Source organism: Agrobacterium sp. 6Ca8 (genome assembly GCF_055382765.1).
The window spans coordinates 57,672-114,100 of sequence record NZ_AP026435.1 but is presented as its reverse complement, the minus strand read 5'-3'; the positions used below and the strand labels follow the sequence as shown (position 1 = coordinate 114,100).

The 56,429-nt window shown below is 55.4% G+C and carries 52 protein-coding genes and 10 pseudogenes (1 of these 62 only partly in view); 33 read left to right on the top strand and 29 right to left on the bottom strand.

The window, feature by feature from the left end; genetic code table 11:
- Together ACZ5A6_RS24120 and ACZ5A6_RS24115 are read left to right on the top strand one after the other, a co-directional pair.
- A protein-coding gene (locus ACZ5A6_RS24120; RefSeq protein ID WP_112402770.1) for a carbohydrate ABC transporter permease crosses the window boundary here: on the top strand, positions 1–7 show its end. Its footprint begins 848 nt before the window's first position; the window shows 7 of its 855 coding nt (coding positions 849–855); its start codon lies beyond the left edge, outside the window; it ends in the stop codon at positions 5–7.
- A 33-nt stretch (positions 8–40) separates the two neighbouring features.
- A complete protein-coding gene (locus ACZ5A6_RS24115; RefSeq protein WP_112402769.1) occupies positions 41–1,066 on the top strand; it encodes an ABC transporter ATP-binding protein in 1,026 nt (341 codons plus the stop codon).
- 46 nt (positions 1,067–1,112) lie between these two features.
- Here the strand turns inward: ACZ5A6_RS24115 and ACZ5A6_RS24110 are convergent.
- The 5 genes and pseudogenes from ACZ5A6_RS24110 to ACZ5A6_RS24090 all read right to left on the bottom strand — a co-directional run.
- Positions 1,113–1,282: pseudogene (locus ACZ5A6_RS24110) on the bottom strand (IS30 family transposase); the annotation flags it as partial.
- A gap of 154 nt (positions 1,283–1,436) precedes the next feature.
- Positions 1,437–1,622, bottom strand: a pseudogene (locus ACZ5A6_RS24105) (site-specific integrase); the annotation flags it as partial.
- A pseudogene (locus ACZ5A6_RS24100) lies at positions 1,619–2,542 on the bottom strand (tyrosine-type recombinase/integrase). The pseudogenes ACZ5A6_RS24105 and ACZ5A6_RS24100, both read right to left, overlap by 4 nt.
- Positions 2,539–3,222, bottom strand: coding sequence for a site-specific integrase (locus ACZ5A6_RS24095; protein WP_464111550.1), 684 nt, complete (start codon positions 3,220–3,222; stop codon positions 2,539–2,541). Before ACZ5A6_RS24095 ends, ACZ5A6_RS24100 begins: the two are co-directional and overlap by 4 nt.
- Positions 3,180–3,779, bottom strand: coding sequence for a hypothetical protein (locus ACZ5A6_RS24090; RefSeq protein ID WP_464111549.1), 600 nt, complete (start codon positions 3,777–3,779; stop codon positions 3,180–3,182). The genes ACZ5A6_RS24095 and ACZ5A6_RS24090 overlap by 43 nt, the downstream gene beginning before the upstream one ends.
- A 124-nt stretch (positions 3,780–3,903) precedes the next feature.
- Here ACZ5A6_RS24090 and ACZ5A6_RS24085 point away from each other — a divergent pair.
- From ACZ5A6_RS24085 to ACZ5A6_RS24065, 5 genes and pseudogenes are all read left to right on the top strand, one after another.
- A pseudogene (locus tag ACZ5A6_RS24085) lies at positions 3,904–4,074 on the top strand (transposase domain-containing protein); the annotation flags it as partial.
- A gap of 315 nt (positions 4,075–4,389) precedes the next feature.
- Entirely contained in the window at positions 4,390–4,803 is a 414-nt protein-coding gene (locus ACZ5A6_RS24080; RefSeq protein ID WP_464111548.1) for a DUF1254 domain-containing protein, read from the top strand.
- Between the two features lie 89 nt (positions 4,804–4,892).
- Positions 4,893–6,422 carry an IS21 family transposase gene (gene istA / locus ACZ5A6_RS24075; RefSeq protein WP_111796982.1) on the top strand — a complete coding sequence of 510 codons (1,530 nt, stop codon included), beginning with the start codon at positions 4,893–4,895 and terminating at the stop codon, positions 6,420–6,422.
- Complete coding sequence (gene istB, locus ACZ5A6_RS24070; protein WP_111796911.1) at positions 6,412–7,224, top strand: IS21-like element helper ATPase IstB; 813 nt, start codon at positions 6,412–6,414, stop codon at positions 7,222–7,224. Before istA (ACZ5A6_RS24075) ends, istB (ACZ5A6_RS24070) begins: the two co-directional genes overlap by 11 nt.
- Positions 7,225–7,337: 113 nt before the next feature.
- Entirely contained in the window at positions 7,338–7,676 is a 339-nt protein-coding gene (locus ACZ5A6_RS24065; protein WP_368045870.1) for a LysR substrate-binding domain-containing protein, read from the top strand.
- A gap of 620 nt (positions 7,677–8,296) precedes the next feature.
- Here ACZ5A6_RS24065 and ACZ5A6_RS24060 read toward each other — a convergent pair.
- The 4 genes from ACZ5A6_RS24060 to ACZ5A6_RS24045 all read right to left on the bottom strand — a co-directional run bounded on the left by ACZ5A6_RS24060 (position 8,297) and on the right by ACZ5A6_RS24045 (position 12,670).
- Entirely contained in the window at positions 8,297–8,869 is a 573-nt protein-coding gene (locus ACZ5A6_RS24060) for a TetR/AcrR family transcriptional regulator (RefSeq protein WP_112402588.1), read from the bottom strand.
- 131 nt (positions 8,870–9,000) lie between these two features.
- Positions 9,001–10,020 (bottom strand): D-cysteine desulfhydrase family protein, encoded by a 1,020-nt coding sequence (locus ACZ5A6_RS24055; protein WP_112402589.1) that lies wholly within the window; start codon positions 10,018–10,020, stop codon positions 9,001–9,003.
- A 95-nt stretch (positions 10,021–10,115) separates the two neighbouring features.
- Positions 10,116–11,429, bottom strand: coding sequence for an MFS transporter (locus ACZ5A6_RS24050; protein WP_112402590.1), 1,314 nt, complete (start codon positions 11,427–11,429; stop codon positions 10,116–10,118).
- Positions 11,430–11,479: 50 nt separating this feature from the next.
- Complete coding sequence (locus ACZ5A6_RS24045) at positions 11,480–12,670, bottom strand: mandelate racemase/muconate lactonizing enzyme family protein (RefSeq protein ID WP_112402591.1); 1,191 nt, start codon at positions 12,668–12,670, stop codon at positions 11,480–11,482.
- A 191-nt stretch (positions 12,671–12,861) separates the two neighbouring features.
- On the opposite strand from ACZ5A6_RS24045, the gene ACZ5A6_RS24040 reads away from it, so the two are divergent.
- From ACZ5A6_RS24040 to ACZ5A6_RS24030, 3 genes are all read left to right on the top strand, one after another.
- Positions 12,862–13,419: an OsmC family protein gene (locus tag ACZ5A6_RS24040; RefSeq protein ID WP_112402592.1), complete on the top strand. Its 558-nt coding sequence runs from the start codon at positions 12,862–12,864 to the stop codon at positions 13,417–13,419.
- 84 nt (positions 13,420–13,503) lie between these two features.
- Complete coding sequence (locus ACZ5A6_RS24035) at positions 13,504–14,208, top strand: thioredoxin domain-containing protein (RefSeq protein WP_112402593.1); 705 nt, start codon at positions 13,504–13,506, stop codon at positions 14,206–14,208.
- A 20-nt stretch (positions 14,209–14,228) separates the two neighbouring features.
- Entirely contained in the window at positions 14,229–15,173 is a 945-nt protein-coding gene (locus tag ACZ5A6_RS24030; protein WP_464111547.1) for a C-terminal binding protein, read from the top strand.
- A 51-nt stretch (positions 15,174–15,224) separates the two neighbouring features.
- On the opposite strand, the gene ACZ5A6_RS24025 is transcribed toward ACZ5A6_RS24030, so the two are convergent.
- Positions 15,225–16,427 (bottom strand): MalY/PatB family protein, encoded by a 1,203-nt coding sequence (locus ACZ5A6_RS24025; protein ID WP_112402595.1) that lies wholly within the window; start codon positions 16,425–16,427, stop codon positions 15,225–15,227.
- A 142-nt stretch (positions 16,428–16,569) separates the two neighbouring features.
- Here ACZ5A6_RS24025 and ACZ5A6_RS24020 point away from each other — a divergent pair, with 142 nt between their 5' ends.
- On the top strand, positions 16,570–17,064 hold the full coding sequence (locus ACZ5A6_RS24020) for an Lrp/AsnC family transcriptional regulator (RefSeq protein WP_112402596.1): 495 nt from the start codon (positions 16,570–16,572) through the stop codon (positions 17,062–17,064).
- A gap of 539 nt (positions 17,065–17,603) precedes the next feature.
- Here ACZ5A6_RS24020 and ACZ5A6_RS24015 read toward each other — a convergent pair.
- From ACZ5A6_RS24015 to istA (ACZ5A6_RS24005), 3 genes are all read right to left on the bottom strand, one after another.
- A complete protein-coding gene (locus tag ACZ5A6_RS24015) occupies positions 17,604–17,993 on the bottom strand; it encodes a winged helix-turn-helix transcriptional regulator (RefSeq protein ID WP_237691135.1) in 390 nt (129 codons plus the stop codon).
- Between the two features lie 164 nt (positions 17,994–18,157).
- A complete protein-coding gene (gene istB, locus ACZ5A6_RS24010; RefSeq protein ID WP_111785441.1) occupies positions 18,158–18,940 on the bottom strand; it encodes an IS21-like element helper ATPase IstB in 783 nt (260 codons plus the stop codon).
- A complete protein-coding gene (gene istA, locus ACZ5A6_RS24005) occupies positions 18,930–20,462 on the bottom strand; it encodes an IS21 family transposase (protein WP_111785440.1) in 1,533 nt (510 codons plus the stop codon). Before istA (ACZ5A6_RS24005) ends, istB (ACZ5A6_RS24010) begins: the two co-directional genes overlap by 11 nt.
- A 337-nt stretch (positions 20,463–20,799) precedes the next feature.
- Here istA (ACZ5A6_RS24005) and ACZ5A6_RS24000 point away from each other — a divergent pair.
- The 3 genes and pseudogenes from ACZ5A6_RS24000 to ACZ5A6_RS23990 form a co-directional block, all read left to right on the top strand.
- Positions 20,800–21,063 (top strand): annotated as a pseudogene (locus ACZ5A6_RS24000) (ABC transporter permease subunit); the annotation flags it as partial.
- Between the two features lie 71 nt (positions 21,064–21,134).
- Positions 21,135–21,416, top strand: a pseudogene (locus ACZ5A6_RS23995) (FecR family protein); the annotation flags it as partial.
- A 194-nt stretch (positions 21,417–21,610) separates the two neighbouring features.
- Positions 21,611–21,823, top strand: coding sequence for a FecR family protein (locus ACZ5A6_RS23990; RefSeq protein ID WP_338808391.1), 213 nt, complete (start codon positions 21,611–21,613; stop codon positions 21,821–21,823).
- A gap of 272 nt (positions 21,824–22,095) precedes the next feature.
- On the opposite strand, the pseudogene ACZ5A6_RS23985 reads toward ACZ5A6_RS23990, so the two are convergent.
- The 3 genes and pseudogenes from ACZ5A6_RS23985 to ACZ5A6_RS23975 all read right to left on the bottom strand — a co-directional run.
- Positions 22,096–22,414, bottom strand: a pseudogene (locus ACZ5A6_RS23985) (transposase); the annotation flags it as partial.
- A gap of 70 nt (positions 22,415–22,484) precedes the next feature.
- Positions 22,485–23,372 (bottom strand): hypothetical protein, encoded by an 888-nt coding sequence (locus ACZ5A6_RS23980; RefSeq protein WP_078053774.1) that lies wholly within the window; start codon positions 23,370–23,372, stop codon positions 22,485–22,487.
- 1 nt (position 23,373) lies between these two features.
- Entirely contained in the window at positions 23,374–24,468 is a 1,095-nt protein-coding gene (locus tag ACZ5A6_RS23975) for a type IV toxin-antitoxin system AbiEi family antitoxin (RefSeq protein ID WP_078053775.1), read from the bottom strand.
- Positions 24,469–24,717: 249 nt separating this feature from the next.
- Between ACZ5A6_RS23975 and tnpA the strand changes: the two genes are divergently transcribed.
- The 3 genes and pseudogenes from tnpA to tnpC all read left to right on the top strand — a co-directional run.
- Positions 24,718–25,107 (top strand): IS66-like element accessory protein TnpA, encoded by a 390-nt coding sequence (tnpA, locus tag ACZ5A6_RS23970; protein ID WP_162714313.1) that lies wholly within the window; start codon positions 24,718–24,720, stop codon positions 25,105–25,107.
- Positions 25,104–25,457 (top strand): IS66 family insertion sequence element accessory protein TnpB, encoded by a 354-nt coding sequence (gene tnpB, locus ACZ5A6_RS23965; protein WP_162714315.1) that lies wholly within the window; start codon positions 25,104–25,106, stop codon positions 25,455–25,457. The genes tnpA and tnpB overlap by 4 nt, the downstream gene beginning before the upstream one ends.
- A gap of 69 nt (positions 25,458–25,526) precedes the next feature.
- Positions 25,527–26,891: pseudogene (tnpC, locus tag ACZ5A6_RS23960) on the top strand (IS66 family transposase); the annotation flags it as partial.
- 2 nt (positions 26,892–26,893) lie between these two features.
- Here tnpC and ACZ5A6_RS23955 read toward each other — a convergent pair.
- Complete coding sequence (locus ACZ5A6_RS23955) at positions 26,894–28,081, bottom strand: IS110 family RNA-guided transposase (protein WP_112403342.1); 1,188 nt, start codon at positions 28,079–28,081, stop codon at positions 26,894–26,896.
- A 256-nt stretch (positions 28,082–28,337) separates the two neighbouring features.
- On the opposite strand from ACZ5A6_RS23955, the pseudogene ACZ5A6_RS23950 reads away from it, so the two are divergent.
- Both ACZ5A6_RS23950 and ACZ5A6_RS23945 read left to right on the top strand, forming a co-directional pair.
- Positions 28,338–28,604 (top strand): annotated as a pseudogene (locus ACZ5A6_RS23950) (transposase domain-containing protein); the annotation flags it as partial.
- 46 nt (positions 28,605–28,650) lie between these two features.
- A complete protein-coding gene (locus ACZ5A6_RS23945) occupies positions 28,651–29,103 on the top strand; it encodes an NUDIX hydrolase (RefSeq protein WP_112403189.1) in 453 nt (150 codons plus the stop codon).
- A gap of 173 nt (positions 29,104–29,276) precedes the next feature.
- Here ACZ5A6_RS23945 and ACZ5A6_RS23940 read toward each other — a convergent pair whose 3' ends face one another.
- From ACZ5A6_RS23940 to ribA, 4 genes are all read right to left on the bottom strand, one after another.
- Complete coding sequence (locus ACZ5A6_RS23940) at positions 29,277–30,755, bottom strand: MFS transporter (protein WP_078053776.1); 1,479 nt, start codon at positions 30,753–30,755, stop codon at positions 29,277–29,279.
- Positions 30,756–30,778: 23 nt separating this feature from the next.
- A complete protein-coding gene (locus tag ACZ5A6_RS23935) occupies positions 30,779–31,189 on the bottom strand; it encodes a VOC family protein (RefSeq protein ID WP_143240753.1) in 411 nt (136 codons plus the stop codon).
- Positions 31,190–31,288: 99 nt separating this feature from the next.
- A complete protein-coding gene (locus ACZ5A6_RS23930) occupies positions 31,289–33,025 on the bottom strand; it encodes a WD40 repeat domain-containing protein (RefSeq protein ID WP_078053778.1) in 1,737 nt (578 codons plus the stop codon).
- Positions 33,022–33,651, bottom strand: a complete 630-nt coding sequence (ribA, locus tag ACZ5A6_RS23925; RefSeq protein WP_078053779.1) for a GTP cyclohydrolase II RibA — start codon at positions 33,649–33,651, stop codon at positions 33,022–33,024. Before ribA ends, ACZ5A6_RS23930 begins: the two co-directional genes overlap by 4 nt.
- A gap of 608 nt (positions 33,652–34,259) precedes the next feature.
- On the opposite strand from ribA, the gene ACZ5A6_RS23920 reads away from it, so the two are divergent.
- The 11 genes from ACZ5A6_RS23920 (at position 34,260) to ACZ5A6_RS23870 (ending at position 45,084) form a co-directional block, all read left to right on the top strand.
- Complete coding sequence (locus ACZ5A6_RS23920; protein ID WP_198939199.1) at positions 34,260–35,279, top strand: formylglycine-generating enzyme family protein; 1,020 nt, start codon at positions 34,260–34,262, stop codon at positions 35,277–35,279.
- A 107-nt stretch (positions 35,280–35,386) separates the two neighbouring features.
- Positions 35,387–36,085, top strand: coding sequence for a LuxR family transcriptional regulator (locus tag ACZ5A6_RS23915; protein WP_078053780.1), 699 nt, complete (start codon positions 35,387–35,389; stop codon positions 36,083–36,085).
- A 78-nt stretch (positions 36,086–36,163) separates the two neighbouring features.
- The gene (locus ACZ5A6_RS23910) at positions 36,164–36,811 is read left to right on the top strand and encodes an acyl-homoserine-lactone synthase (protein WP_078053781.1); all 648 of its coding nucleotides are present in this window, start codon (positions 36,164–36,166) and stop codon (positions 36,809–36,811) included.
- 4 nt (positions 36,812–36,815) lie between these two features.
- Positions 36,816–37,064: a LuxR C-terminal-related transcriptional regulator gene (locus ACZ5A6_RS23905; RefSeq protein WP_158080274.1), complete on the top strand. Its 249-nt coding sequence runs from the start codon at positions 36,816–36,818 to the stop codon at positions 37,062–37,064.
- Between the two features lie 213 nt (positions 37,065–37,277).
- The gene (locus ACZ5A6_RS23900; RefSeq protein WP_078053783.1) at positions 37,278–38,294 is read left to right on the top strand and encodes a methyltransferase; all 1,017 of its coding nucleotides are present in this window, start codon (positions 37,278–37,280) and stop codon (positions 38,292–38,294) included.
- A gap of 16 nt (positions 38,295–38,310) precedes the next feature.
- The gene (locus ACZ5A6_RS23895) at positions 38,311–39,603 is read left to right on the top strand and encodes a glycosyltransferase (protein ID WP_112403191.1); all 1,293 of its coding nucleotides are present in this window, start codon (positions 38,311–38,313) and stop codon (positions 39,601–39,603) included.
- An 18-nt stretch (positions 39,604–39,621) separates the two neighbouring features.
- On the top strand, positions 39,622–40,542 hold the full coding sequence (locus tag ACZ5A6_RS23890; protein WP_078053785.1) for a glycosyltransferase: 921 nt from the start codon (positions 39,622–39,624) through the stop codon (positions 40,540–40,542).
- A gap of 95 nt (positions 40,543–40,637) precedes the next feature.
- Positions 40,638–41,261: a class I SAM-dependent methyltransferase gene (locus tag ACZ5A6_RS23885; protein ID WP_112403193.1), complete on the top strand. Its 624-nt coding sequence runs from the start codon at positions 40,638–40,640 to the stop codon at positions 41,259–41,261.
- A gap of 1,064 nt (positions 41,262–42,325) precedes the next feature.
- Positions 42,326–42,733: a galactosyltransferase-related protein gene (locus ACZ5A6_RS23880; protein WP_464111596.1), complete on the top strand. Its 408-nt coding sequence runs from the start codon at positions 42,326–42,328 to the stop codon at positions 42,731–42,733.
- 11 nt (positions 42,734–42,744) lie between these two features.
- Entirely contained in the window at positions 42,745–43,965 is a 1,221-nt protein-coding gene (locus ACZ5A6_RS23875; RefSeq protein ID WP_078053788.1) for an NAD-dependent epimerase/dehydratase family protein, read from the top strand.
- Between the two features lie 72 nt (positions 43,966–44,037).
- Complete coding sequence (locus ACZ5A6_RS23870) at positions 44,038–45,084, top strand: glycosyltransferase family 2 protein (RefSeq protein ID WP_078053789.1); 1,047 nt, start codon at positions 44,038–44,040, stop codon at positions 45,082–45,084.
- Positions 45,085–45,141: 57 nt separating this feature from the next.
- Here the strand turns inward: ACZ5A6_RS23870 and ACZ5A6_RS23865 are convergent, their stop codons facing one another.
- From ACZ5A6_RS23865 to ACZ5A6_RS23845, 5 genes are all read right to left on the bottom strand, one after another.
- A complete protein-coding gene (locus ACZ5A6_RS23865) occupies positions 45,142–45,555 on the bottom strand; it encodes a hypothetical protein (protein WP_078053790.1) in 414 nt (137 codons plus the stop codon).
- A 225-nt stretch (positions 45,556–45,780) separates the two neighbouring features.
- Entirely contained in the window at positions 45,781–46,527 is a 747-nt protein-coding gene (locus ACZ5A6_RS23860; RefSeq protein ID WP_078053791.1) for a methyltransferase domain-containing protein, read from the bottom strand.
- 262 nt (positions 46,528–46,789) lie between these two features.
- Entirely contained in the window at positions 46,790–48,046 is a 1,257-nt protein-coding gene (locus ACZ5A6_RS23855; protein WP_078053792.1) for an MFS transporter, read from the bottom strand.
- A 292-nt stretch (positions 48,047–48,338) separates the two neighbouring features.
- On the bottom strand, positions 48,339–49,592 hold the full coding sequence (locus ACZ5A6_RS23850) for a type II toxin-antitoxin system HipA family toxin (RefSeq protein WP_464111546.1): 1,254 nt from the start codon (positions 49,590–49,592) through the stop codon (positions 48,339–48,341).
- Entirely contained in the window at positions 49,585–49,896 is a 312-nt protein-coding gene (locus tag ACZ5A6_RS23845; protein WP_464111545.1) for a helix-turn-helix domain-containing protein, read from the bottom strand. The genes ACZ5A6_RS23850 and ACZ5A6_RS23845 overlap by 8 nt, the downstream gene beginning before the upstream one ends.
- A gap of 236 nt (positions 49,897–50,132) precedes the next feature.
- Here ACZ5A6_RS23845 and ACZ5A6_RS23840 point away from each other — a divergent pair.
- Positions 50,133–50,798: pseudogene (locus tag ACZ5A6_RS23840) on the top strand (NADPH-dependent F420 reductase); the annotation flags it as partial.
- 387 nt (positions 50,799–51,185) lie between these two features.
- Here the strand turns inward: ACZ5A6_RS23840 and ACZ5A6_RS23835 are convergent.
- The 3 genes from ACZ5A6_RS23835 to ACZ5A6_RS23825 form a co-directional block, all read right to left on the bottom strand.
- On the bottom strand, positions 51,186–52,001 hold the full coding sequence (locus ACZ5A6_RS23835) for an oxidoreductase (RefSeq protein ID WP_112683017.1): 816 nt from the start codon (positions 51,999–52,001) through the stop codon (positions 51,186–51,188).
- Positions 52,002–52,080: 79 nt separating this feature from the next.
- Positions 52,081–52,860, bottom strand: coding sequence for an SDR family NAD(P)-dependent oxidoreductase (locus ACZ5A6_RS23830; protein ID WP_464111544.1), 780 nt, complete (start codon positions 52,858–52,860; stop codon positions 52,081–52,083).
- A gap of 69 nt (positions 52,861–52,929) precedes the next feature.
- The gene (locus ACZ5A6_RS23825) at positions 52,930–53,226 is read right to left on the bottom strand and encodes a YciI family protein (RefSeq protein WP_065662666.1); all 297 of its coding nucleotides are present in this window, start codon (positions 53,224–53,226) and stop codon (positions 52,930–52,932) included.
- A gap of 127 nt (positions 53,227–53,353) precedes the next feature.
- On the opposite strand from ACZ5A6_RS23825, the gene ACZ5A6_RS23820 reads away from it, so the two are divergent.
- A complete protein-coding gene (locus ACZ5A6_RS23820; protein WP_464111543.1) occupies positions 53,354–53,785 on the top strand; it encodes a winged helix-turn-helix transcriptional regulator in 432 nt (143 codons plus the stop codon).
- A gap of 525 nt (positions 53,786–54,310) precedes the next feature.
- Positions 54,311–56,251 (top strand): methyl-accepting chemotaxis protein, encoded by a 1,941-nt coding sequence (locus ACZ5A6_RS23815; protein WP_112402614.1) that lies wholly within the window; start codon positions 54,311–54,313, stop codon positions 56,249–56,251.
- Positions 56,252–56,429: the final 178 nt, after the last annotated feature.

Below are 56,429 nucleotides of genomic sequence, written 5' to 3'. Positions count from 1 at the left end.
AAGCTGATGCCCCTTAGCCAAAACACTTTAGGAAAACGCCATGTCTGGCATTCACATACGCAATCTCAACAAGCGCTTCGGCGCAGTGGAAGTCCTCAAGGACATCAATCTTGAAATCGGCAACGGCGAGTTCGTCGTGTTCGTCGGTCCATCCGGATGCGGAAAGTCAACGCTGCTTCGCTGCATCTCGGGACTGGAACAGATCTCGGACGGTGTGCTGGAAATTGACGGCAAGCATGCCAACGACAGGACGCCGTCGGAGCGAGGCGTTGCGATGGTTTTTCAATCCTACGCGCTTTATCCTCATATGACGGTCTTCGATAACATGGCGTATTCGCTCCGGCTCGCGCGAACATCAAAATCGGAACTGGAAAGCAAGGTGCGCGCCGTATCTGAAAAACTTCATCTCACGGATTATCTGGATCGCTACCCCCGCCAACTGTCCGGAGGTCAGCGCCAGCGCGTAGCCATTGGTCGCTCGATCGTTCGGGACCCAAAGGTCTTCCTTTTTGACGAACCTCTGTCAAACCTCGACGCCAGCCTTCGCGTGCAGTTGCGCATCGAGATCGTCAAACTCAAGAGATCCCTTCCCGATACCGCGATGATCTATGTAACGCACGACCAGGTCGAAGCGATGACTATGGCGGATCGGATAGTTGTGTTGCGGGACGGTAAGGTCGAGCAGGTCGGAACGCCGCTTGAACTTTACGAAAAGCCAGGCTCACTGTTCGTCGCGCAATTTATCGGGTCGCCGAAGATGAATTTGATGAGGGGTGAAGCGGCGGCCCCATTCGGAGCTGATGTTGTCGGCGTCCGTCCGGAGCACCTCGAGATCGTCCAGGACGGCCCGTGGCGCGGAAGCGTGATCTACACGGAAAACCTGGGATCGGACTCTTTCGTTTATGTCGACATTGGGGAACCCGACCCGGTCATCATCCGTCACGAAGGAACGATCTCCTATCAGCCCGGGGAAGCGATCGTGTTCGCTCCGAGAAATAATCGCTACCATCTCTTCAGTAAAGATGGACGGCCTGTGATGCCGCTGACCGTGCTGACTCCAGATTGAATGCAACGCGGGTTGGCATCTCTATGACCTGGTCCTCCATAGCCACCATTAGATGCTGGCTAAAAATCTCCGCCGGTGTCTGAAATCCCAGGCACTTGCGAGGCGTGGCGTTGAGCCGGTCACATAAGGAACGGGTCTCCTGATTGGCCACATCCAGCACGATTGTTTCCAGGGCAGGTAGCGACGAACCCGTTTGTTGGTGTTCTCGACCGCGCCATTTGGCGTACCAAAAACCTCCAAGGCTCTAATCGCAGCCGGATGAAGTACAATGGCAGGCAGGGTCATTAAACTCGCACGCGATCTTCCGGGCGGCCTGATGATCGTATCCGAAGCTGCAAGGCCCCTCAAATATCACCTTTGGCCGGTTCAGAGCGTCCAAATCCCGCAGCGTCAACTGGGATGGGGATCTCCCAATGCGCGTCTGTGCGAAAGCAAACAGGAGCCTGAAGGTGTCGCGATAGGAGGCGATGGTGTTGGGACTGACACCTCGATGCTTCATAAGCCGATCCGTAAACCACCGCTCGATTAGCACGGGCAGGTCGTTCGTGTGTCTCATGACCGGACCTCCCAACGCTTATCCAATCGCCGTACGGCATGGTTCATCAGTTCCGGCGTGGCCGACAGATACCAATAGGTGTCGCGAACATTGGCATGGCCGAGGAAGGTTGAGAGAACCGGCAGCTCGCGTTCCACATCTTCGCCGGGGCAATGCCAGTTGATCAGGGTCTGGACGGCGAAACGGTGACGAAGATCATGAATCCGTGGGCCATCTCAATTCCCCTCCTGTCGTAATCCGATTTGCCGGGATAGTCGCCAGAACACGCGATGCACGTATTGATGCAGCAATCTGCCGCCTTGTTCGGCGACGAAGAAATAGGGACTGCTCGGCGTACCAAGGTGTGCATCGCGTCGGGCGGGGTAGCCCGAAAGGACAGCAATTGTCGTGGCATGCAGCGGGACCAGCCGTGACTTGCCAAACTTTGTCTCTCGGATGGTGAGGACGCGCTGGTCGAGATCGACATCGGCCCGGAGCAGGCTGAGCGCTTCGGAATGGCGCAGTCCGGCCACTGCTATCAGCCCGAACAGGCAGTGATATGTCCAGCGCCGCAGAGCGTTGGCCGGCGGCAACGACAGTGCCGCCGCCAAAAGTGTCTGAATCTCGATCTCGCTATAGATGTAGGGCTTTGTCCGCCGTGCCGGTGCTACAGCGTCGCTTGGTAGCACTTCTGTCAAAGGATCGAAATAACTGAGGTGCTGGGCAAAGCAGCGCACATCAGACAGGCGGATGGACCAGCTTGGCTGCCGGCCCATCGAGGTGACCCACTCCATTGCCAGATCATTCGTGATGGTCTCGGCGCCGCGGGATTCCATGAAAGCGACGAACTCCGACAATCGTTTTGCCGGACCGTCATATTTGTATCCCAGCCCTTGGCGCATGCCGATGTAGCGCTCAAACGCGGTGCCAAGCCGGCTCATTGGACACCTCCCGGCCAGGGTAGGCTCAGTTCACGCAGCTTATCAATATCGAGCTTGGCATAGATTCTTGTACTGTCGATGCTTCGATGGCGGAGCAGTTGGCCGATCTCAGCAAAGCTGGCGCCCGATCGCAAAAGGTCAGTCGCAAGGCTGTGGCGGAAAAGATGGGCGCCGTGATGCGCATAGCCTTCAATGTCGGCCTGTTCGAGTGCTTGCTTAGCGATCCATGTGATCGCGCTGCCAGATGTAAAACCCACGTGCGGGGCGAGTGTTCGTAGGAAAAGTCGTCGACATGCCGAGGCTGGACGCCCATGTCGGATATAAGCGACGAGTGCTGTTCCGACGTCGTGACGCAGCGGCATAGTCGCTTGGCGTTGTCCCTTTCCGTGTACGAGGATCGTGCCCGACTGCCAGTCGATATCGTCAAGATTGAGGTTGGAAACTTCGCTGGCGCGCAAACCGAGCTTGGCGAGGATCATCAGAACCGCGTAGTCCCGACGACCCATTGCCGTCGTCCGATCACAGGCATCGAGAACCTTCTGGACTTTCTCGGGCGGGAGAAATGTTGGAAGGCCGGCAAGTCGCCAGCGGCGGATGGACGGCACACAGCCAGCGAGCGGCATCGAGATGAAGCCCTTCAGATGCAAATAGCGCAGGAAGGCACGCACAACCCCGCACATGGCTTTGCCACTGTCGGCGGAACCATCGAGCGCATGTCGCTCGACATAACGATCACGGTCTGCGGGGTGAGCGCTGCAAACCCGTCTACGCCTAAAGGGCACACCTCCCGGAGAAATCGAAGCGACAGAAGCTTGTGGCTCCCCACAGTCGCGGCGGCGAGCCCTCTCTCAGTCGAGAGATATTGCCCGAATACATCGACGATCTTCTCGTGCTCACTGCGCAGAATCGGAAGTGCGGCTGGTATTAAGCCTTTCTCCCGTAACGCCAAAAGCAAGCGGCGGAGTGCCGATCGATCGCCCGAGTCGGGCTTCCAGTGCTTGAAACGATGCTCAAGAAAGCGGTCGACGTAAACCTCGCTTAAATCCTGCGGAGCATGTCCATTGCCAACATGCCAGTCCATCAGATCCCGAAACAGGCTCAGCGAGCGCCACGTGCAATGCCGACCCAAACCTTCGTTCGACATTTTGGCGGCGTAAACGCCCGCAAACTCCCGATACGGACCATAGACCAGCTTCCGGTATAGGGCGCTGCGATTCAAATAGTCAGTTGCGTTCATGTGTCCTCTCCTTCGCGTCAACTGCGACGGAGAGACCCTAAACTATGCCGACTAGCTGCCCGCTATGATGCCGGAAACGTTGGCAAAAAGTTGATTAATCGGCATAGTTCGACGGTCGGCATAAACGTGCAAACTCAACGCCGTCGATCCTCAAGCCTATCTGACCAGCACACTCACAGCCATCGTCAACGGGCATAAACAGAGCCAGATCGATGAACTCTTGCCGTGGAACTATCCGGTCGCGAAGGCCCGTGCCCGAGACCGCAGTTGCGTCAAGGCGATCATGCTGTTCTAAAACATTGGGGCAAGTGGTTGTAACGCACTTCTCTTCTTTCGATTCCTCTATACTTTGGCGATGACGGTCTCAGCCTTCTGTCGAAGTAGACTAGTCGAATGTCAAATGAGTTACGGCGAGAAGGCTACGACATCGCCCGCTGCGCTGACGTTCAGGGCGTGTTCTCTTCGGAGCGGCTCCAAGATCGGCCGCGGTCGATCTCATAGCGGGCGTTCGCTCCGATCCACCTTTCACCAACCGACTAACCATTGGAATTTTCTAGGCGCGCCCTACAACGTAGGCATGCAGTAGCGTTCGACTTTGAAGGAGAATGGCATGCCGTGCAGGTTTATCGTGGTCGCAGCATCGCTGCTGCTCTGGAGTGCTTCGCTAACCGCCGCTCATTCGGAAGAGGCGTTCGAAGACAAACTGTTAACGACACCCGCGACCCCTGAAGTCATCGACAAGGGGCTGGAAGCCGATGGGTATCAACTCGGGATTTCCGCATATTACTGGGGCTATCCATTGGTCAGGATGGAACGAGTTGTCCGCTCCTATTCTGATGTTTCGAGCGACGTACCAGCCACCAGTTATCGCGCTCCTGTCAATCAGATCGGCTGGGCGCGTGAGTTGGCGACACCGTCTGCCAAGGATATGCCGACGGCCAACAACGACACGTACTACATGAGCGCCGTTGTCGTTCTCGATGAACCCTATGTGCTCTCGGTGTTGATTTCCACTGAGAACTGACCCGGTAGCCCAGGATATTTCCATCGAGAATTGACCCATGTTTGAACCTTGCCCTGCGTGTTTTCAGCGGGGGCTACGGAGTGATCGACATGGCGTTACTGAGCGTGATCCGACGCTGGCATTTTCGAGACCACATATCGATCCGGGACATTTGCCGCAGGACCGGCCTATCCCGGAATACCATCCGCAAATATCTCCGGCTTGATGGCGTGGAACCATCGTTCAAGGTGCCGGAGCGGCCGAGCAAGCTTGATCCTTTTGCCGACCGGCTGTCAGCGTGGCTGCGGACGGAAGCCAAAAAGAACCGGAAGCAGCGGCGCAACCTGAAGCAATTACATGCCGATCTGGTGAGCCTTGGCTACGAGGGATCGTATGGTCGGGTTGCTGCTTTTGCTCGGGAATGGAAAGCTGATCTGCAAAGGGAGCTGCAGACATCGGGACGTGGGACGTTCGTTCCGCTGGCCTTTGATCCGGGTGAGGCCTTCCAGTTCGACTGGTCGGAAGACTGGGCAATCATCGGCAATGAGCGCACCAAACTGCAGGTGGCCCATACAAAGCTTAGCTATTCCAGGGCGTTCATCGTCCGGGCGTATCTTCTGCAGACGCACGAGATGCTGTTCGATGCCCATAACCACGCGTTCCGTGTCTTCGGCGGGGTGCCGCGGCGCGGCATCTACGACAACATGCGCACGGCAATCGATAAGATTGGACGCGGCAAGGAGCGCGACGTCAACATCCGCTTTATGGCAATGGCCAGCCACTACCTCTATGAGCCGGAGTTCTGCAATCCGGCGTCTGGTTGGGAGAAAGGCCAGGTCGAGAAGAATGTTCAGGATTCGCGCCATCGGTTCTTTCAACCGACACCACGCTTTCCATCGTTGGAAGCCCTGAACGACTGGCTGGAGCTTCGATGCAAGGAGGTTTGGCAGCAGACCCCGCATGGAAAGATGCGTGGCACTATCGCTGACCTCCTGGCCGAGGAAACAAAAACTCTGATGCCAACGGCGCGTGTCTTCGATGGTTTTGTCGAGCATAGCAAACGGGTGTCCCCAACCTGCCTGGTTCACTTCGATCGCAATCGCTACAGCGTTCCGGCATCCTTTGCCAACCGACCCGTCAGCATTCGAGTTTATCCAGACCGTATCGTTGTTGCAGCGGAGGGTCTGATCATATGCGAGCATCTTCGCGTCATCAGCCGGTCGCATGACGGACCTGGGCAGACGATTTACGATTGGCGGCACTATCTCGCGGTCGTGCAACGCAAACCTGGCGCTCTTCGCAATGGTGCGCCGTTCGTCGATCTTCCCGAAGCCTTCAGAACGCTGCAGCAGCACCTGCTCAAAAAGCCGGGTGGCGATCGAGAGATGGTCGATATTCTGGCGCTTGTTCTCCAGCACGACGAACAGGCAGTGCTATCGGCAGTCGATATGGCTTTGACGTCCGGAGTTCCGACCAAAACCCATGTGCTAAACCTGTTGCATCGCCTCGTCGATGGCAAATCCTCGACACCACCTACGATCGACGCGCCGCAAGCTCTTACACTTGCCAACGAGCCCAAGGCCAATGTCGAACGCTACGATACCCTGAGGAAGACTGCGGAGGTCCGCCATGCGTCATAACCCAGCCAGCGGAGCGATCGTTATCATGCTGCGCCAACTGAAGATGCACGGCATGGCTCAGGCAATCGGTGAGCTCACCGAACAAGGATCGCCAGCTTTTGAGGCTGCCATTCCTATTCTGTCGCAACTGCTCAAAGCGGAAACGGCAGAGCGGGAGGTTAGATCAACCGCCTATCAGCTCAAAATTGCCCGCTTCCCGGCCTATCGCGATCTCAACGGCTTCGACTTCTCCAGCAGCGAGATCAACGAGGCGCTCGTGCGCCAACTCCATCGCTGCGACTTCCTCGATGATGCCAACAACATCGTGCTGGTCGGCGGACCTGGGACAGGCAAAACCCATATTGCCACCGCTCTCGGTATCCAGGCAATCGAGCATCATCACAAACGCGTCCGGTTCTTCTCAACAGTCGAACTGGTCAACGCGCTTGAACAGGAGAAGACGCAAGGTCGCTCAGGGCAGATCGCCAATCGGCTTGTCCATTCCGATCTCGTCATCCTCGACGAATTGGGCTACCTGCCGTTCAGCGCGTCGGGAGGAGCTTTGCTGTTCCATCTCCTGAGCAGGCTCTACGAACGTACCAGTGTCGTCATCACCACCAACCTGAGCTTCAGCGAATGGGCCAGCGTCTTTGGCGATGCCAAGATGACCACGGCGCTGCTCGACCGCCTGACCCACCACTGCCACATCCTCGAAACCGGAAACGACAGCTTCCGCTTCAAGAATAGCTCAGCTCATGAACCGAAAAACACGAAGGAGAAAAACAGGAACTTGACCTCTACACCAGACCCGAAACATATCTAAAAGGCGGGTCAAATCTCGGTGGAAATACCGGGTCAGTTCTCAGTGGAAATCAACAAAGTGAGCTTCGGCAACAAATCTATACGAGTACAGAGGCGCCCCTGGATCTTTGTCTCATGCAGGCACCTTGCATCTATCGTCAGGCGGCGCTTGAAGCGCTGTTGCGAACGAATACAAACCACCGTGAAGTCATGACCGGAAACAGTGTTCAGTCCGTCCGCAGCGCAGTGATTTCTGGCTTAGGGATCAGCGTGCTGGGAGCTTCGTGCTTGGGGGCGGGATTACGGCCATCTCGACGAATGCACGATCTGGAGGCGCTCCCGCTGGCGACGATCAGTCTACACGGGCGAGATCATCGAAAAGATGACGTGGTGACCGTCATGCGGGAAGTTCTAGCTGATCACTTGCGGAGTGACCTGCCATTGAACTTTCCTCCAGAGGCGATTAACGCCTAGCACGACTTCAGCAGGCGACGTGATAGACGACGTTTCCCGACAAGCAGCCACTGGGGCCGATCAGGGCGCCATTGCCGCAGTTGATGCAGAACGCTTTCTTGCTCTCGCAATTTGCAGAAGCAGCTAAGCTCTCAATAGGGCGGATTAAACAGGTGAACAACATTCCCGCTACCGATGACGACAATTTTCAGACCTACGTATTAGGTAAAGAGGGCGTCACCGTTGTCCGATTTTGGGCAACATTGTGCCCACCTGAACTGCACCCCATTTCGACCGGACAGTCGGCATAAGCAGAAGGCTCAAGCACAGGCTTGGGTATAGGCTTATGTCTAACGAGTATCGACACGTTGAATTGCTGACAGGAGATGTCCGCCGCAGGCGATGGACAACCGAGCAGGGGTCGTTTGGCTATCGTTACTAGAAGTCCAGGGGATACCAGCGGGATCTCGCTCGATCGGTACTGCGCTCCGGCAGACTTGGCGAAGACACCGGGGCACCCTCGTCGACTGTTGCTGCTTGAGCATATAGCTCAAGGGGAAGCGATTGGGTGAATAAATATAGTCAACGACCAGTCTGATTCTCATCACGATCGATCGGCCTTTTGCGAGAACTCACGCCGATCAGCTCGTAGGGTTTGCCCCGGTCCCCAAGCTTGACCGCAGACTGGAAAGTGTCAATTCGAATCCGGATGCACCATCCAGCATTCGCTCCATCATGAGTGCCCCCTCAAGTGAGGTGACAACAAGGCGCGCTGCAGCGCGGCCTTCAAGATTGCTGTTCACCTGACGATTTCGCAAACCCTCTTCGTATACTTTTTGTACCCACTCAAGATGTTCACGGAAAAATGCTTCAGTCCCTGCCCGCAACTCTTCTGGCAAGATCTCGAGTTCGGCTGTAAGGGCCGCACAGAGGCAACCCAAACCTTTGTCCACTCCGGTAAGATAAAGCCGACCATAGGCATCTATTCGATCCAGTGCGTTGTCCGAATGTGCCTCTATTCTTGTCAGGGCATTTTTGTAACGCTGCCTGTAACTATCAAGAACCGTAGAGACCATTATTTCTTTTGTCGGGAAATGATAATGAATACTCGCCTTCCGAATTCCCACCCGTTCTGATACGTCTGCATAGCTGAAGCCGGAATACCCCCTGCGGCGTACAAGGTTTTCTGCATGTCTCAGCAGTTCATCGCGCATTTCAGACACGCCGTATCTCCTTTCCAAGCAAGCTATCGATAAGTAGATAGGCAACCGGACGACGAATTGCAACGAAAACGTCGGTTATATGGAGCCGCTCAACCGCGGGCGCCTGTAGCCGCAGGGATTAGTTACTCAAACGACTCTCGATAAGCGAACAATCCCGGCGCCCCGCCCGTCATAAGGAAAAGTACATTCTCGTTGTCCTTCACTACTCCGGAGCGAATCGCGTGAAGCATGCCTGCGAAAGCCTTGCCGGTATAAACGGGATCGACGAGCAAGCCCTCGGTCTGCGCGAGAGTGCTGATCGCGTCCCTCCCATGCTTCGACATGACACCGTAGCTATCTCCGAGTTGGCTGTCATCAACGTGGATTTCCGCCTGCGGGATACCCTCCTCGAAACCGAGCATCGATAGTAGTCTGTCTGTCAAATCTAACGTTCGAGCTTCAGTCGCCGCCGCAGAATCAAAGACGCAGTATCCAACGACATTTCGGTTGTTGCCGCTGAGTGCCCGGAAACCTGCAAGCAGGCCGGCATGCGTGCCGCTGCTGCCCGTTGCGGTAAAGATCCGATCAAATCTAATGTCGTTCGATCGTTCCTGCTCTAGTATTTCGCCGGCGCAATCGACATATCCAAGGCTGCCGCAAGGAGACGAGCCTCCAAGGCCGACAGAGTACGCTTTACGCCCCTGGCGTTGCAACACCCGGGCACGTTCGTGCGCCATGGCCAACGTGTCCGTATCCTTTGAGAAGGTGTGAACCGTTGCGCCAAACAGTTTGTTGAGCAACTGGTTGCCATTCGACTGGTAGGCTTGTGTTTCGTTCGGTACCAGGGTCGAGAGCATCAGTTCACATGCCAAGCCTGCTTTTGCAGCTGCGGCAGCGGTAATACGTGCGTGATTTGATTGCAGTCCGCCGGTCGTAATGATCGTGTCGCATCCATTTTTCAGAGCATCACCGATCAAAAACTCAAGCTTCCTCAGCTTGTTTCCCCCCATGCCGATCCCTATGAGGTCGTCGCGTTTGACATAGATCCGAACGCTTGTGCCGAGTGCCTTCTCAAGCCTGCGTAGCCGTTGAATCGGGGTTGGACCATCGAGGAGAGGAAAATGCGGGAAATCGTCTCGCAGCCTTTGGCGGGTCATGCTCATCAACGTTCATCCTTGATTCTGATATCTTATAGAAAGGATCGGCCGCGTTAGCAGCCGATCCGCGAAGCCTTTTTGGCGGCTCTAGGAATCTTGCTTCAGCACTTCGCTTGAATAAGACGTGCTGGCATCGCCAACAGCAGAAGTGCCGCTCCGGCAATTAGAACCCCGGCAAAAACATACAAGCCGATGTCAGTGCTTCCCGTCTGCGCCTTGATCGCACCGATCACCGTCGGGCTAACGAAACCGCCGATCAGAGCGAGCGAGTTAATCAGAGCGATGCCACCCGCCGCCGCGGTCCCAGACAAATAACGCGTGGGAATGGTCCAGAATACCGGCATCGCCGCGAAAACACCAACCGCGGCGACCGTAAGGCACGCAAGCCCAATGATCAGATTTGTCGTAAAGAACGTGCTGGCGACAAGCGCGGTCGCGCTGATCACCATGCATGTCGCGAGATGCCAACGCCGCTCGCCAGTCGCATCAGAACGCCGGCTAATGACGACCATGCCTATAGTGCTCGCAAGATAGGGGATTGCTGTTAGGAGGCCGATATGGAACGGGTCGGCAATGCCATAGCCCTTCACCATACCTGGCAACCAGAAACCGAGGACATAGATACCGGACGCCACGGCGAAGTAGACGGCCGCAAGCGCGTAGATCCGCGGATCACGAATGGCATCTTTCATCGAGTGCCGGCCGGATTGATCGGTCGGGCTCTTGATGTCTTCGGTGATTTGCGTGCGTTCCCGGTCGGACAACCAGCTTGCCTTCGACGGCCCGTCAATAAGCATCAGACCCGCAACGATACCCAACACCACGGCCGGAAGGCCTTCGATGAGAAACATCCATTGCCAACCATGCCACCCGTTCACGCCCTCCATGTGGCTCATGATCCAGCCAGACAATGGACCGCCGACGACACCGGCAATGGCGATTGCGGACATGAAGATGGCGATGATACCACCACGCATGCGTGCTGGAAACCAATAGGTGAGGTACAGGATGATGCCGGGGAAGAAGCCCGCTTCAAAAGCGCCGAGCAGGAAGCGCGCGATGTAAAACTGCATCGGCGTCTGCACGAACATCATGGCGGAGGAGACCAGACCCCAGCAGATCATAATCCGCATGATCGTCTTACGCGCTCCGATCTTAGTCAGGAGCAGGTTGCTCGGGACTTCGAACAGGACATAGCCTGCGAAGAAAATTCCAGCGCCCAAGCCGTAGACAGCATCGCTGAAACTGAGATCCTGCTGCATGCGCAACGCAGCAAAGCCGATATTAACGCGATCCAGATAGGCCACGATGTAGCTTACGAACAGCAGTGGCAAAATTTTCCATGCTACCCGTTTGTAGAGATTGTCAGTGTCTGTCGATGGCAAGGCCGTCGCCGCGGAATCGTACGATGTCATTCTACTTCCTCCCAGAGTCGAATTGTTGATGAACTGATGGCGGCCCAGGGTTACAGGCCGAGATAGCCCCCCCGCTCCTTGGCCGGATGCGCGGCAAGTGCCGTCTCGATCGGCTCGCAGCCCCAACCTGGCCGGTCCGGTACGACGATCGCGCCGTTCTCGATGATCGGTGCGTTGGTGAAGAGCGCGTCGTCCCAGGCGAGACGATCGACGTCATGTTCCATAATCCGCAGATTCGGCACCGCCGCCGCGAAGTGGACGTTCATCATCGTTGCGAGATGGCTATAGAAATTGTGCGGTGCCACGTTCACATCGAAGGCTTCGGCCGTATTGGCAATCTTCATCGACTGCCAAACACCGTTCCAGACGACATCAATGATCGCAACGTCGACAGCCTGTGACTGGAAGTAAGGCAAGTACTGCCGCACCCCGAACAGGGTTTCGAGGGAACTGATGGGGGCATGGCTTTGCTGGCGAATGTAGGCGAGAGCCTCAGGATTGTAGATGTCCAACTCGCACCAGAGGAAATCGAAATCCGACAGTGCGCGGATCAAGCGGACATACCCCTCCGTTCTGGCGTTGAAATTGAAATCGACAAGCAGCTCAACATCGGGACCGAGACCATCCTTGAGCGCTTCGAGGTGAGCGCGCACGTTGCGGATCAGCGTCTTGTCGATATTGAGTTCGGGTTTATAGGGCGCGCCGAAACCCGCATGCCATTGTTTGGGTCGCCCCTCTCCGTGAAGAAACAGGTTCGTCTTGGCCGCACCGATACCGCTGTTGCGCGCATCAAGCCCCGCTTGCTTCACATCGTCCAGCGTATCGATCTTCGGCGAATAAAACGATGGATGTGAAATGCGCCAGGTCGCGCAATGCGACCAGTAAATTGGGATGGCGTCACGGTGCTTGCCGCCAAGAAGCTCATAGCACGGAACCCCGAAATCCTTGGCCTTAATATCCAAGAGAGCATTCTCGATGGCTCCGAGTGCTTCTGCCGCCAGACCGTATGGTGCGGGCCTGATCGACGCAGCGAGAACCCCATAGATCCGCTCGTGATCGGTGACCGAACTGCCGATGACACGCTGTCCAAACCGGCGGATCACATCGGTTAATCCCGGCGGACCGTAAGCTTCATCGTACTCGCTCCAGCCGACGAGCCCTGTATCCGTCGTTATTTTCAGGAAGTTGTAATTTCGCCAGCCCGCGTCACAGGCAAGCGTCTCCACCCGTTCGATCTTCATCCCGCATTCCTCCCAGAACTAAATTGGATGCCGATATTACTTGCCTATCTACTAGTAGAGTGTTAGGTTGTCAATCACGTATTGATCGCAATCGTCCGCACCTTTCATCAGAAGGCGGAACGCAGGCCTTACGTCCCAGGCTGGAAAGATCCGTCTGCGGAACATCGACCAATGACTCCAAGGAGGCTCAATTGACTGCTACGAAGAAGCCCTTCGCCGACATCAAGGCGATCCGTGAAACGCAGGACGTCGTCCGCAACCAGCCGGAACTCGGAAAAGTCACGTTCAAAGTCAAAGGCAGGTCCAACGGCGGTCTTGCAATCGCTTCGCAGACCGGTCCCCTCATTCAAAACGGGCTGGCAGACAATACGCGTGACGGAAAGTTTTCTCTTATTGGCGATGAGCCTGTGGCACTGCTGGGCACCGACACCGGTGTCAGCCCCGCTGAATACGTCCTTCAGGCACTTGCCGGCTGCTATATCGTAACCCTGGCCTCCATGGCTGCCAGCAAAGGGATCGATCTCAGCGGACTCGAACTCGACCTGGGCTTCGATATCGATCTCAACGGCTTCCTGGGTCTTGACGAGACGGTCCGCAAGGGTGCGCAGGCGATCAATGTCGACGTCAAGCTAACCAGCGACGCGGCAAACCGCGAGCAGCTCGAGGAGTTGGTACGCGAACTGCCGAACAATTCCCCGATCCACGACACGCTGGCCAATCCGGTCAAGATTGCAGCGCGTCTGGTTTGACCGATCGTGGCCGGCGGGGAGCCCCTCCTCGCCGGCACACCAATTCATGTTCGTCACCAAAACTCAACCGAGCGGTATAAATCCATGAAATCCGAACTGTATTACGTTACCGATATCTACTGCCTCTGGTGCTATGGCTTCAGAAGAACAATCGATCGTATAGCTACGGAATATGCCGACCGCGTCGACTTGCGGCTGGTCAACGGCTGCATGATTCCGCAGGAGATGCAGCTCGGAGAATTCTTCGGACGCTTTCCGGATCCTATCGGCCTGCATCAGCGTGTGAGCGAGGTGTCCGGTCAGGATTTCGGTGAACCTTATCTCGAACATATCCGCAATCATGCAACCTCGAAGCGCAAGTTGAATTCGCTCGTTCCCGCAAGGGCGATGGCAGTAATGCAAATGCTCGGCGTAACAGATTCACTGGCGGTTTCCTCGCAGATGCAGCGCGCCCACTACGACGACGGACTCGACCTTCTTCTACCCGAAAGCTACCGTGCGCTCGACTGCATGAAGACGATCGACTTTGAACAGTTCAAGTCTCTGCTAGTGGATAAGGCAACTCTGTCCACCGTCTTAAATGGTGTTCGATGGGTGAGCGATGTTGGCGTACAGGGCTTTCCCGCACTGCTCCTGAAGCAGAGTGAAACGCGGTATAAGATGATAGCGCGTGGATTCATGCCATATGAGGGGGTAAAGGCTGGACTCGACGCCGCCCTTGGTAGCTTGCTGGACGTGGCGGCGACCACGGGCCTCGCATGCCAACTTGACGGAACCGGATGCCAATGACGCTAAGCTCAGATACATGTGTGCTGCTGACCGATGCTCCTTGGGTTGATACGGAACTGGAGGAAAATATCTTTCGCAGCGCCGGGTTGGAGTTTATTCGCGCGCCGGCCGAGGAAGAGACCCTTGCCCGACTTCTAGCCTCCGTCGAGCCGGCGGCCATCATTACCTGTTGGGCATTAATCTCGCCTGGTATGATCCATGAAGCAGAAAAGCTCAGGGTTATCGCCCGGCTTGGCGCTGGCGTGGACAACGTGGCCGTCGAAGCTGCCACCGATCGCGGAATTTGGGTAACCAACGTCCCGGACTATTGCGTCGGGGAAGTGTCCGACCACGCGGTCGCGCTTATGCTGGCCCATTGTCGCGGCATCGTCCGACTCGATGCCGAGGTGAAGCGAACCGGCTGGCGCTCTGATGGGGCCGGCTTGCAACGTGTCTCGGATCTAACCGTCGGCATCGTCGGTCTTGGAAGGATCGGATCGGAGACCGCACGCAAGCTGAAGGCGTTTGGGTGCCGGGTCATCGCCATGGCACGCACTGGAAGCCACGACAGCAGCTTGGCGGAGCCGGTCGACCCAGATAATTTCGCTAGATTGGCAGATGTGATTATCCTGCACGCGCCCTTGAACGCCGAGACGTCCGGGATGATCGACACACGTTTCCTGTCGAAATGCGCAAAGCGCCCGCTGCTTATAAATGTGAGCCGAGGCGGGCTGGTGGACAACGCAGCTCTTGCCGTGGCGCTCGACGCCGGGATGATCGGAGGTGCCGCCCTCGACGTCGTTGATGGCGAGCCCTCTCCCCCGCAATCGCTCCTCAACCGAACGGATGTGATCATCACACCGCATGTCGCTTACGCATCGACTGCTGCAATGGTGGAACTGCGCACACGAGCTTGCGAGGAGGTCATTCGCGTACTACGCGGTGAACAACCGCGCAATGCATGCAACACTCCTCGCGTGACCTAAGACTTCAACTGCGGATTTTCCCGGTTAGCGCGCTACCAAACCGACCCCGAACTATCGATTAGCTGAAATTGCGTTTCGAATCCGGTCGAGTCCTTCCTGCAAGACGGAACGGGGGCAAGCAAGGTTCAGCCGGATATGGCCCTCGCCGCTGTCTACGAACATTTCGCCACCCTCGATGACAACACCGGCCCGTTCGAGGAAGAAGCGCGTCAGGTCGATCGAACCTGAGAAATAGGCGCGCATGTCGATCCAGGCAAGATAGGTCGCCTCGGGAATACGCAACCTTGCATCCGGGAGATGCGTCCGCACAAACTCATCTGCGAGCGCAAAGTTCCCATCCAGGTAGACCCGTAGGTCGTCCAACCAAGCTTCGCCCCCGCGATAGGAACCGATGGCAGCCGCAAGGCTGATCGGATTGATGAACGGATAGTGCAGTTCGTTCCAAACCGCTCTTAGCGCCTCATCGGGGATGACGATTGTGGCAATCATCATGCCGGCGAGATTGAAGGTCTTACTCACCGCCATGCATGTGACGACATCGCGGCTTTCCGGGAAAAGCTTGGCGAGTGGCGTGTGTTTGAGCCCGCTGCGAAGCAGGTCGCAATGGATTTCGTCGGAAATGATCTTCACGCCGTGTTTGAAGCAGACTTCCGCGAGGCGCCGCAACTCGGCTTCGCTCCACAGCCGCCCGGTGGGATTGTGTGGGTGACATAGGAAGAAGACCTTGACCGAGCCGTCCGCCGCCTTTTCTTCGAAATCTTTGAAATCGACTTCGTAGTAGCCGTCATTGTTGATGAGTGGCGATGTGACCAATGTTCGGCCGCTCTTCACCGTAGCGTGCTTGAAATAACCGTAGGACGGGCTGAGAGTCAGCACCTTGTCATGCGGTCCGCAGAGATAGTTGACGAGGCCGAACAGTGCAGGAATGACACCGAGCGACAGGACCAGCTGCTCGCGCGGGAAGCTCCAACCGTGCCGGCGCTGACACCAGGCGTGGAAGACATCATAAAGGTGGTCATCGTAGTTCATCGTATAGCCGAAGATCGGATGCTTCAACCGATCCGACATGGCATCCAGTGCGGCTTGCGGGGCAGCGAACTGCATATCGGCCACCCACATCTGGATGATCTCCTCTTTCGGCCGATCGAGCACGACCGGCACGGTACCCTGCGGGAAGAGATATTTCTCATATCCTTCCACTGCGGACGCATTGCTATCGAGACGGGAAATCAGGCGGTCGAAATCGTGGTGCATTGGAGACTAACCAGGAAACGTGAGTGGATTGCGCTGGACATCGTTGCGTTGAAAGCAGTTTAATCTACAAGCTGCTACAATTCTTACTAATGTTCTAGCTGATGCTGCGAATCAGTGGCAGATTCCACTAAGGAACGACGAAATGGACGAGATTGATTTCAAGATACTCATCGAGCTGCAAAAAGACGGCCGGCTTACCAATCAAGAGTTAAGCGAACGCGTGAATCTGTCACCCTCCCCGTGCCACAGGCGCGTCCGGCTTTTGGAAGAAGCCGGTGTGATCGAAGGTTATGGTGCGCGGCTCAGCCATAGGGCTCTCGGAATGCCGATCATCGCCTTCATTCTTGTCCGGCTCGCGGCGCAGAGCAAAAACGCCATGGCAGAATTCGAGCTGGGTATTCGCCGAACATCCGAAATCACCGCCTGTTATCTCATGTCGGGACGGCAGGATTATCTACTTCAGGTGTTCACCGCCTCATTGGATAGTTATGAGGAATTCGTGCGCAACAAACTCTCAGAGCTGCCGGGTATCGGATCCTGGGAGACGAATTTCGTGTTTGGGGAAATCAAGAAGAGCGTCCTGACGCCGAAAATAGGTTCACGTTTACCTTCTCCTGGCGAAGGCAGGGAGGCCTAGATGCGCTGGTGGATTGAGCCGAATCGGCGCGGTCGCTAACCAGCGACAACTATGGATCGCTATGGCGCCCGTCTTCGATAGCCTGATGGAAGAATAGGACCTAGCTTACCGCTCCGCGCCATCGCGATCATTGCTGCACTGGCGCTCCTGTTCCGCCTGCCGGAGAATCTGCTGGCGCTGCTCGTTCTGCGCACCCATTGGCAGCCCCGGCCAGCTCCCGCGAAGTCCTTGCGACGCGACCGGCGGCGAGCACCTGCTGCGGGGCGGCGATGGCCGAACGACCGTCGGCGGCGTTGCCCGATCCTCTTGATCGCGTCTATACTGCCAGAACGTATCCCTTCCACTATCGCGATGCGCTCGTCACCAATTGTCGACTTGACGTCGGGAGCATATCGCCAGCGATTCCGGGCATAGCTGTGACTTTCGCGGAGGCACGAAGCCTTCGGTGGCTGCAGGAATGCCAAGGGATTAGCCTTTCATATGAAGATTGTGCTCCTTTGCCGGTTGACCCGCCCCAGGGGAAGCTTCGTTTCGTCAAGTCAACGACCAAGCTCTCCGCGCTGTTGGTCGACGGATGAGATAGTGCTGTGCTTGAGGATCTCATCTGGAAGCGCATCACCCCAGTCTTTCATGGCATATAAAATGTCGTGCAAAGACAGTCCAAGTTCGGTCAGTTCGTAGACTACACGCGGAGGCGTTTCGGCGTATGCCATGCGCGTCACCAAACCGTGCTCTTCAAAACGCCTGAGGCGATAGGTCAGTGTGTGTGCGCTGATCCCAGGCAGCCTGCCGCGCAATTCGGTAAAGCGACGCGGCCCGCCCAGCAGCTCACGGACGATCAATGTAGCCCAGGGGCCGTCGAGAAGAAGCAGAAATCGCTCGACCCCGCAGCACGGCAGTTTTTTTACGGTCACTGAATTTTCTTCCATTAGTGCATTTGACGTAACTGATGCACATCATGCACCAATGGGTTCCGACCTTCAACGGAAATGGAGCAGTTTATGTCTTTCTGTTGATTTCCGCGCAGAAGTGAGCCGGTTTTTCCACCGAGAAGTGAGCCACCTCTGAGTATGGTTTTCTGATCAGGTTTTGGTCAAGGGCTTGGCTTTTCTCCTCTCTTGTGTGCTGCGGCGGCGGAACTGGCTTTGAAGCGGAAGCTGTCGTTTCCTGTTTCCAGGATATGGCAACGATGGGTCAGGCGATCGAGGAGCGCGGTGGTCATTTTGGCATCGCCGAAGACAGATGCCCATTCGCTGAAACTCAGGTTGGTGGTGATGACGACGCTGGTCCGTTCATAAAGCTTGCTCAGCAGGTGGAAGAGCAATGCTCCACCTGAGGCGCTGAATGGCAGATATCCAAGCTCGTCGAGGATGACCAGGTCAAGACGGACCAGGGTCTCGGCGATTTGTCCCGCCTTGCCCTTGGCCTTTTCCTGCTCAAGCGCATTGACCAGTTCGATCGTCGAGAAGAAGCGAACTTTTCTGCGATGATGCTCGATGGCCTGGATGCCGAGGGCTGTCGCGACATGGGTTTTGCCTGTTCCTGGGCCGCCGACAAGCACGACATTGTGCGCTCCATCCATGAACTCACATCGATGCAATTGCCGCACTGTCGCTTCGTTGATCTCGCTGGCGGCGAAGTCAAAGCCGGAAAGATCCTTGTAAGCCGGGAAGCGAGCCGCCTTCATATGATAGGCGATGGAGCGAACCTCGCGCTCGGCCATTTCGGCTTTCAGCAACTGCGACAGAATGGGCACCGCCGCATCGAAAGCCGGGGCCCCTTGTTCGATCAGGTCTGTGACGGCCTGGGCCATACCGTACATCTTCAGGCTTCGCAGCATGATGACAACGGCGGCACTTGCAGGATCATGACGCATGGCGACCTCCTGCGATCCGGACGCGCAGGCCATCATAGCGTTCAACATTTGCCTCAGGTTCACGCCGTAAGGTCAGCGCCGGCGGCGTATCGATACCGGGACCGTCGGTCGTCTTGCCGTCGATCAGCATGTGCAGCAGATTCAGCACATGCGTTTTGGTCGCCACGCCCGCCTCCAGGGCGAGTTCCACGGCTTGCAGGACGGCCTCTTCGTCGTGATGAAGGACAAGGGCGAGGATATCGGCCATCTCACGATCACCGCCGGGACGGCGAAGCATCTGATCCTGTAGTTGCCGAAAGGCCGAAGGCAATTCCAGGAAGGGCGCACCATTACGCAACGCACCGGGTTTGCGCTGGATGACGGCAAGGTAATGCCGCCAGTCGTAAATCGTTCGCGGCGGCTTGTCGTGACTGCGTTCAATGATCCGCGTATGTTCGCAGAGGATATTGCCCTCGGCTGCAACGACCAGTCGCTCGGGATAAATCCGCAGGCTGACGGGCCGGTTCGCAAAAGACGCAGGCACGCTGTAGCGGTTCCGTTCGAAGGTGATCAGGCATGTCGGTGAGACGCGCTTGCTTTGCTCGACGAAGCCGTCAAAGGCGGCAGGCAACGTCATTAATGCCGCCTTCTCTTCGGCCCAAATGTCGGCGATCGTACCGGGCAAAGTGCCGTGCGGTGTCTCACGCCATAGATCCTGGCAGTGCTGTTCCAGCCAGACGTTCAGTGCCGCCAGATCTGCGAAGGCGGGCATCTGTTGCCACAACCGCGGACGGGCATCCTGGACGTTCTTCTCGACCTGTCCCTTCTCCCAGCCTGCCGATGGATTGCAGAACTCAGGCGCAAAGACGTAATGGTTCGTCATCGCGAGGAAACGGATGTTGACCTGCCGCTCTTTGCCGCGACCGACACGATCGACCGCCGTCTTCATGTTATCGTAGATGCCGCGACCAGGCACGCCGCCGAACACACGGAAGCCGTGCCAGTGGGCGTCGAAGAGCATCTCGTGTGTCTGCAAAAGATAGGCACGCAAGAGGAACGCCCGGCTGTGCGCCAGCTTGATGTGTGCGACCTGAAGCTTCGTACGCTCACCGGCTATGACAGCGTAGTCCTCACTCCAATCGAATTGGAATGCTTCGCCAGGACGGAAAGACAGCGGAACGAATATGCCACGCCCCGTCGTTTGCTGCTCACGTTGCCGATCAAGTCGCCATTCACGGGCAAAGGCAGCCACCCGGCCATAGGAGCCGGTAAAACCAAGGGCAACCAGATCAGCATGAATCTGCTTCAACGTACGCCGCTGCTTGCGCGACTTTCCAGCCTCGCTCTTCAGCCAACCCGCCAGTTTGTCGGCAAATGGATCGAGCTTGCTCGGTCGTTCGGGGACCGTGAATGTCGGCTCGATCGTGCCGGCATTCAAATATTTGGAGATGGTGTTGCGTGACAATCCGGTTCGTCGGCTGATCTCGCGCACCGACAACTTCTCGCGCAGTGCCATCCGACGGATGATATTCAAAAGTCCCATGTGGATCACTCCGTTGCCCCCGTCACTCAAAGCGATGGGGAAAGGTTCACATGGCTCAATTCTCAATGGAAATTATGCGCCTAACCGGCTCACTTCTGCGCGGAAATCAACACTGCTTGCCAAACTTGCCGGCAAAGCTGCGATATCAGTGGAGGTTCCGCTCGTGGGCGACGTCACTCCGCTGGCACATCTGAGAGATCTGAACTTGAAGACGCGGAGAGTTCTGCAGTCGGCAGACTAGAACATTCGTGATCTGGCGTGGTGGAGGCTGCGCCAGGAGGAAGTTTCGCATGAATTATAGGTAGACTTCGGCGCGGTCTTTGATCGCGCCGCTGAGTTGCTATGGGCAACGTTAGGAACGTTCGGCCTCGCGTTTGCCGGCATGGCGCTCGCCCTGGCGATCGGCATCCTGGGTGTCATCGCCCGGACCTCGAACAGGCGGATCGTGCGCGCGCCGGTCATCGCCTTCGTAGAAGTCGTCCGCAACACGCCTTTTCTGGTACAGATCTTTTATATCTACTTCGCCTTACCCCTGATGGGCATTCGCTTCAGCCCAACAACAACGGCGATCATCGCGCTTTTGATGCGAGCCGGGCTATACAATCCGATTCCGTGCTCTCCAACATCAAGGTCAGGCCAAGGAGCCTAGTCAAACCAGTCATCGCAACTTTAATGGTCCTAGCGCTCGCAACGGGCAGCTTCTTTGCGCTAGACGGCCCGATGCGTCTGCAGGCTGATGTCATAGCCAGAACTGGCGAGATGCGAACGATTTCGCTTGAGGACGGATCCGGGGTGCAACTGAATTCGTCTTCAGCAATCGCTGTAAACTTTACCGACAGCCACCGCACTATCCGCCTTCTTCAAGGCCAAGCTTTTTTTCAGGTCGCTCACGACGTCGGACGACCCTTTACGGTTGTTGCGGGGGCGGCCAAGGTTACTGCACTCGGCACGGCATTCCCTATTCGCTACGGCAATGACAACACTGAAGTGGCCGTCAACAAAAATGCGGTCCAGATCGACATCGACGGAAGCCGCACAGGCCCTGTCCGCGTCAGTGAAGGAGAGCAAGCAATCTATGACTACGCGAAAGGGCAAATGGCCATCGCGCCGGTCGATAGTCCGTCGCATTTGCTTGGAGGCGCGGCCAGATGGTCCTCGACGATACACCGCTTTCCTACGTTATCGAGGAGATGTACAGGCATTTTTACGGCCGCATCGTGGTTACGGATTCTCGTATCGCCAATCGACGGGTCAGCGGCACGATGAAGATCACCGATACCGACGTTGCGCTTGCTTTCGTAACGCAGGCCCTACATGTGAAAGCAATGCACTTCGGCCCCCTGATCGTCATTCGCGAGTGACGATACCAGCCTCTCGCTTGCTTGCTTGCTTGCTTTCGAAGAAATCTCTCGCTCTGACCTCAAAAGTGCAGAGCGCCAAGGTCTTAAGCTCTGCGTTTTGTTTGTTCTGCTCTAGTTGCTCTGAGCCCCAAAATGAAGAGAAATTGGGTCTCGGGCCATTCCCAACCAATAATGCTCTTGAACGGATTCGAACCAATGGCACGCTCACCAAATGAACTAAGCCCCTGAAAAGATGGCGTAACTCCTATTTATGGAACTTGAGGGAGTGCGCCCAGGCTGGAAGCCGTGCGGTGGGACTTGAGATAGGTTACATCATCATGACGGTCTGGTGTTCTGCAGCTTCAGGCACCGCCAGGCCGTCTATCATCTGGATAAACATGCCCTTGTCGCTCCAGCGTTTCCAGCGGTTATACAGCGTTTTCGCCGGGCCATATTCCTTAGGCGCATTGCACCACCGGAGCCCCTTGCGATTGACGAAAATGATGCCGATCAGCACACGCCGATCATCTACGCGCTGGCGGCCATGGCTCTTGGGGAAATAGGGCTAAAGACGAGCCATTTCTCGTTATTCAAACAGAACAAATTACTCATCAGTCAGGCTCCTGGGCGCCCGTCTGAATCATAGCCGTCAATTCAAATCAATAGGTCCTGACTCAGGGCGTCAGGCGCCAACTTTCTTCAGGAGCGTCGATATGAGATCGGAGACCTCACGCTGCCGCAGAATACGGGTGTCGCGATCGGTGTCTTCTCCCAATTCGAATTTCGCCACCGCGACAGCACCATCCTTGGCGAAGCCTTCGGTCCGCTCGTCATCAACGAAGTGCTGAGCCAACAAAGTCAGGCTCTCGGCGATAACCTCCTTGTGTTTACCACCAAGCGCTTTCACGAATTCGTCTGCAGCCGCATCGACGCTACCATCATAATGCTCGATGCAGTAGACGAGGTCGTGGGCGTCTTTTCGCTCGGCCCGTTGGTTGAAGGCATAAGCTTTCAGGCAAACGAACGCCACTAGGTCAGCATAGTGGAGGTCGACCGTTGCAACGCCGTCGTCCCCGAGAAGCTCTGCCGAGATCTTTCGCGTTTTATGATGATCGAAGACAATTGCCGAATGCGGGATGTTCATGGCCGATACGCTGCCTTCCGTGGGCAACTCAACGACCTTGCCGCCTGACTTGTCGGGATCATCGGCGAGGAGTTCGATTGCGACCTTCGTACCACCCGTGCTGATCTCCCAGCGCCAAGAGACAGACTGCCCCTTCGTGTTTGTGCCACGCGTTAATCCGAGTTTTTTGAAATTGTCTTCAAGGCTATGGTAAGCCTCCGTTTCGTTGAGCATCTGAAGCTGGATGACGACGTCGACATCGCCCGTTCCTGCGTGTGCAGGAATTTCGGGAGGCTTCCTCTCGATAAGATAGCGAGGCGTCAAACCACCCACCAGGAAGATGGAGTCACGCCATGGCCCCAACCCTCGAAGAAGCGTAACCAGGACCCGTTCGCAGTTCTCAGTGACCTGATTGCTGTATCCCTCGGCGGTCGACGGTTTCGTCATCTCAGACTCCTAAAACTTCTTTTCTAAGGTGTTCGGCCATATCCCTTGATCGCCCCTCGCCTCGCAAGAGGTCCAGATAGACCTGCAGGGGGCTCGCAAGCCAAAGTCCTGCCCGCTTCTCTTTGAAAAGAAACTCAGTTGGGGAGCGCGTCTCGATCACGTCGAGATTTGCACCTTCCGTCACAGCTCGGACATCAAGATGCTCTAGAACCATGTCTGTCTTTTCACCGGGGGCCATACGGCAAGCTATGCGATTGATAGATGAAAGGTAGGGCGAATATTCTTGTGCAGCCCTGTCTTGGGTAAGCACATACTCGGCGCCAAGAGCCTCGCATTCAGCTTCCAGCTTGTTTGCAATAGTGTCGGCACCTTTACCAGGAACGTAGAAGCGCCGGCGTTTGTGCCGCGGCCCCTCTTCCACATGGCGAGCCCAGCTGTCGAGTAATGAGGTGGTGTCCGACAGGCGCCGTTCTTTATTCGGGCCGTGGCCGCGAGCAGACACCCATTCCAGGCGCTCCAGCGCGCTAAGTGTTTCTGAAGCGGTTCCGAACGATACTTTCGCCCGCTCTGCTAGGTCGCTGACGCCGAACCAGTCTCCGTGATCCAGAACCAGGGCATGCAAGATCTGGGAGCGCTTCCCTGTAAACAGAGATCCAATCGTTCGTTCCCCAGACTTCGGGACCGGGCGCTCGATGTCGAGGTAAGCGCCTGGTGCTGGCACGAAGAGGCTTCCGCCATCATCGAAGTATCCAACCCCCTCCTCTCGAAGCAGCTGGCGAGCGCCAACCGATATGGAGCTTGCTGCGAGAACGGGCACGACAGTCTCAACGCGCTTTGCTTCAGCGTCTTTCTTGGCAGCGAGGAGGCGCCATATCGCCTCGCGGACATCACGAGGATATACGACGGATTTGCACTCGACGATCAAGAGGATGCCTTTGCCGGCTACATTGGCCTCCACTGCAGCGTCTAGGTATAGGTGACGGCCGAAACCGGGCTCGGCTTCAACATGGGAAACCGTGACCTGCGGCAGCCCTTCAAGCGTTTCAACGAGCGCATCGATCGCCTTTGTCGCACGGTCACGCTCGCTTATCTCCATTATTCAACCTTTTTCACTGCAGAGTGAAAATTCAATAAATCATCTAATATTCGATGTCACGCTAATTTTCACTGTGCAGTGAAAATACGCTTTACACAAGCGGATTTCGCCATTCCCGCTCTTCGCCTTGACAGGATTAGAACCCTAGATCCGTCTAATCACACCGTAACCGCTGTCCCACCCCCACGTTGCCCGCTGTCGCCTGATCTGTGATCGAGTTTTCATGGACGAGCGATAAGGAGTTTCTCCATGGAGACTACGTTGGAGGTTCTCACGACGCGGCGGAGCCGACGTGATGCTCACCGCCAATGGCCGGATGAGGTCAAGGCACGGATCGTGTCGGAAAGTTTGCGGCCGGGTGTGACGGTGAATGAGGTCGCGGCCCGCCATGGGCTGAAGGCCAATCACCTGTCGACCTGGCGAACGCTGGCACGAGATGGCAAGCTGGTTTTGCCTGAGCCGGAAGACGCCGTCGAATTCGCGGCCATGGTCGTTGAGACACCCCCGCCGGAGCCGCTGAGTGTCAAGACCGCCACGCGCGCCGAGATTATCGTCGGTCCAGTGACGATCCGTCTTGAGGAAGGTGCGTCTGCTGCCAGGATCGCTGCCATCGCTCGGGCCCTGGCGGCAGCGACATGATCTTTCCATCGCACCGCGTCAGGATCATGGTGGCGACCAAACCCGTAGACTTCCGCAAGGGGCATGACGGATTGGCGGCACTGGTGAAGAACGAACTGCGCAAGGACCCGTTTACCGGAACAGTCTTCGTGTTCCGGTCCCGCAAGGCGGATCGGCTGAAGCTGATCTACTGGGATGGCTCCGGTATCGTCATGGCCTACAAACGGCTGGAAGAGCACAGCTTTACCTGGCCGGGCATCAAGGATGGACTGATGACGCTGACCCACGCCCAGTTCGAAGCCCTGTTTGCGGGCCTTGATTGGCGGCGGGTTCATGACGTCAGGACGAGAACGCCGGAGACCATCGAATAGCTGCGACACGATGACTCAGCACAATAGATTCCGAGGGCAAATCGGCACAGAACTTGGTAAGTTCCAGTCATGCTGGACACCGCTGATCTTCCCGATGATGTTGCTGCGCTGAAGGCGATGCTGATCGCAGCCCAGGCACGCGAGACGGCCAAGGACGTCGCGATAGCAAGTAAGGACGAGCATATCGCCCGCAAGGATGAGCGGATCGAACGGCTTGAGAAGCTCGTCGCGGCCTTCAAGCAGGCAGCCTTCGGACGCAAATCCGAGAAGACCGATCCCGAGCAATTCGACCTGGCGCTGGAGGACCTGGAGACGGCGATGGCCGCGATCCATGCCGAGGACGAGGCGGACGCTACTGCTGGCAACAGGGCCACCAAGTCACGGGCGATCAATCGCGGCTCCCTTCCAAAACATCTTCCCCGTGTTGAAGAGGTGATCGAGCCAAAAAGCCTGATCTGCGCCTGCGGCGGTTGCCTGCATCGCATCGGCGAGGATGTCTCCGAGCGTCTGGATGTGGTCCCTGCGCAGTTCCGCGTCATCGTCACACGTCGTCCCAAATATGCATGCCGTGCCTGCACTGATGGTGTCGTTCAGGCCCCGGCTCCGGCACGGTTGATCCAGGCAGGGCTGCCGACGGAGGCGACCGTCGCCCATGTTATGGTCTCTAAATATGCCGATCATCTTCCGCTGTATCGGCAGGCTCAGATCATGAGCCGACAGGGCGTCGATCTCGACCGGTCCACACTTGCCGACTGGGTCGGGCGAGCAGCGTTCGAATTACGTCCGGTCTTCGATGCGCTTATTGCCGATCTGAAGCGCTCGCCCAAATTGTTCATGGACGAGACACGTGCTCCGGTTCTTGATCCAGGCTCTCGTAAAACCAAGACCGGATACTTCTGGGCGTTGGCACGGGATGATCGCCCATGGGGCGGCGGTGATCCGCCAGGTGTTGCCTTCACCTACGCGCCCGGTCGCGGAGGCATTCATGCTGAACGGATATTGCAGGGCTTCTCCGGCGTCCTGCAGGTCGATGGCTATGCCGGATACAACAGGCTGATCGCACCAGAGCGCGTTGGCCCGGACATTCGGCTTGCCTATTGTTGGGCACATGCTCGTCGCAAGCTGGTGGAGATCACCCGTAACGGAACAGCACCCATTGCCGAGGACGGCGTCAAACGGATCGGCGAGCTGTATCGGATAGAGGCTGAGTTGCGCGGTTTTGATCCGGAGGCTCGCGTGACCGAACGGAAGGAACGGTCTGCACCGCTCGTCGCCGACATGCAGGTTTGGCTCACGCATAACAGAGCCCGTGTCGCTGCAAAATCCCCGCTCGGCGAAGCCTTGGCCTACATCGCCAAATACTGGGATGGTCTCCAACTCTTCCTGAGAGACGGTCGCATCGAGATCGACACGGATGTTGTTGAACAGCCCCTTTCTCAGCCTTTTTGTGGTTTAGGTGGCCTATCTCTCCAGGCTTCGACCATGGCTGCGTAGGCTGCCTCCGCCTGTGCAACGAGCTCCATCTCTCGATGTCGGATTTCCTTGATCCAGTAATCGCGGGCGGGACCAGCGGGCCCATGTGCTTTGGGAGCGCCGGCACGAAGTTCAAGCTTGCGCATCTTCATGGCGACAAAGGCGGGCCGAGCCCATCTGTAGGGAGCCTCCTTGGTCAGCAACTGCCAGATCAGATTTGCGATCTTGCGCGCCGTGGCGACCGCCGCGACGTTGAGACCTTTGCGGTCCTTTATCCGGAGAAAGAAGGCACGCAGCGGCCCCGGGACCGACGCGGCCGACCAGGCAGCTTCAATCAGCATCGTTCTGGCAATCGCGTTTCCCTGTTTCGAGATGCGGCCATGGATTGCGCCGCGATCGCCGGACTGGCGCACCCGTGGGGTCAAGCCGAAGTAGCTCGCAAGCCGGTCGGGCGTCGGGAACCGGGAGATGTCGCCAATGGCGGCTATCACCGCCGTGGCAACCACGGAATTTACTCCGGCGATCGTCATCAGCTTGCGCGTGCGAGTGTCGTCAAGCGCAATTCGGGCCATAGCACCATCCAGCTTTTCGAGCTTGGCCTTCAGCCAGTCCAGTTCATCGAGATGGCGGGCGAGGAGGTCGCGCTCTGCCTTGGGCAACGGGGCCTTCGAAAGCCAGTCTCTGCCATCTTTTCCGAACAGATGTCCCGAGTATTTCGGCACGAGATTGGCGTGGAGAACGGCCTGAACCCGGCTCTTCACTCGTCGCACTGATCGTACGAGCGCCGCGCGCTCCGACACGAGACGACGCAGGTTCAGGGTATCATCATCCGCGGCCCAGACCTCCGGCAAGAAGCCGGCGGCATGAAGCTGCGCCAGAATCCGCGCGTCGACTTTGTCGGTCTTCACGCGCGCGTGGGCGATGGCCTTCACCTGAAGCGGGTTCGCGATCACGACCTTGGCCACGAACGGCGTCAGCAACCTTACGATGGCCGAGGTGTTCCCGGTTGCTTCCAGTATGACTTCGTCATCCTTTCGAAGCTTCTGCCCAAAGGCCACCACAGCGTCGTAATCCAGGTCCACCCGGAATTCTTCAGTGACCTTGCCCCTGTCAAGAACCGCGACCTGCGCAAAACTTCGATGCACATCCATTCCGATCGACCGCATTCCAAATCCTCCATGTTGTTGATGGGGGAGTGCGCGGGCTGTGCGACATCTACGGATACGCGCTCGCAGCGCAGACGGGATAGTCGCAGGGGCGGCCAGATAACAACGCGAGCTCGCAGCTCAAAGTCAATTCGGCCTGCCCGCTTCTTCGCACTCCGACGCCCCTGTCCCGACACGACAATTCTAACATGACAGGATAGAATCTGCCGAACGTTCGTGGGACGCCGATGGCAACATGCCCGATAATAATACCGTCGAGCGGACCATCCGACCGATTGCACTGAACCGGAAGAACGCGCTATTTGCGGGCCACGATGCTGGAGCAGAGAACTGGGCGGCAATCGCATCGCTCATCGAGACCTGTAAGCTCAATTCGGTCGATCCGTTGGCCTACTTGACCAGCACACTCGCCGCCATCGTGAATGGTCACAGGCAGAGCCGGATCGATGAGTTGCTGCCTTGGTGCTACCGTGATCAGTCATGTACTCCGAAGACTGTAGTCGGGTAAGCTCTAATCTCTTGCGGGACATATACGATTGCGATAGCCGGGAAGAATGACAATCAATTCAAAATCCAGTGTGATCCGCATCAAAGCTCTCGGCCTACATTGGCGAGGACCCAAGCTCCTGGCATTCGAGGTTTATGATCACGAAGGGCGACTAAAAGGCGTTCGTCCGCTAGGCGGTGGCGTCGAGTTTGGCGAGTCGGCAAAAGATGCAGTTATCAGGGAGTTCAAAGAAGAAATCGACACTGATGTTTCCGTTCTCGCAGGTCCAATGGTGCTTGAGAATGTCTTCGTCCACGAGGGCGAACAACGCCACGAAATCCTATTCATTTTTGATCTCGCTTTTCCCGAAGGAGCGTTTGAAGGCCAAGAACGAATTAGATTTCAGGAGGACGATGGTACCTTAATGGTCGCAGCTTGGTATGATCCGCAAGAGCTCGATGTCGAAGGAAAGCCAGAGCTTTATCCAAAAGGCCTTAAATCTCATCTCATCAGTCGATGATGCTGCGGGCGTGGCACTAACACTTCCGTCGTGGCCGCAGGCTTCGAAAACGGCACACGCTACGTTCTCAAGGTGCGATGGTAACGCCGCTTACATCACACCCTATGCAACTGAAACTATTAGAGGATCTGTGGCAATCTAGGATACGGGTTCGCTCGATCCGTACCTTCGGGTTACACATTAGTAGTCCTGTCGAGGGAGGTCTTATTCAATGATTTTATCCCATTTGGGTCAGAGGTCTTAATCGGCGAGACGATGCGCGTTGCGAAGAGGGCGAGCGGCACAACAAGCGCAGCGACGGTAGAGGTAGTGAAGTACAGCCACCATGCAGCATTCGATAAACTATTCAAATTCACTACGTCCGACACGCCGTTGAAATTCACGACCAATCCGGCAACCGCAGCGCCCAAAGCGCTAGCGAACTGTTGAATAATGGGGATAGACGCCGAGGTTAAATCCTCTTCACGAGGCAGTGCGCGAGATAACACCGCACTTTGCAGATGTGGCCAACAAACACCTATCCCTAAACCCAATCCGGACAAGCAAACTACTATCGCGACCGTTTCGTTTCGGTCGACGGCGACCCTGGGCACAGGAAGAAAAATTGAAAGCCCTACAAACGACAGAAAAACAACGATGGGCCCAACGAGGACGGCAATTCGGGCTTTTCGTCCGGTAAGTCCCGCGGAGCAGATCGCTCCCAACATCCATCCAAAAGCGATGGTCGACACCATATAGCCAGCCCAAAGCGGTTGCTGTTTTTTTAAGAGCTGCAAGAAGTACGGTACATAAATTTCACTCGCTTGGCAGGCGCTGATTAAGATCATCATGAGGTACAAAATGAATAACGGTGAGTGCATTGAGAATGCACCCGTGGGAAGGAGTTTTGCCAAGGAATAATTCTCGCGCCACACAATCACTGCCGCGGATATAAATCCGAGAAGAAGAAAGGCCCCTGCAATGAGAATATTCAATTCTGCGGCGGTGCCAGCCAACGAAAGCAACATGATCGACGCCGAAAGAAGAACAATCTGAAGCAATGGTGGCGGCGAGTCTTTCGAACCAGCAAACTCCTCAGGCAGTACTGACCATGCAATGAAAAAGAGAGAACACGCGGCAGGCAGAAGTATCCAGAAAGAGAGCCGCCATAATTCTGCGGCAGCCATGACTCCGCCGATTGCGGGTCCCAATAAAGTCGCCCCCCCCCACACCACCGACATCAAAGCCAATGCTCTCGGCCATAAACTTTCTATAAATAACGCCCTGACCATAGAATAGGATATGGCGACAAGAATGCCTGCGCCGAACCCTTGAACAAAACGCCCTAAGAGCATGCTCTCCATGTGCAGCGCAGTACCACAGAGAAGGCTGCCGATGGCGAATGATGCCGCTCCGATTGCATAAACCTGACGAGGCCCCAAGCCCGCCGGATGGTGGGCAACAAACACCGATGCGAGTATCGAGGCCACTATGTAGAGAGTAGTGTTCCAAGCGAGAAGATCAACACCACCAATATCTTTTACGATTGAGGGCATCAAAGTCGATCCAACAAAAATGTTGATCGCGTGCAAAGCTATTCCGCCACCCAAGACCACTATCTTAGAAAAATTACCGCCTAAAAACAGCGACTTCCATTCCGCAAGAACACTCATTTAGATCCCTATCGAAACAGCGGTTATTCTGGGCTATATACCTCAATTGTCCATCCATCGGGATCTTGGAAATAAAGAGCAACACGAGACGTTCCTGGCATCTCATAGATAGTTGCCTCGGGATTGTTTCCCCTTACAAGGGTGACTCCATTGTTGCTCAAATGCTCCCCCCAAAGCAGTACTCCCTGACGGTCAGTCCGAATTCCAAAGTGGATCCTCTCATCAGGTTTTCCTTGGTAATCGACCGCTTCCTCCAAGAAAAAATCGAAACCGCGGAAAGACGCGGCGATCTTCCTAGGGCCCAGATGGTTCACATACGAGAAGCCCAAAACTTCGCTGTAAAACGCCCATGAAATGTCCAAGTTATTCACCAGGATGTTGAGATGTTTTATCTCGCTGACTTTTATTATTTCCAGCGTTGGACTAGACGCCATGATGATCTCCTTCAAACAGTAGTTTCTCGACTGCTCTGTTGACGGTCAGAATGGGTGATAAGCGATACGTTTTATCTGTGATCGAGAACCTGTCACTGATCATTCGGCCGCCATTAACTGATTATAGGGCACATCTAGTCTCACATTCACCGAAACGGTTTCGTCGCAAATGGTCACACCATAGACTCTTCCGTCGTAGCAACTCGCCACGAAGCTGCTTGTTACATCCGTCGAAATCGATGAGATACCGCTGGTGCTTGGGCGCACGACATTGAGCCACGTATTAGTCTCGAGGTTATACACTGCGATGCGTCCGCCGTAGTCTCCCGTGGCGATGTACGTTTCATTGGAAGCGACACATTTCGAAGAGTTTCGATGGGGTGTTTTTATTTCCTCTATCTCGCTCCGCCGCCAAAGCCGTAAGGTTAGGTCCCTGCTCACGCTGCAAAATACGCCTGGCGCAACGACGGCACATCCGTTTGCGATCTGGCGGTGTTTTCCGATCCAAGTCTCAATGACTGAAAACGAGCCAACGGAGGCGACGGCCGCGTTGCGATTAGCGCTAACTGCAAAGATCACTTCGCCATCTGTCGCCACGCCCTTGATCGCATTTTCATGCATCTTGATCGACGTCACGACTTCAACCTTGCCGTCGATCTCACGAATGATAACCACTTCGCCGGTGTAAGTTCCGATTGCGGCATGCGGAATATCATCGCGCAGAAACGCACATGCACAGTTTAGCGGAGAGTGGTGTTGATAAACGACTTCTCCCGTCATCGCATTGTGAATACTCCCCATCTGGCCGCCGGTCACGAGAGTGCTGCCGAAGCGCGTAAAAAAATTGCAAAGACCGTTCATATCGGCAACAAACGCGTTGTCTTTCCTTACAATGCCAGCGTCGCCGACCGTATACAACGCATCTCCAACTGGCAAAACCGCGTTCACGCTCTTGCTCGCTTCATAGTCAATATCGTCCCAGGTACCGTTTCGAATATTGTAGACTGCATAGGTCGAGCCGAACGTGGCAAAAGCGATCTTCTCTTTACCCACGAAGGAGCAAGACCGAGGCCAGATTATATTTGGCAATGCAGCCTCGGCGAGTTTGACGATCGCTTCCGCATTGACTTGCCAGATCTTCATCTTCCGATCATAACTGAGACTGACTAGTTGCCGCGACACCGGAGAATAAACAAGTCGTTTGATGCCGGCTTCATGTGCAGTCACACTCGAAATTGCTGTCTCTCCGCGCAGGATCGATATACGGCCTTCATCATCTCCCGCAAAAATAAGTCCCTCGGGGGTTATCGCTACCGTATCGGTTTCGATCCCGTCAAAGTTGCTGACGGAGAGTTGCGAACCATCGCCGGCTGTCCACTGGCGAACGGATCCGTCGTCGCTGCTCGAAACAATCTCGGTACCTGAAGGCATCCACGCGACCGAGATCACATCAGCAGTATGTCCGAGGCAAGTTGCCAGATGATTGCCGTCAATGTCGAAAATGCGGATCGAATGATCTCGTGAGCAGGTTGCGACACGTTTTCCGTCAGGGGAAAACGCCACCATCTCGACGTCATCTGTATGACCCGAAAGGACAGCTCGCAACCGCATTGATGGGACGTCCCAAATGCGTGCTGTATAATCGCTACTAGCACTGGCGAGCAGATCGCCAACGGGAGAGAATACGCACATGTTAGCTAGATGGTCGTGATTGACCCTGGCCAAGGCTTGATGCGACCTCGCATCCCAGAGGATCAACTGATTGTCGTACCCCGCGCTGGCGACGTACATATCCTGGAAGCTGGCAACGCCGCTGATTGGCGCGATGTGTTTCATGATACTGTTCTCCTCGTTTGTGGAACAAACTCAATGTTATGGCCTGCGAAAGCGACTTTGCTTTCGAGGTATCGACGATTGAACTCATTGAGGTGAACGCCTGTTGGCAAAGCCTTCACAACGGCGATCCCGGCCTCTCGGATTTCTCTTACTTTGAGAGGGTTATTGGTGATGAGGTGGATCGCGCCAAGTCCGAGAGCCAGAAGCATCGCACCGGCGGCTTCAAAGGAGCGGGGATCGGCGGCATGCCCGAGACGCACATTCGCCTCGAAGGTATCCAATCCTTCGTCCTGGAGTTTGTAGGCATCAAGTTTGGCGTTCAAACCGATCCCGCGTCCCTCCTGGCGCAGATAGATTATATATCCACCACATTCGGTCATGCGCTCAATCGCCTCGTTCAATTGAGGGCCGCAGTCGCATCGCAAAGACTGAAAAACGTCTCCCGTGACACACTCGGAGTGCACCCGAACGAGAGGCAGGCCCTCAATCAGATGCGGGTTCACGCAAAGGGCAAAATGTTCCTTGCCATCGAGGAATCCATCGAAGGTGATGAATTCCGCGATTGCTTCTTTGATTCCCAGCGGGATTGTCACGCGCTGGCGAACAGCAATCTTATGTGATGCCATTTTCTCAGAACCTCCCGGATTTTGATTCAATGACGCAAAAAATCGACCGAGGTGTACTCAGCTGAAATCTAGTAGTTTTTACTTAAGCATTTGTTTTTATACGATTTTATTTCGTAAACGCTTAACTCAAACTTGTCTTTGGCGCAATTGTTAAAGTACGATGCGCCTGACAATTCCAGCGAGCAGACAGATGGGTGACACGCAATACATGACAGCGCTAACTCTCGTCAGCACCGGTTTGGGGGCGTTCTCCCAACCCGTGTGTCGGATACGTATCGTCTTGGACGGCAAAATCGTCGGCCGCGACATTACAAGTCCGATCGAAGGACCGCATGCCTAAAAGATGCATTTCGAGAGGCTGGAGCGACTGCGAAGGGCGCGACCGCCTACAATAGGACCCTGTATTGGTGGTGACGAACGTCTGATGCTCGCACCTTTGGGAGCCGATGATGTTTGCCCGACGTCGGTTCTCGAACTCATCAATTCGGCAGCGTCAGGTCCGGATTGCTCTGAGCGATACCTTACAGAGAGCGGAAAGGACGTTTTCAAAGTGCCTGGACTGCAGGCGAGATCGAACGCGAGACGTTGGCCATCAGGGAGGAGATCAGATGGATAAAAGTATGCCCGGCGTCAGCCGCTACATCGGAGATGCCGCCGATATCAATGCTATGTCGGATCGGGAAGCGCTTGGTACTGCGGAAGGCTTTCGTTCATGTCGTTTTGACTCGATCAAGGGTAATATCTTCGCTTTGAAGGGCAGCGGCAACGAAGAACTCGCGGCCGTGGTGGAATCGACGTGGGCATCACTGGCCGATCGTCTGGCTGCAGGGATTTTGCTGGGGTTGATGGGAGACCATCGTCTGGCTGCAACGGCTCCTTGCATGGTTGAAGTGCCGCGGGCGCAGGTCAAGATTGGAACCTCACCCATTGAGGTAGGTGCGATTTGTGCGCGACATCCCGATCTGGGATTGAAAGAAGAGTGGTTGATCAAAGAGACACCGTCGTTTGAGATCAATCTCGAGGCTTTCAGAATCGGCAAATATCCGGTCACCAACATCGAATATCGCCGCTTCCTGGTCGAAAACCCCAGGGAAACGCCACCTACATCCTGGCCGTTTGGTTATTTTCCCTTAGAAAGGAGCAACCATCCCGTCTATTCAGTTAGGCCGGAAGCAGCCGACCGATATTGCAGATGGCTGTCCGAAAAAACCGGTCGCCTCTTCAGGCTCCCGACCGAATTCGAATGGGAGTACGCCGCCGCCGGCTCAACTGGTCTTGAATACCCATGGGGCGACGAATTCGACCCCGAAGCTGCCAACACCCTTGAACTCGGTCTCTTTCGATCCGTGGCCGTTGGTTCTTTTGCAAAAGGCGCGTCTCCTTTCGGTGTTTTTGATATGGCGGGGACGGTCGAAGAATATGTCAGTGATTGTTATATGCCTTATCCCGGTGGCGAGTTCGTCCGTGACGATCTCGTCTCGTTTCTGGGCGATAAGTATCGGGTCGCGAGGGGCGGATCATTTACGCGGTTTCGAGACATGGCCCGTTGTCGACGCCGACATGGCGGCCCGCTTGACCGTGCGTTTTACGTAATGGGTTTTCGGCTGGCAGAAACGATCACATCATGACGTCGTGGAGGCCAACCCAAAATTGTTAACACAACTAACATTGACCTCTTTATGCAATCGTGATCCATTTATCTCGCAAAGGTTGAATATCAGGCGGGAGGCCTGCTATGTTCGATAGAAATCCACCGGCTTTCGAGACGCTAGAAGATGCCAGACGTTACCTCAGGTCCTTTGTGGGCACTGCCGGCATAACCAACCTGGCGTACCTCGCAATCTCGCTTCCTTTTGCGGACGACGCCGCTCCACTCGCCATAGCTACCTACTCGGCCGAATGGGCGAGTCATTATCTCGGCAGGGAATATTTCCGAATTGATCCTGCAATCGTACAAGGCCTGACCGGCATTCTCCCATTCGATTGGAGTTCACGACCATACACAGGGGCCGCAATAAAGCGATTTTTTGGAGAGGCAAAGGAATTTGGGGTTAGCCACCAAGGCCTCTCCTTTCCCATTCGCGGCGCCTACGGCGAAAAGGCAATGTTTTCGATCAATAGCGATCTCTCTTCCCGCGACTGGGAACGATTCAAATCCCTGAGATTTGGCGAAATCGCCATGTTTGCTTACTTTTTTCACCTTGAGGTTCTGGCCTTGTGCGGTGCAATTGAGATTCAAGTGCCTCAGTTATCAAAGCGCGAAACGGATGTTTTGAAGTGGGCCTCAGAAGGCAAGTCCGCTTGGGAAAGCGCAAAGATCATGGGCTTGACCGAGAACACGGCAAACTTCTATCTCCGAAATGCGATCTCAAAACTATCCTCGTCCAACAAAACTCAGGCGGTTGCTGTTGCGGTGCGCCGAGGCATCCTATGACGTCAATACTCAACTAATCGAGTATTTATCAACACAACCTGCACGAATATGTTGCGGCCGTCTTGGAGGAGCGGTTTGATGATAATTTTCGATTATGCCGACCAGCTCGCGCAAACAAACAAGGAATTGCTTGATCAGCTCTATCGACTTCGAGCGCGGTCGTTTCTCGACAGGAGAGGTTGGTCTGTCGTCGTCAAAGCCGGAAAAGAAATTGACCACTTTGACAAGCTCAATCCGCTTTACGTTCTGTCGGTGAGCAGGCAGGGCCAACTTCTCGCATCGCTCCGGCTCCTCCCCACAACAGGTCCTCACATGCTCTCGGACGTTTTTCCCGAGACAATGAGCGGAACACCGCTCATTCGCCATCCGTTGATCTGGGAAAGCTCCCGATTTTGTGTCGACACCAAAGCCGTCACTGACCACACTGACCACGGACTAAACTATGCCACCGGCGAGCTGTTGACAGGCTTGTTTGAAATTGCGCTTGGTGCGGGTGTTCTGAACATCGTGTCGGTCTATGATTTGCTCCTTGAGCGGATTCTCCGCAGGGCGGGATGTCGGTTCGATCGCTTGGGATCGCCTTACGAGTACGACGGCTTGCCTACCGTTGCTGGCGTCTTTGACGTGTCTGCCGACTCGATCCGTTCCATTCGGGAGAGATCAGGGATTCGAGGCGATGTCTTCGAAGATTGTTCAAATCCGCCCAAAATCCAGCGGAGAGCTTGAAGAGATGGAACCAGCACCCACTGATATGTCTTCAATGAGTGTTGCAAACGAGCTTGCGACCCTCACCAAAAGAGAAAAAGACGTGCTTCGGCTGATCGTACAGGGGCGGTCTGCCAAGGAAGCAGCTGTGGATCTCGCGGTCAGTAAGAGAACCATTGAGGTCCATCGATACAATGCGATGAAGAAGCTTCGCGCCAAAAATGCAGCGCAGATTGCGTTTCGGTATGCCTCTCAGCTTTTGGCAAGCAACTGAGGCATGTCTCGCTGTTGAGCCGACGCATGCGTCACTCCAACGAACTATGAAAGCAGCGGATCTGGCGCGAGCGTGCCCTGACCGCTGATCCTACTTGGCACCTGGCATGCCTGCTGATCGCCAAGCCCGGATTCCTCGACTGCTTGCAGGACTTGGTCCGAGTGTGTGCAGTGATCGGCATAACCCAAACAAACAGGAACGACGAGGAAGAAAATGAGCGACGCAATTCCAGAAATGACGGTAGGCTCCATTTTCAGGATGGGCGACCAGTTTCATGATTCAGCGCTTCTACATTTTGCCGTCGCCGAACGGCTTTTCGATGACCTTGTTGATCAGACCAGCGCTGCCGAACTTGCAGCACGCCGCGGTTGGTTGCCGGAGAAAAGCGAAATCGTCCTCAACGCGTTGACCGCTTTGGGGTTGCTTCGCAAGGCTGGTGAGAGGTTCCAGAATACGCTCTCGTCTGACTCATTCCTGCGCTCCACATCCACAGAGTTCGTTGGTCCCATTATCGATCATCAACGGCTACAATGGTCCCTTTGGTCAATGATAGGGCAGTCTCTTGTCACTCAGCATTCCACCGTGCATCAGCAGGAGAATCGGCTGGCCAGTGACAGCAAGGCCAACGCTGCATTCAATCAGGCGATGATACGGCTCGCAAAGGATAACATTTCCCAGTTGTTGGAGAGCGGCCTGTTTGCAGGTGCCGGACGAGTACTCGATATATGCGGTGGACATGGTGCCTATCTAGCGGAAATAGCCAAACAATACCCGAACGTTACCGGCGAGGTCTGGGATCTGGCGACGACAAGAGAAGTTGCAGAGCAACAGTTCCGCTCGGGTGCCCTGGAGTCTCGCCTCAGTTTCCGCGAAATTGACATACGCAAAACTGATTGGCGGACGGATGAGCAGTGTGATCTGTGCATGCTAAACGACTGCTTGCACTATTTCACCTACGCCGAAATCCAGGTGATCATTAAGGGCGTGGTCTCGCTACTCCGCCCAGGCGGCAAACTTATCATTCTGACGATGACGCTTGATCCCACCGGGACGGCGCCTCCCAGTGCAGCAGGCTTTTCACTTCACATGATGCTGAATACGCGTCACGGCAAACTTCATCCCACTGATTCAATTGTTGAGCTGCTGCGTGGGGCAGGCCTGCAAACGACCGCAACGACGATCGGGGCGCTGGCTCGCTACACGATGATCGTCGGCGAAAAAAATAGCTAACCATCAGGAGGCGCCGATGGAGAAAGTTGCGATCGTTGTGTGCGCAATCGACGGAATGGAAAGCATGGAGACCGGTGTCGGTGTCGTCGTCAACTCATTCATTGAACACTTCTCGGAGGCGGCCGAAGCAGAAGTGTCGGGCACTCAAGTTTCGGTCTCTCTGCATTGTTTTTTTCCTAAAATGCTCGAAGGGGCAACTGGGCTGCGTGAGGACCTATTGGCAATAACAAAGCGGAAATGCGCCGCGACAGGCGGAGACATCGTCTGCCTCCCAACGTTGTCGGACGCTCGCGAGTGGACCAGCATGTGGTTCGGCACTTCGATGAACTCCGTTCTTCAGCAATGGTCTTTCTTGAGCCGCGAAGCAGCAAAGAAGTTGGATGAGCTTTGCGAGCGATACGATCGAGTGGTCGCGGTCCTTCACGACACGCCGTTTGCGGCGACGATGAGATATTTGAAATCTCCTGAACGCCTCTCCTGTGTTTGGGTCCCACACAGCCTGGGCTCGATATTTGACATAGATACGGACAGGTACGAATTCGAAAGGCACGCCATACAAATACACACTTCGCTGCACGGTCGGGTGGGGTACGTCAGCGAGTTTTTCCAAACAGTACTTCGCGAGCAATATGGCGTGTCTCCGGTCGACATGTTGGCCTTCGAACACGTGCTCGACGTGAATTCCTCGCGCTATCAGAAAAAATTCGGCAGCCGATCAGATTTTATCGACCTACTGCCGACAGCTAGTCCGCTCATATTCTCTTGGGGGCGCTGCAAGCCACAAAAGGGATTCGATCTCATTCTCGAGGCAGCTGCAACATTCCTCACCGATCCGGACTTTGATGAGTACCACCTAGCACTCCTGATGCCGGACGCTACGACCGAGCCAGACTATCTCAATCGTGTCAAGGCGTTGGCGGACGTGCTACCGAAAGAGCGGGTCACGATCGGGTGGGAATTTGATCCGGACGCGCCCTATGCTGTCCTGTCAAGCCGTAACCTTAGGTATGTCATTCTGGCTTCGAGATTTGAGGCATTTGGAATCGTTGCGTGTGAGGCAAAAGTCTTCTGCGCCAACAAAGTGAGAATCCTCTTCAGTCCTATCGAACCGTTCATAAGAACGTTCGACGGAACGAAGAATTCCGTTGTGCTCCGCAATCTGTCTGCCGGCGCAATTCTCGACGCCCTCCGGGCGGGAAGCGAAAGTGCCACAGCACTAGCACACGACACAGAGGACTACTTAACCAGACAGCGAGAAATAATCGGCGCGCTTCTTCGTCCTGGCACAGTCACCACAAGATCCATCTGAACTGAATGGGAGAGCAGAATGCGCATGGATGATCGTTTTGAAGCGTCCGTTATCGTTCCGACCTATAACAGGGCGCAGTTATTGGACTGGACATTGCAGAGCCTTGAGAGGCAAGTGACTCGTCACGCATTTGAAGTCATCGTCGTCGATGACGGGTCATCCGACGACACACGAGCGATCGTGGCGCGACACACCGGTGCGCTTTGTTTACAATATCATTTTCAGGAGGATATCGGCTTTCGCCTTGCGGAGGCGCGCAATACCGGGATCATCGCTGCCAACGGAGACATCTGCATATTCACTGACGCCGGCGTCCTGCCATCCTCACGTTTCGTTGATGAGCACGTCAATTGTCACAACGAGGACCTTCGGTCCGATGTTGCAGTCGTCGGCTACACCTATGGCTTCCGCGGACAGATGGAGGACTATGCCGATTTCGAGCATCTCGTTGATCCCGATGATGTTACCGCGACCATCCTGCGGTTGGAAACAGTGAGATCAGGTCACGATATCCGGGACGAGAAATTCTACGCAATTTATGGAGAGGATCTTGCAATACAGCCTGCACCCTGGGTCGCTTTTTGGGGCTGCAATATTTCCGCAAAACGTTCCGCCCTCATGAAAGTTGGAATGTTTGATCCCAACTACAGAGCCTGGGGTTTTGAAGATCTTGACTTGGGCTATCGTCTTTTTGTTGCCGGAAACCGGTTTTGCTTCCGCCGAGCGGCAACAGCGGTCCATTACCCGCAAGAAAAGGACAATGAACAGTCCGACCGATCGGATGTTGAAAATAAGAAATATTTTCATCGCAAGTTTAGGAACAGGGAATCGAGTCTGATCTCGATGACACCCTATAACCTTCGGCTCAACGGCATGATGCTTGCAGGAATGTATCCGCAGGTCTTCAATGAAACCTTTCTTGAGGCCGCTGGATGGTGAGCACCAAAGTGGCTGTTAAGCCGGGTGCCATCAATGCCTGAGTTTTGACTGCGTTACCGTTGCCTGGTTGGCACGCCCAAGGCCTGGAGGGGCAGATGAATATGGAACAGACAACCGCATCGAACCGAAAGAATAACTATCGCGGTCTCGTACCGACGCTATCAGCGGATCACAAGCACCTTGGCGGAAATATCAAGTACGGCGATCCCTTTACATACTGCCCGTCTGTATTGCGGTACGTCGTATCCCGCTTCGCTGTCCGAACCGCCTTGGACGTAGGGAGCGGCACCGGCTATGCGGCAGACTTTCTCTACAGGCAAGGCGTGAGCGTTATCGCAGTGGACGGCCTTGGCGAGAACGTCAGGAACGCAGTTTACCCTACCCTCATGCACGATCTCACGAAATCCGCCGTTCATTGCAACGTTGATCTCGTTTTGTGCCAGGAGGTCGTTGAGCACATTGATGAAGAGCATCTCGACAATGTCCTCTCCAGCCTGTGCTGTGGGAAAATCATAGTCATGACTCACGCACTGCCTGGCCAGCGCGGCCACCACCATGTCAATCTACAGCCGCCGAATTATTGGATAAAGCATCTCGAAGACCGTGGTTGCGGGTTATTGGCCGAAGATACGGATCGTATCCGTCGATGTGCGGAAGTGGATGGTGCATCCTTCATGCGAGATACCGCACTCGTTTTCGCGAACTATGCCCATTACTGACTGGACGGTTAGCCGAACCGGAATGTTTCTTACGCCATCGCACTTTAGTGAAGCGCACTTGGCGTCGTGAGGGCAGACGGACTGTAACCAGGCCTTTCGCGTACAAAGAAGATCTTCGCGGCGCAGTACTCGCTCGGATGTACTGCCAGTACAACCGAATTAGCCGATGGAAGGGCCACTTTATTTGACCATCAGCACTGAAGGGAAGTGATGCAGTTAATCCCGACGAGGTGCAAGGCGCTAAAGCACTGAGGCACCCATACCGCAATCGGTTTTTGATGACGAACGCAACGAGGATCATTGATATGTTTGCGCAAAATGTTGAGTGCGAATTTGATACTGAGCGGGCGCTGATCAGTTCCACGATCACCCACGCAGATCCCTATCCAAAGTTCATAAATCCGAAACGCTGGCTGGAAAATCGGGAAATCCACGCCAAAGCATTCTCCGCTCTGCATCACAGCTACGAGGTTCCCGAGCATATTAGGTTCCAATTTAACCGAGGTGGACCGGTCGACTATGAGATGTTGTACTCACTGGTAAGAGGTCCGATCGTCGCCTTTCTGTCCGCTCCAGGATCTCAGCGGAGCGCTTCTATCACGGAGGTCGCCGCGGAGGTCGCCGAAAAATCGACGCAACTTTTTTGCCGACAGTCGTTCGACCGCGCTGACCAGGAACTGAACGAATTCTCGGATACGTCGGTGTCTATCGCGATAATAATTCCCTTTCGTGCAATAGCAGCGTCAGATGGGCGCCTAGAAAATCTCCGGCTTGCCCTCCAACGACTGGCAGAAGCCAGGGAGCGATTTACCAACCTAACCGTCGTGGTCGTTGAGTCAGACACCATCAGTCGATATGAGGGCGAGGTTACGGCGAGCGGCGCCATCTATCGGTTCCAGAAAGACTCTGGGCCTTTCAATAAGTCGGCCGCCATCAACCTTGGATATCGTTCACTCCCTACCAAGCCGCAATTGCTTTGCGTCCTAGACAGCGACGCCTATCTAGATCGGTTTTTCATAGACATTTGCATTACCGGTTCGCTTCTACGCGGCGACTGTGCGTCCATGCCTTTCCGCGACATGTTCTTTATCGACATTCTCGGTTCTTCCCGCCTTCGTTCACAATGCGTGAAAGGCACGGGCCCACTTACAGGTTATCTTACGAAAAACTCGCCAGGCGGCTGCATTTGGGTAACAAGCGAAATCTTCGAGCGTGTCGGCGGGTTCAACGAAGGCTTCGCAGGATGGGGCGGCGAAGATCGTGATTTCTACAACAAGGTCGCCGGCCTCGTTCCTGTCATTCGCCATCGGGGTGTCTTCCTGCACCTGTTTCACGAGCGGGCGCCGGAGATTCATGCTTGGGCCCGGAACGGTGGTCCCTGGCAAAATAATTATAGCAAGCGAGAAAATCCGGATCAGGAGCTCATACACTCAATATCTCTCCCCGAGCGGCCATCCGCAATTGACGTTTGAAGGAGATCAAAATGAAGGTTGTAGTTACAGGCGGCGATGGGTTCTGCGGCTGGCCGACGTCGCTGCATCTAGCCAACAGAGGACATGAGGTCCTCATCATCGATGATGGATCGCGTCGGCGAATTGCCGACGATCTCGCAGCGCAGTCGCTTACGCCTATCGCTAGCCTTGAGCACCGCGTTATAACCTGGAACACGGAATTCGCGGGAAACCTACAATTCCAGTCACTGAATATCGCGGAGAACTTCGATGGGCTGAGGTCTGCACTCCGGCAATTCAAACCGGATGCGATCGTTCATCTCGCCGCACAGCGGTCAGCCCCGTATTCAATGGGGGACCAAGTAAATGGTTACTACACAATCTTCAACAACATACTCGCCATTCAGAATGTTTTGCATTTGCTCGCATCCGAGTTTTGGGGCGTACGGCTCGTTCACCTAGGGTCGATCGGCGTTTACGGTTACAGCGATCATCCGGGCGTTATCCCAGAAGGCCTCGTCGACTTTCGCTATGTCGCAGGCAACGAGCGCCCCGCTCGCGTCCGAGCACGATTCCCGGTCAACCCCGGCTCTCTCTATCATGCGTCAAAGGCTCAGATTGGCGTCTTGCTCGATTACTATCAATCTATGTTCGGCCTCGACGTGGTTGATCTTTACCAAGGCATCGTATGGGGAACGCAAACGGCCGAAACGCAGATGCACGAAAATTTCGTCAACCGCTTCGACTATGACGAATATTACGGAACCGTCGTTAACCGCTTTATGGTGCAGGGAAGTCTCGGCCTCCCGCTTAGCGTCTACGGAAAGGGAAAACAAACCAGGGCCTTCATCCACATTTCTGACACCGTCAAATGCATCGAAACCGCGCTCACTGCCACACGCCGCAACTCACCAGGGGTACAAGTCTATCATCAAATGGCAGAGACGCTTTCCGTCAGCGCCGTTGCAGAAACTGTCGCGCGGTTTACCGGAGCCGAAATCGCCACCATACCCAACCCCCGCGGGGAAGTGGAAGATCACCGATTTGCGGTCGCATCCAACCGGTTTAGAGACCTCGGACTTCGCCCACACACGCTAGCGGACGATTTGCTTCAGGAGATGCAACAGACCGTATTCCGCTACCGCACACGCCTGAATGGTGATGTAATTTCTCCGAGCGTGATTTGGCGACATGCAGACCATCGCTCCAGTGGAAACAGTGGACCCGGCCCCTTTTCCACCGAGAACGCATAACATGCGGCGAGGCGAGTATTCTCATCAAACAACTAAAGAAAACTGGCACTCCTCCAATGACAGAGGAACATTATGGACTGTAGCGTCATCATTCCACATCGTGACCGCCAATCGGCTCTGGGCGCAACGCTCGCCTCGCTTGAAAAACAAGTCACATCCCGTCGCTTTGAAGTCATTGTCATAGATGACGGCAGTATCGAACAACCGGACGCGATGTTGATGACGCAATTCTCGGAGCCTCATTTTGTCTTCGTCAGCCAAGAAAGACGGGGCATCAGCGCGGCAAGAAATACCGGTTGGAGACGGTCCTCCGGGCGGATCATCATATTTCTCGATTGTGACCAGGTGACGAAGCCGGATTTCGTGGAAAACAGTTGCTTGCCATTTGATGAGTACCCGGACGACATCATTCAATTTGGAGAACGTAATTTCCTGACGGACTCTGCCGATGTCTCTGGAGACGCACCTTGGCACCAACCTTCTCGGCCCGACGAACGCTTCCGGGTGTTTGACCTACTTTCCTGCAATATGAGTTCGATAAGGATGGGTTGGCACCTATGTTACGGGCATAACGTTGCTGTGCGACGCGAAACGCTGATGCGTGCCGGTGGCTTTGATGAGGATTTCACCGGCTGGGGATTGGAAGATTGCGAATTTGCCTTTAGGCTCGTCTCCACTGGTTCCAAGCTCGTTTTCAATCCTGCCATTGCGGCATATCATCAACACCACGAGACACTGGACAAGCAGAGCCGCTTTGAACGCTGGTCGTCCAATCTGCTCGTATTTGAGAATAAGCATCCGTGCTTCGCCGTAAGGCTCCAGCACATTGTAAAAGATTATTTCGATCCTCGCAGTTCCTCGAAAGACTGGACGCGCTGCGTCTTGGCCATGGAATTCGCCGCTCGTACCCAAGCTTTCGGCATTCCAACCAGCAAAGAAAGCCACGTGCTCTTCAATCCATCCCTGTCTAAGGTCATCGAGGCGGGGGAGAGGTTTCCTGACTACAATATTGCCGTGATGATGCCACGCCGGGAATTCATGAAGGCCGTCACGATTCAGATCAATCCCAGCTTTCGAAACGTCCGTTTGCATGTCTATGATGACCGACAAGGTAATTGAATGCCGCAGAATATGAGGGGCAACTGCCTCTTATTTTGGACGCGCAGTCCGCAACATTCACTTCACCCGCGGAATGACGGGCGGGTTCAGGAGTAGCAAAGCGTATAGCACTGCCGCCCCACCGCCGATACCGAAGCTCGCGATAAAATTCGAAAGCCAAAGATCAGGTTTCGATGTTGATGCAATCCAGTAGACAATAGCAAAGACCACGGCAGGGACCGAACTAACGGCGATCCGGCGACGTACAAAAGGGTGAGAGCTCAGCGCTACGGAGGAAAAGCCTGCAGCCACACCGACCACACATACCGTCGCAAGCTCTGAAAGAACAAATGCTTTTCCGAGAAACGTACCAATGATCGCGAAAATACATATGGCGACTGCGACCGCCACCACGTATATTCCGATCGCCATCGCTACCGAAAATCTAAGCGGGAACTTCTTGGTCGAGTACCTGAACATCATCACCATCATCGGAGCTCGTCATACCTGTAACACCACGATCTTACGGTTGTAGGACCTCAACAGTACTTGAGGTCAAGCAAAAATCCTGAATTCGATTGTGCTCGAAAGTGGGGCAGATCAATCGCCGAACCAATTCGCGAGAAATCGACGGAACAAGTGAATACGAAACGTTTGTTGCCATGCTCTTTTAAGTCCTTGGGGCAAGGATCGACCCTAAAATCCCGCCGCTAAGCATCAGTCGAAGTTGCGCAATTTGAATTCTAGTTGAGCAATCTGCGCCCGCAGTTCCGCCTCAGTGCTATTAATATATTGGATGTTTTTTACAAAATTAGCAGGATGAACAAGATCATAAACTGCGCCCGCGCGATCTTCGGCATGAAATCGGAAACTCACCGGAGTTCCTTCCCTGGCAAACAACAAAATGTTTTGCCGGTACCACCACTCCACAGCATTGTTTGTCCAGATTTTCGGCCTTATGACGTCGTAGCACTCGTAGCCCGTCGTGCGAAACAGCTCCGCCCAATAGCTTTGCCACCGCTCGTTCAGATGGTTTGTTCCACCTTGGAACGGGATCGCCGCGCTAAAAAGCACGACATCCGACGCTCGACACAAAAGCTCCACGAAGGTTTCTGCAGATGACGGACGTAGGTGCTCAGCAACCTCTAGGGACAAACACAAATCGTATCGCATCGAAACGGCTATACTTGGGTTTTCAAGGTCCTCCGTCTGCAAAACAATCTCAGGCGAGAGAAGGTCTTCTTTTCCGATCCAGGCACCTTCAACCCCTTGCAGAATCTTTGAACCAAGAGAGCCAGCCTCGCGGAGCCACGCACCTCGACCACATCCGATATCAATCACCGACTCAGGTTTGAAGATCTCGTACAAAACCGAAAGCACCACCTTCGCCGAACGAGTCATTCCGTCACGGTGAGCTTCATAGAAACTATCAGGATAAGACACGTCCGTCTCCGAAGCTTTCATCACGAACTCCAGTTCTTGCCCTAAGGCGAAATTGACTGCTCCGGTGGCTCAAGGCCACACTCACTCCCATCTAGTACCGCGCGCCTAAGATAATAAATTTCGATGCAGCCAGCCATCTACTAGCAAAACAAAACAGCAAATTCGGATAAATATCAAGAATTTACTCACCAAATTTAAGAACAAAATCAGCTGAAAATAGTAAAATAAGTAAATATACGTAGACACGCCGTCGGGGAATCGATCTCCCGCATGAAGAGCGCGATCAAATACCCTCGCGCGTCTCGATGTTATCTGCCTCAAGTTGTGGTGGACTTTTGCTTGACTCCGACGCGGCCACAGATTTGAAAAAATCTGTCCAATTAACGGAGACCATCGCTGCCCCAACAAGACATAAGACGCCGGCGACAAGTGGTATCTGGTGCAGGTCCACAACTGACATAGTGTAAGCGAAAAGTGTCGCCGCAATCATGGATCCCAGAAACCCTGTTACTGTAATAAGAGAACTTCCGAGGCCGGGTCCACGCACAATCTCCTGAACGTAGCCTATGCTTACACTCATGATTGCCGAAGCCGCGATCACATGGGTGAATAGCCATAAATAGTAGAGAATTGGAGAGTTGATCAATGGAACCAGAAGCAGGTGGATCGCCTCGATGAGCGCTGCGATCGTTAACACTCTTCGGTTGGTCAGGCGCTTCAAAAGGACGGCCCATCCGAAAATCATCGGAATTTCCAAAAGTGCGATACCACCGCTAGCTAATCCAAGCATGCCCACGCTTTGTGCGTAGGTTTCCGTTATAAGAAGTGGAAAAATCAACCCATAAAGTTTGAGGCAGCCGTCCAGAAGACCTGCTGCCAATAGGGGCGCGATTGTGGTCCGAGATAGTAACCCTTTGATTGTTGTTCCGTCACCATACCGATCGCTGCGGATTGGGTTTGCGGAGCCCGATATGAGAAAGAGCAAAATTCCATAACACGCTGCGGAGACGAGAGTGAGCGACACCAGTGTCGTGCCCTGCCATAAGAGAAAAGCCGTTAAAGCAGGCGCCATCGTCCATGCTAACGAAGACGACGCCCGGCCAGCCGCAAGGAGGAACGGGCGTCGTTCTGCTGCGAGGCTCAATATCTGCACGCGTAGAACTGCAAAGTTCTGTCCAGGTAGGGTCGCCGGAATTGGAAGGATCAGGATGAACGCGACAGCGAAGAAGTAGTCCGATCGAGAAAGGAAGATGAGGAGAAAGGCCGCCGCGCCCAAAGCCGCACTCAATCTGAGGAATGTCACACGATGTTGCGAATACCTATCAGTCAAAGATCCGATAGAGATTGCGACTAATACGGCGACGCCTGAATTGATAGCGAGCAGGAGCGAGTAAGTTTCAACGTTAAGCCCGAAAGTTTGAAGTGCTAAGAGCGTCTGATATGGGGCAATTGCTGCCGACGCGAATCCAGAAAGAAATATCCCGAGAATCGCCGATCTCGTGGGGGTTTTTTGACGCATGCTGGTGATCGCGGTTACCATCTGACCTCGAGCGAGGATCGCCGATCTCTGCTGAGGGCAGACTTTGCGACCTTTGGGAGCGGATACCAAATTAATCTACCCTTCGTCGAAGAGCCTGTCCATGAGCCGTGATGCGCGTTTGATCAACGGGCTCTATCTAGCGAACAACGTCAGTGCTTTCTGAGAGAACGCTCTTCATTTCGGGCCATCAACCTAGCCAAACCGTTTTGCTCTTGAAGGGATTCGAACCAGCAACCCGATCGGGACTGGTGGGCCACGAAACTGCTAACGTGTTACGGAAAAACACCAATTGCTAATCAGCGCACGTGCCGAGGATCGGCGACATCAGCTTGATATGGGCATCGACCCGTTCCAACACTCTATCGGGTAGAACAGCTCGTTCAGGCAGAGACCACCAAAACCGGTTGACGCGCTCCACCGTCTCCGTAACAGCCTTCAGCACAGCAGCTTCCGGCAGTCGCGCACGATGAGCGAAGACTTTCCATCGCTGAGCGTTCATTGCCTTGAACGGCCTTTGACCGGCCAGCGACAGTGCCATAGCGTCCGACGGAATGTATGGGACTGTCGATAGCACATCATAGACTGGGGCGAGTGCCGGCTTGTCACCCTTCCCACGATAAATCAGCGACCAATTCTTGAGGTGCATGTCGCCGTTGCCTGTCAGCACAGCCAAAGCCAGTCGTCGGACGAACTCGAGGGCTGAAGCTGAAGAAACGGCGACCCCAATAGCCACAGCGATATCATGATATGAGGCCCCCTCATATTTTCGAGACGGATAGACGCCGAATACCTGTGCGAAATCTTCGATATGGATTCGTTCACCACCGGCAACGCGATCGAAACGTTTGACGAGGAGGACTTTGCCGTCGGACAATGTCTCAAACTCCTCCGGGATACCCTCGAACTGCGATTGTTCCACGAGCTCGCGTTCCGGCACGTCCATACCAATCGCTTCGGCCAATGCGAGATTTGCAAATTCGTTTTCCGAGACAGCGGGAAATGATGTTGATGGAAACTTGGCGATATATGAACCCTGCTCGTCGCCTAAGGGGATCGTCAGACCGCCGCCCTTGCCTGTGTTTTTAATGACGGAGAGTTTCATTTGCACGCCGGCGAGCGAAAACCGGGCCTTCGGTCTGGGGGGTGTCAAACCCTCATTACGAACAACGCTGCCTTCGCTCGGCACAATTCGGACAGCCCCCGGCAGATCCGATCCGAGTGCCGCAAGCAAATCGAAATCATTTCCTGCTCGCACGCTGCCTGAATGGTGCCTCTCCATAGCCTCGCGCAGTTTATCCTCTGGAAGAAGGTTCGCAAAGAACGATGGCAAAGCCCTTGCGGCAGGCTTCGGATCCTTCCGCAGACCCCCATGTGCCGCGCGAAATGACAAACTGAGCACTGGGAAACCACCCGTCTGTCGATAGCTCTCCTCAAAGCTGAACGCGTTGAAGTCTCCCGGCGTCCTCACGATCATGCCGACCTTGAGGTCATTCAGCAGGACGTCCAGTGAGGTTATAGATCTTGGATCAAGAGGTGCATCAGACATTGCCATCACCATCAGGACTGGCGACGAAAGCAGGAAGGTCGTCGTCGGCGCCACCTGGCTGCAGTAAAGCTTCAACCGCCGGGACAATGGCCTGCGGGATGAGCATCAGTTCCAGACCAAGCGCACGACCAATGTTGATCAGAGTGGTCGTACGGGCAGCGCTGGCTCCAGCCTCAATCTCGCGGTACCGCGGACGCGATATACCCGCCATATCCGCAACCTGCTCCTGGGTGAGGCCCAAAGTCTTACGCGATGTCTTGAGCAGCCGCCCTATGTCCTGAAGAGCCTCCGAATCCGACTTCATATGATACCTTAACGATTCATCTTTCCCATTATGATATGTTTACGTATCTCACAGCATCTACTCACGTCAAACTAAATGCCGCTAATAGGGATCATATCAGACTAAAAGATCTTCTTACAGATCAATTTTGTTTCCTCTAGCGATCGGACGTTAGGCAATCTGGGCACCGAAACTGGAAGCACCCCCGCAATACACCCTTCTTTAAAAGTCGGCTCCTATCCGCCTGGCAACACGCTTGCCTAGCAGGAAGACAAGGCATGAGGATTGGCTTCATCGGGACCGGGCATATCAGTAAGGCACTGGCCCGGCTTGCAGTCGCGAACGGACATACCGCGACGCTCAGCAATTCGCGCGGACCAGAACCCCTGCGCGAGGCAGCGGCCGAAATTGGTTGTCAGGCCGCTGTTGTATCCGACCTGCCCTCGTCCAGCGATGTGATGGTTCTCACAGTGCCGTTCGCAGCTTGCACCGCAGTTCCTTGATGGCAAGATCGTCATCGATGCGAACAACTACTACCCGGATAGGGATGGAAGTATCGATGCGCTCGACCGGCGCGAGACGAAAACGTCGCAACTGATCGCAAACCATTTCCAAGCGGCGACGATCATCAAGGCGTTCAACGCCATTCTGGAGAACGACCTCCTCGATCCTGTTGCACTTCCAAACAGAGCTAAGTGTGCCTTGCCGATTGGGGGTGACGATGCCGCCAACAAGGTGATTGTGACCACCCTACAAGCGGACTTCGGGTTCGATACTGTAGACGTCGGCCCCTCGCTGATAGCTGGCGTTTTGAGCGGGCCAAGCCCGCTTACTGCATCCCGCTCGATAAGGACGGTGTCATTGCGGCGCTCGCTGCGGCGGAACGGGATAAGGAACCCCCAGAGGGGTCGTGGAGGCGATAGCCCAACAAGGGGCGGCTTAACGAAGAGGCCGCCACTTGAATTCGCGACCTTCGGAGTGAAAATGTTAGGTGCACTCTTTGTCCGATATGGGCGAAATTGGACTTTGCTCGAACTCGTTTCGCTTTGAGTAAGCGCGAAAGCGCTTGACCTCAAACCGCCGATTAGAGAAGCGCCGCATCGCGGAAGCCGGGACCGACTACCCCGGCGAAAACGCTCCATCAACTTCTGCTTATGCGGCTTCGCGCATAGCAACCCGGCCCAGTTCCGCCGATAGCCATGGATCAACCGACAGATCTCTCTGCCAACAACGCCCTCGGACATCCACTATCGTCGCTGAGTTGAAGACGTTTCCATCGTCAGGAGACGCCTTCCCGAGTGTCACCGTCGTCAGGCAGGCAGCTTCATCTGCTTGCGCAGGCTCTTGTCGAACGCGCTTGCGGGTACGAAGCGTCGCAGGAAATGCAGTTGCCGCGCCGCCTTGGTGGCGGGGTAGCGCAACTTCGGCGACTTTACTGTCGCCGCCTTCACGACGGCTTCCGCGACAATCTCCGGCGCATCGCCTGCCTTGATGGCACTGTTCCACACGGCTTCCGTTGTCTTGCGGCCCGCATCGTAGACGCTCGTCATGCGGTCGGGCTGTTTCGCGTTGTGGTCAAGCGCCGTGTTCGTAAAGGCAGGCTCCACCAGAAGGACCCTGATACCGAGCGATCTGACTTCGTGATCGAGAGACTCCGAGTAACCCTCGACGGCATGTTTCGTGGCGGCGTAAAGCGCGCTGAACGGACTGGGAATGAAGCCAACCACCGAACTGATGTTTATGATGCGCCCGCTACGCTGCCTGCGCATGATCGGTAGGACCTCGTTAGTCGTCCGGACGATCCCGAAGACGTTGAGATCGAAGATAGCCTGCGCCTGTTCAACGGATGATTCCTCGGCGCCACCGATGAGGGCCCCGCCCGCGTTGTTAACGAAGATGTCGATACGGCCCGTGCGGCTGACGACTTCGGCGACCATTGCAGCCACCGAAGCGCTGTCGGTCACGTCGCATTCAAGCATCGTGATCCCCGCGACCGTCCCCGACCTCGCCTTCCGACTTGTTCCAAAGACCTGGTAGCCGGCCGACACCAGAGCCTTGGCCGTGGCAAGACCGATTCCGGTTGCCGCGCCGGTGACGACGGCGACGCTACGATTGTTCGTGTTCATTTCAATTCCTTTCGTTCGCCCGATACAGGGCGGTGTTGATGGCGCGGGAGTTGCAAGTGGTCCCCGCGAGGTCGAAGTGTCATGAGTTGGAGCGGTATCGCGCGGCGGGTTCGGAGTTGCTAAAGCCTGCGGCCAAGACGCCGCGCGCCTGCTCGAAGGCATCCCATGCCGCGACGTCGGGCACGGGCGGGATCGTCACCAGCTCCTTCCGGTCGAACCCGATCAGCGCCGCGTCGACGAGGTCGTCCACTTCCATCAGGTTCTGGACACGGTTGATGTCACCTCCTGCCCGCTCGAAGATTTCCGTACGTGTCGCGGCGGGCAGGACAGCCTGGACGTCTACGCCCTTGGAAGAGACTTCTGCGGCTAGGCTCTGCGACATGGTCAGCACATAGGACTTGGTGGCGGCATAGATGCCGTGGGAATATTCGGGTAAAAGCGCCAGCACCGAGGCGATGTTGACGATCGACCCGCTGCCCCGCTCCACCATGCCCGCGATTACCGCGGAAGCCAGTAGCGTTGGAGCGACGACGTTGAGACGAAGCAGTGTTTCCATCGCCGCAGGATCGGCCGACGTGAATCCGCCGAGCAATCCTGCCCCGGCGTTGTTGACGAGAATGTCGATAAACGGCTCTGCCTTCAGGCGTCCGGCGACCGTGCCGAGTTGCGTCGGGTCTGTAAGGTCGGCCGTGATGCTCTCGACGGTGATGCCATATGCCTGGCGAAGTTCGGCGGCCAGCGTTTCGAGGCGATCGGTCGCCCGGGCGACGAGAACGAGGTCGTGTCCCCGAGCGGCTAGCCGTCGTGCGTAGACGGCGCCGATACCGCTGGACGCTCCGGTAATGAGTGCGATGGTCATAGAGGTTCCTTCCGTCGGTCGCGTGACGGCCGATAATTGGTAGCATGAGGAGACATCGGGTTTGCGGACTCAGCCGCGATGCTTGATGTGAAGCATGGGATAATGCTCGTAGTGGCCAGCGCCGTTTTGCACGATCGGGTCCAGCGAGGTCAGCGCCTCGATATTTTCGTCGTCTTCAATCTGAAAAAGCGAGACGCCGTAACCGCCAGCGGGGTCCATGACAGGCCCGTGCGCCACGATTTTACCTTCCCCGAGAAGCCTGTCGAGATAAGTGCCGTGCTGGCCCATCCAGGTCTTTTCGTCGGTCGTCATCGTGGCGAGGAAATCCGGGCGCGGGGGTATGTATTTGCAGAGATAGAACTTCATCGTCGTCTTCCTGATGGGGATTGGGCACCGGCTGTTTTCGACGGCCAACAGAAATTTTCGCTGGAATGTCGATGGATAAAGGGTTACTATCATTTTAAGAGTAAGTCACTACCAAAATGAGATCCACATGAAAAATCTTTCGGACCAGCCATGCCTCATTGCCCGGAGCCTTGCTCTCGTGGGCGATGCATGGAGCATGCTGATCATGCGCGACGCCCACGCCGGGTCCACGCGGTTCGACGAGTTTCGCAAGAACCTCGGAATTGCGCCGACACCGCTGGCGACACGTTTGGCTGCCATGACGGAAGAAGGCCTTCTCGAAAAGCGCCGCTACTCGGAACGCCCACCTCGCGACGAGTATGTCCTCACCGATGCAGGGCGGGACTTTCTCCCGGTCCTTTTCGCGCTCGCGGCGTGGGGCGGAAAGCATCGCGGCGGTGGCGAGTTCACCCGCTTCTTCGATGAAGGCTCGGGCACGGAAATCGAGCCGGTGATGATCGATAGAACCACGGGCGAACAAATCGGGACGCGTCCCATCAAGATCGTGATGCCTGGCTGACGTCGATCTATGGCGATCTTTTCACTTGGTGCTTCCGCATGTCACCGCTTGCTTGAGCGCACGGCGGCCCTCACAAGCACGTCGGTCGAGAGCAGTATCGTGGACACGAGGGCTGCGACCGACAGAAGCCCTGCCATTCTCTCCGAATAGCGCACCGTCTCGGTGTCGACCGACTTCGCTGTTGAGTAATAAAGATGGTCGTCCGGTAAACTGTCGCGCGACAGGATGTGAACCCGTGCACCCGCCGGAAACGGAAATTATTTCCGCGTAGTGGCCACCGGAGCCAATCCGAACATATTATCGGGTAAGCGTCGATCTTGGTTTAACACCCCCCTAGAGCGGTGAGCAATCAATGCTTGAATCGCCGTGCATGCTCAACTAGAAAGTTAATTTATATTTAAGAATAAAATAACAAATTTACTATATAACAATTATGGCAGCGATCCAGCTGATATGCCCCGCGCGCGACCAGGACAATGAATGTCTTGCTCAGTCCCCCGCATTGAATCGAAGGGCACCCCCCCTATGTCATTCCTTCAGCATGCCCGCATTCGTACGAAGATCCTTTCGCTCATAATCCCACTCTGTCTTGTCGGTATTGGCGGCGACATTCTCATCGCGAAAAACTACAGTTCGTCCGGCGAGACCTATACGGACTTCATTTCAAACGAGACCTCGGCCGAGATAAACATGGCGATTGCCAGCCAAAGGTTGGTCGCTGTCGTCTACGATGCCTACCAGGCTTTTGCCTACGACGCGGCTACTAATGGGTTCAAAGTAGCGCAGGACGATTACCAGCAAAGCACGAAGCGTTTTTTCGAACTTATCAACGATTCCAGAGGCCTACTTCCGAGCGAGGCAAGTAGTTTCGCCGCCTTTGAAACGGACGCGAAGGAAGTCTTCAGCATCACTGACAAGGCTATTGAAGCCGGGGCCGCGAACCGCGACACAGAGGCAAAGCAGCTTCTCGCCCAAGCCGATGAAAAGGTTGCCGTCGCCCTGCCGAAAATGCGCGGCTGGATCAACGCCTACTCCAGAAGCATAGCCGACAAAACGGCCGCGCTCGGCGTGGAAACGAGAAACACGATCTTTTACAGCCTTCTCGTCGTCGGCTCTGTTTTTGCCGTCGGCATTGTGCTGACGCTCGTTCTTATCTCACACGGCATTACGGGCCCAATCGCTGCCCTTCGCGAACGTATGTTGTCGCTCGCTGGAGGCCAGAGCGAGGCACCGGTTCATGGAACCGATCGGCGTGACGAAGTCGGAGAGATGGCCAAAGCCGTGGCTGTGTTCCGCGACAACGCTATCGAGCGGTTGCGGCTGGAACATGAGGCGGATAACAACCGGTCGCTATCTGATAAGGAGCGGCTTGAACGCGAGGCACAGAAAGCCCGTGAGGCTGCGGACACACAGTTCGCTGTCGATGGTTTGGCAACCGGCCTGGAGGAGCTGTCCCAGGGCAATGTCGCCTATCGCATCACCACTCCCTTCGTGACACAGCTTGATCGGCTGCGAGAGAATTTTAACGCTTCACTCGAAAAACTTGAGGACACGCTGCTTCAGGTCGGTCAGAACGCCCATGGGATCGACGCCGGTGCAAACGAAATTCGCGTTGCTGCAGACGATCTTTCGAAACGAACGGAACAGCAGGCTGCGTCTGTCGAAGAAACGGCCGCGGCGCTCGAAGAGATCACAACGGCGGTAAAGGACTCCGCCCGTCGTGCAGAAGAGGCTGGGGCTCTGGTGGGGCGCGCGCGTCAGGGAGCGGAACAATCGGGTGAGGTCGTTCGCAACGCTGTTGCAGCAATGCAGGCGATCGAAAGGTCCTCCATGGAGATCAGCAACATCATCGGCGTCATTGACGAGATTGCGTTCCAGACGAACCTTCTGGCATTGAATGCCGGTGTCGAGGCCGCTCGCGCGGGTGAAGCTGGAAAGGGCTTTGCAGTCGTCGCTCAGGAGGTACGCGAGTTGGCCCAACGCTCGGCTCTTGCCGCAAAGGAAATCAAGACACTCATACGCGGTTCGGGTGACCACGTGCAGGCCGGTGTCGATCTGGTGGGAGAGGCTGGCAGGTCGTTGGAGAACATCTCTTCGGAAGTTCAGGAAATCAACCGGCATGTTAGTGCGATCGTTGAAGCATCGCGAGAACAGTCAATCGGTCTCCAGGAGATCAATAGTGCTGTAAACGCGATGGATCAGGGCACGCAGCAGAATGCCGCTATGGTCGAGCAATCCACCGCTGCCAGTCACAGTCTTGCAAAAGAAGCTGCGTCATTGACCGCCCAGCTTTCGCAATTCAACCTGACCGGGATGGCCTCGGTGCAGTCCACAGCACTCCGCACTTCAGCCCGTGCAATGGCCGCAGCGCCGCCGCTGCCATCTAACGACATTGTGGGCATACCAAGAGCACGCCGAGTTGCTGGATCCGGCGGTAGTAAGCAAGGCAACTGGGAAGAGTTCTGAAAATCCTACTCCGGAGCATTTCGTGCTCCGGAGCAGCCCAGCGTTTTTGTAATAAGCACCTATTGCCCCATATAATAGACCCGGGGTCGGATCAGCTTGTCATCCAGCTTCTGCTCCATTGGATGACCGACAGCAGGAGTTCGTCCTCATCGGCGCAGATTCCATGAACCAGGGCGGC

Coding starts and splice junctions, on each gene's coding strand:
- ACZ5A6_RS24090 (WP_464111549.1), bottom strand. CDS start 3,779: ATGAACGCAACTGACTATTTGAATCGCAGCGCCCTATACCGGAAGCTG.
- ACZ5A6_RS24055 (WP_112402589.1), bottom strand. CDS start 10,020: ATGAGCATGACCCGCCAAAGGCTGCGAGACGATTTCCCGCATTTTCCT.
- tnpA (WP_162714313.1), top strand. CDS start 24,718: ATGGAGACTACGTTGGAGGTTCTCACGACGCGGCGGAGCCGACGTGAT.
- ACZ5A6_RS23975 (WP_078053775.1), bottom strand. CDS start 24,468: ATGGAGATAAGCGAGCGTGACCGTGCGACAAAGGCGATCGATGCGCTC.
- ACZ5A6_RS23865 (WP_078053790.1), bottom strand. CDS start 45,555: ATGATGGTGATGATGTTCAGGTACTCGACCAAGAAGTTCCCGCTTAGA.
- ACZ5A6_RS23825 (WP_065662666.1), bottom strand. CDS start 53,226: ATGAAGTTCTATCTCTGCAAATACATACCCCCGCGCCCGGATTTCCTC.
- ACZ5A6_RS23940 (WP_078053776.1), bottom strand. CDS start 30,755: ATGAGTGTTCTTGCGGAATGGAAGTCGCTGTTTTTAGGCGGTAATTTT.
- ACZ5A6_RS23855 (WP_078053792.1), bottom strand. CDS start 48,046: ATGGTAACCGCGATCACCAGCATGCGTCAAAAAACCCCCACGAGATCG.
- istB (WP_111785441.1), bottom strand. CDS start 18,940: ATGCGTCATGATCCTGCAAGTGCCGCCGTTGTCATCATGCTGCGAAGC.
- ACZ5A6_RS24025 (WP_112402595.1), bottom strand. CDS start 16,427: ATGCACCACGATTTCGACCGCCTGATTTCCCGTCTCGATAGCAATGCG.
- ribA (WP_078053779.1), bottom strand. CDS start 33,651: ATGGCATCACATAAGATTGCTGTTCGCCAGCGCGTGACAATCCCGCTG.
- tnpB (WP_162714315.1), top strand. CDS start 25,104: ATGATCTTTCCATCGCACCGCGTCAGGATCATGGTGGCGACCAAACCC.
- istB (WP_111796911.1), top strand. CDS start 6,412: ATGCGTCATAACCCAGCCAGCGGAGCGATCGTTATCATGCTGCGCCAA.
- ACZ5A6_RS24065 (WP_368045870.1), top strand. CDS start 7,338: ATGCAGGCACCTTGCATCTATCGTCAGGCGGCGCTTGAAGCGCTGTTG.
- ACZ5A6_RS24035 (WP_112402593.1), top strand. CDS start 13,504: ATGAAATCCGAACTGTATTACGTTACCGATATCTACTGCCTCTGGTGC.
- ACZ5A6_RS23900 (WP_078053783.1), top strand. CDS start 37,278: ATGAGCGACGCAATTCCAGAAATGACGGTAGGCTCCATTTTCAGGATG.
- istA (WP_111785440.1), bottom strand. CDS start 20,462: ATGGGACTTTTGAATATCATCCGTCGGATGGCACTGCGCGAGAAGTTG.
- ACZ5A6_RS23990 (WP_338808391.1), top strand. CDS start 21,611: ATGGTCCTCGACGATACACCGCTTTCCTACGTTATCGAGGAGATGTAC.
- ACZ5A6_RS23915 (WP_078053780.1), top strand. CDS start 35,387: ATGTTCGATAGAAATCCACCGGCTTTCGAGACGCTAGAAGATGCCAGA.
- ACZ5A6_RS23850 (WP_464111546.1), bottom strand. CDS start 49,592: ATGTCTGATGCACCTCTTGATCCAAGATCTATAACCTCACTGGACGTC.
- ACZ5A6_RS23820 (WP_464111543.1), top strand. CDS start 53,354: ATGAAAAATCTTTCGGACCAGCCATGCCTCATTGCCCGGAGCCTTGCT.
- ACZ5A6_RS23905 (WP_158080274.1), top strand. CDS start 36,816: ATGGAACCAGCACCCACTGATATGTCTTCAATGAGTGTTGCAAACGAG.
- ACZ5A6_RS23870 (WP_078053789.1), top strand. CDS start 44,038: ATGGACTGTAGCGTCATCATTCCACATCGTGACCGCCAATCGGCTCTG.
- ACZ5A6_RS23890 (WP_078053785.1), top strand. CDS start 39,622: ATGCGCATGGATGATCGTTTTGAAGCGTCCGTTATCGTTCCGACCTAT.
- ACZ5A6_RS23945 (WP_112403189.1), top strand. CDS start 28,651: ATGACAATCAATTCAAAATCCAGTGTGATCCGCATCAAAGCTCTCGGC.
- ACZ5A6_RS23885 (WP_112403193.1), top strand. CDS start 40,638: ATGAATATGGAACAGACAACCGCATCGAACCGAAAGAATAACTATCGC.
- ACZ5A6_RS24015 (WP_237691135.1), bottom strand. CDS start 17,993: ATGGAAGAAAATTCAGTGACCGTAAAAAAACTGCCGTGCTGCGGGGTC.
- ACZ5A6_RS24060 (WP_112402588.1), bottom strand. CDS start 8,869: ATGCGCGATGAACTGCTGAGACATGCAGAAAACCTTGTACGCCGCAGG.
- ACZ5A6_RS23880 (WP_464111596.1), top strand. CDS start 42,326: ATGCCTTTCCGCGACATGTTCTTTATCGACATTCTCGGTTCTTCCCGC.
- ACZ5A6_RS23860 (WP_078053791.1), bottom strand. CDS start 46,527: ATGAAAGCTTCGGAGACGGACGTGTCTTATCCTGATAGTTTCTATGAA.
- ACZ5A6_RS23815 (WP_112402614.1), top strand. CDS start 54,311: ATGTCATTCCTTCAGCATGCCCGCATTCGTACGAAGATCCTTTCGCTC.
- ACZ5A6_RS23835 (WP_112683017.1), bottom strand. CDS start 52,001: ATGAACACGAACAATCGTAGCGTCGCCGTCGTCACCGGCGCGGCAACC.
- ACZ5A6_RS24050 (WP_112402590.1), bottom strand. CDS start 11,429: ATGACATCGTACGATTCCGCGGCGACGGCCTTGCCATCGACAGACACT.
- ACZ5A6_RS23980 (WP_078053774.1), bottom strand. CDS start 23,372: ATGACGAAACCGTCGACCGCCGAGGGATACAGCAATCAGGTCACTGAG.
- ACZ5A6_RS24080 (WP_464111548.1), top strand. CDS start 4,390: ATGCCGTGCAGGTTTATCGTGGTCGCAGCATCGCTGCTGCTCTGGAGT.
- ACZ5A6_RS23845 (WP_464111545.1), bottom strand. CDS start 49,896: ATGAAGTCGGATTCGGAGGCTCTTCAGGACATAGGGCGGCTGCTCAAG.
- ACZ5A6_RS23830 (WP_464111544.1), bottom strand. CDS start 52,860: ATGACCATCGCACTCATTACCGGAGCGTCCAGCGGTATCGGCGCCGTC.
- ACZ5A6_RS24020 (WP_112402596.1), top strand. CDS start 16,570: ATGGACGAGATTGATTTCAAGATACTCATCGAGCTGCAAAAAGACGGC.
- ACZ5A6_RS24095 (WP_464111550.1), bottom strand. CDS start 3,222: ATGTGCGGGGTTGTGCGTGCCTTCCTGCGCTATTTGCATCTGAAGGGC.
- ACZ5A6_RS23935 (WP_143240753.1), bottom strand. CDS start 31,189: ATGGCGTCTAGTCCAACGCTGGAAATAATAAAAGTCAGCGAGATAAAA.
- ACZ5A6_RS23955 (WP_112403342.1), bottom strand. CDS start 28,081: ATGGATGTGCATCGAAGTTTTGCGCAGGTCGCGGTTCTTGACAGGGGC.
- ACZ5A6_RS23930 (WP_078053778.1), bottom strand. CDS start 33,025: ATGAAACACATCGCGCCAATCAGCGGCGTTGCCAGCTTCCAGGATATG.
- ACZ5A6_RS23895 (WP_112403191.1), top strand. CDS start 38,311: ATGGAGAAAGTTGCGATCGTTGTGTGCGCAATCGACGGAATGGAAAGC.
- ACZ5A6_RS23920 (WP_198939199.1), top strand. CDS start 34,260: ATGGATAAAAGTATGCCCGGCGTCAGCCGCTACATCGGAGATGCCGCC.
- ACZ5A6_RS23910 (WP_078053781.1), top strand. CDS start 36,164: ATGATAATTTTCGATTATGCCGACCAGCTCGCGCAAACAAACAAGGAA.
- istA (WP_111796982.1), top strand. CDS start 4,893: ATGGCGTTACTGAGCGTGATCCGACGCTGGCATTTTCGAGACCACATA.
- ACZ5A6_RS23875 (WP_078053788.1), top strand. CDS start 42,745: ATGAAGGTTGTAGTTACAGGCGGCGATGGGTTCTGCGGCTGGCCGACG.
- ACZ5A6_RS24115 (WP_112402769.1), top strand. CDS start 41: ATGTCTGGCATTCACATACGCAATCTCAACAAGCGCTTCGGCGCAGTG.
- ACZ5A6_RS24045 (WP_112402591.1), bottom strand. CDS start 12,670: ATGAAGATCGAACGGGTGGAGACGCTTGCCTGTGACGCGGGCTGGCGA.